The sequence below is a fragment of the Pseudomonas sp. Sample_22 genome (genome assembly GCF_004307635.1).
Taxonomy (GTDB): Bacteria; Pseudomonadota; Gammaproteobacteria; order Pseudomonadales; family Pseudomonadaceae; genus Aquipseudomonas.
The window spans coordinates 1-56,933 of sequence record NZ_RCNY01000084.1 but is presented as its reverse complement, the minus strand read 5'-3'; the positions used below and the strand labels follow the sequence as shown (position 1 = coordinate 56,933).

General features: G+C 60.4%; 53 protein-coding genes and 1 pseudogene (1 of these 54 running past the window's edge). 23 read left to right on the top strand and 31 right to left on the bottom strand.

Features of this window, described 5'->3' with window-relative positions:
* On the top strand, positions 1–248 hold the 3' end of the coding sequence (gene trmA, locus D8U73_RS22615) for a tRNA (uridine(54)-C5)-methyltransferase TrmA (RefSeq protein WP_130905848.1). 832 nt of this gene lie to the left of the window's left edge; only the last 248 of its 1,080 coding nucleotides appear in the window; its start codon lies off the left edge, out of view; it ends in the stop codon at positions 246–248.
* 52 nt (positions 249–300) lie between these two features.
* Here the strand turns inward: trmA and D8U73_RS22610 are convergent, their stop codons facing one another.
* The 3 genes and pseudogenes from D8U73_RS22610 to D8U73_RS22600 form a co-directional block, all read right to left on the bottom strand.
* Positions 301–747 carry a DUF2442 domain-containing protein gene (locus tag D8U73_RS22610; protein ID WP_130905847.1) on the bottom strand — a complete coding sequence of 149 codons (447 nt, stop codon included), beginning with the start codon at positions 745–747 and terminating at the stop codon, positions 301–303.
* Positions 744–1,171: pseudogene (locus D8U73_RS22605) on the bottom strand (DUF4160 domain-containing protein). Before D8U73_RS22605 ends, D8U73_RS22610 begins: the two are co-directional and overlap by 4 nt.
* 212 nt (positions 1,172–1,383) lie before the next feature.
* Complete coding sequence (locus D8U73_RS22600; RefSeq protein ID WP_056855703.1) at positions 1,384–1,587, bottom strand: 4-oxalocrotonate tautomerase family protein; 204 nt, start codon at positions 1,585–1,587, stop codon at positions 1,384–1,386.
* 108 nt (positions 1,588–1,695) lie between these two features.
* Here D8U73_RS22600 and D8U73_RS22595 point away from each other — a divergent pair, with 108 nt between their 5' ends.
* The 3 genes from D8U73_RS22595 to D8U73_RS22585 all read left to right on the top strand — a co-directional run bounded on the left by D8U73_RS22595 (position 1,696) and on the right by D8U73_RS22585 (position 4,047).
* Positions 1,696–2,607 (top strand): LysR family transcriptional regulator, encoded by a 912-nt coding sequence (locus tag D8U73_RS22595; protein WP_130905846.1) that lies wholly within the window; start codon positions 1,696–1,698, stop codon positions 2,605–2,607.
* A 139-nt stretch (positions 2,608–2,746) separates the two neighbouring features.
* Positions 2,747–3,196, top strand: coding sequence for a type II 3-dehydroquinate dehydratase (gene aroQ, locus D8U73_RS22590; RefSeq protein WP_130905845.1), 450 nt, complete (start codon positions 2,747–2,749; stop codon positions 3,194–3,196).
* Positions 3,193–4,047, top strand: a complete 855-nt coding sequence (locus D8U73_RS22585) for a shikimate dehydrogenase (protein ID WP_130905844.1) — start codon at positions 3,193–3,195, stop codon at positions 4,045–4,047. Before aroQ ends, D8U73_RS22585 begins: the two co-directional genes overlap by 4 nt.
* 36 nt (positions 4,048–4,083) lie before the next feature.
* Here D8U73_RS22585 and D8U73_RS22580 read toward each other — a convergent pair whose 3' ends face one another.
* Together D8U73_RS22580 and quiC are read right to left on the bottom strand one after the other, a co-directional pair.
* The gene (locus D8U73_RS22580) at positions 4,084–4,761 is read right to left on the bottom strand and encodes a TetR/AcrR family transcriptional regulator (RefSeq protein ID WP_130905843.1); all 678 of its coding nucleotides are present in this window, start codon (positions 4,759–4,761) and stop codon (positions 4,084–4,086) included.
* Between the two features lie 102 nt (positions 4,762–4,863).
* On the bottom strand, positions 4,864–6,765 hold the full coding sequence (gene quiC, locus D8U73_RS22575) for a 3-dehydroshikimate dehydratase QuiC (protein WP_056855707.1): 1,902 nt from the start codon (positions 6,763–6,765) through the stop codon (positions 4,864–4,866).
* Between the two features lie 288 nt (positions 6,766–7,053).
* Between quiC and D8U73_RS22570 the strand changes: the two genes are divergently transcribed.
* The gene (locus tag D8U73_RS22570; RefSeq protein WP_056855708.1) at positions 7,054–8,391 is read left to right on the top strand and encodes an MFS transporter; all 1,338 of its coding nucleotides are present in this window, start codon (positions 7,054–7,056) and stop codon (positions 8,389–8,391) included.
* A gap of 63 nt (positions 8,392–8,454) precedes the next feature.
* On the opposite strand, the gene D8U73_RS22565 is transcribed toward D8U73_RS22570, so the two are convergent.
* From D8U73_RS22565 to D8U73_RS22550, 4 genes are all read right to left on the bottom strand, one after another.
* Positions 8,455–9,333, bottom strand: coding sequence for a DMT family transporter (locus tag D8U73_RS22565; protein ID WP_056855709.1), 879 nt, complete (start codon positions 9,331–9,333; stop codon positions 8,455–8,457).
* Between the two features lie 130 nt (positions 9,334–9,463).
* Complete coding sequence (locus D8U73_RS22560) at positions 9,464–10,279, bottom strand: sugar phosphate isomerase/epimerase (RefSeq protein WP_130905842.1); 816 nt, start codon at positions 10,277–10,279, stop codon at positions 9,464–9,466.
* A 2-nt stretch (positions 10,280–10,281) separates the two neighbouring features.
* The gene (locus D8U73_RS22555; RefSeq protein ID WP_056855711.1) at positions 10,282–11,337 is read right to left on the bottom strand and encodes a Gfo/Idh/MocA family oxidoreductase; all 1,056 of its coding nucleotides are present in this window, start codon (positions 11,335–11,337) and stop codon (positions 10,282–10,284) included.
* Positions 11,338–11,462: 125 nt separating this feature from the next.
* Positions 11,463–12,239, bottom strand: coding sequence for an IclR family transcriptional regulator (locus D8U73_RS22550; RefSeq protein ID WP_056855712.1), 777 nt, complete (start codon positions 12,237–12,239; stop codon positions 11,463–11,465).
* Between the two features lie 173 nt (positions 12,240–12,412).
* Here D8U73_RS22550 and D8U73_RS22545 point away from each other — a divergent pair, with 173 nt between their 5' ends.
* The 4 genes from D8U73_RS22545 to D8U73_RS22530 all read left to right on the top strand — a co-directional run bounded on the left by D8U73_RS22545 (position 12,413) and on the right by D8U73_RS22530 (position 17,038).
* Positions 12,413–14,161: an FAD-dependent oxidoreductase gene (locus D8U73_RS22545; RefSeq protein ID WP_130905841.1), complete on the top strand. Its 1,749-nt coding sequence runs from the start codon at positions 12,413–12,415 to the stop codon at positions 14,159–14,161.
* Positions 14,145–14,978: an aldo/keto reductase gene (locus tag D8U73_RS22540; protein ID WP_130905840.1), complete on the top strand. Its 834-nt coding sequence runs from the start codon at positions 14,145–14,147 to the stop codon at positions 14,976–14,978. The genes D8U73_RS22545 and D8U73_RS22540 overlap by 17 nt, the downstream gene beginning before the upstream one ends.
* Positions 14,979–15,190: 212 nt before the next feature.
* Positions 15,191–16,078, top strand: a complete 888-nt coding sequence (locus tag D8U73_RS22535; protein WP_130905839.1) for a neutral zinc metallopeptidase — start codon at positions 15,191–15,193, stop codon at positions 16,076–16,078.
* The gene (locus tag D8U73_RS22530) at positions 16,079–17,038 is read left to right on the top strand and encodes an alpha/beta hydrolase (RefSeq protein WP_130905838.1); all 960 of its coding nucleotides are present in this window, start codon (positions 16,079–16,081) and stop codon (positions 17,036–17,038) included.
* A 93-nt stretch (positions 17,039–17,131) separates the two neighbouring features.
* Here the strand turns inward: D8U73_RS22530 and D8U73_RS22525 are convergent, their stop codons facing one another.
* From D8U73_RS22525 to D8U73_RS22515, 3 genes are all read right to left on the bottom strand, one after another.
* Positions 17,132–17,725 (bottom strand): HAD family hydrolase, encoded by a 594-nt coding sequence (locus tag D8U73_RS22525; RefSeq protein ID WP_056855717.1) that lies wholly within the window; start codon positions 17,723–17,725, stop codon positions 17,132–17,134.
* Positions 17,722–18,591: an acyl-CoA thioesterase II gene (gene tesB / locus D8U73_RS22520; protein WP_056855718.1), complete on the bottom strand. Its 870-nt coding sequence runs from the start codon at positions 18,589–18,591 to the stop codon at positions 17,722–17,724. The genes D8U73_RS22525 and tesB overlap by 4 nt, the downstream gene beginning before the upstream one ends.
* A gap of 106 nt (positions 18,592–18,697) precedes the next feature.
* Positions 18,698–19,267 (bottom strand): GNAT family N-acetyltransferase, encoded by a 570-nt coding sequence (locus D8U73_RS22515; protein ID WP_130905837.1) that lies wholly within the window; start codon positions 19,265–19,267, stop codon positions 18,698–18,700.
* A 78-nt stretch (positions 19,268–19,345) separates the two neighbouring features.
* On the opposite strand from D8U73_RS22515, the gene D8U73_RS22510 reads away from it, so the two are divergent.
* Positions 19,346–20,266, top strand: a complete 921-nt coding sequence (locus tag D8U73_RS22510; RefSeq protein ID WP_056855720.1) for a histone deacetylase — start codon at positions 19,346–19,348, stop codon at positions 20,264–20,266.
* A 284-nt stretch (positions 20,267–20,550) separates the two neighbouring features.
* Entirely contained in the window at positions 20,551–21,792 is a 1,242-nt protein-coding gene (locus D8U73_RS22500) for a TIGR03862 family flavoprotein (protein WP_130905836.1), read from the top strand.
* Positions 21,793–21,922: 130 nt separating this feature from the next.
* On the opposite strand, the gene D8U73_RS22495 is transcribed toward D8U73_RS22500, so the two are convergent.
* Positions 21,923–23,260: a DEAD/DEAH box helicase gene (locus D8U73_RS22495; protein ID WP_056855722.1), complete on the bottom strand. Its 1,338-nt coding sequence runs from the start codon at positions 23,258–23,260 to the stop codon at positions 21,923–21,925.
* A gap of 78 nt (positions 23,261–23,338) precedes the next feature.
* Positions 23,339–24,271, bottom strand: coding sequence for a drug/metabolite exporter YedA (yedA, locus tag D8U73_RS22490; RefSeq protein ID WP_056855723.1), 933 nt, complete (start codon positions 24,269–24,271; stop codon positions 23,339–23,341).
* 164 nt (positions 24,272–24,435) lie between these two features.
* Between yedA and D8U73_RS22485 the strand changes: the two genes are divergently transcribed.
* Positions 24,436–24,885, top strand: a complete 450-nt coding sequence (locus tag D8U73_RS22485) for an Lrp/AsnC family transcriptional regulator (protein WP_056855724.1) — start codon at positions 24,436–24,438, stop codon at positions 24,883–24,885.
* 47 nt (positions 24,886–24,932) lie between these two features.
* On the opposite strand, the gene D8U73_RS22480 is transcribed toward D8U73_RS22485, so the two are convergent.
* From D8U73_RS22480 to D8U73_RS22470, 3 genes are all read right to left on the bottom strand, one after another.
* Positions 24,933–25,544, bottom strand: coding sequence for a 3'-5' exonuclease (locus tag D8U73_RS22480; RefSeq protein WP_130905835.1), 612 nt, complete (start codon positions 25,542–25,544; stop codon positions 24,933–24,935).
* Between the two features lie 23 nt (positions 25,545–25,567).
* A complete protein-coding gene (locus D8U73_RS22475) occupies positions 25,568–26,047 on the bottom strand; it encodes an NYN domain-containing protein (protein ID WP_008022614.1) in 480 nt (159 codons plus the stop codon).
* A gap of 131 nt (positions 26,048–26,178) precedes the next feature.
* Positions 26,179–26,943: a DUF2076 domain-containing protein gene (locus D8U73_RS22470; RefSeq protein WP_130905834.1), complete on the bottom strand. Its 765-nt coding sequence runs from the start codon at positions 26,941–26,943 to the stop codon at positions 26,179–26,181.
* 178 nt (positions 26,944–27,121) lie between these two features.
* Here D8U73_RS22470 and D8U73_RS22465 point away from each other — a divergent pair, with 178 nt between their 5' ends.
* Entirely contained in the window at positions 27,122–27,796 is a 675-nt protein-coding gene (locus D8U73_RS22465) for a YciC family protein (protein ID WP_130905833.1), read from the top strand.
* A 66-nt stretch (positions 27,797–27,862) separates the two neighbouring features.
* Positions 27,863–28,942: an endonuclease/exonuclease/phosphatase family protein gene (locus D8U73_RS22460; RefSeq protein WP_130905832.1), complete on the top strand. Its 1,080-nt coding sequence runs from the start codon at positions 27,863–27,865 to the stop codon at positions 28,940–28,942.
* Between the two features lie 87 nt (positions 28,943–29,029).
* Here the strand turns inward: D8U73_RS22460 and D8U73_RS22455 are convergent, their stop codons facing one another.
* The 6 genes from D8U73_RS22455 to D8U73_RS22430 all read right to left on the bottom strand — a co-directional run bounded on the left by D8U73_RS22455 (position 29,030) and on the right by D8U73_RS22430 (position 36,708).
* Complete coding sequence (locus tag D8U73_RS22455) at positions 29,030–29,464, bottom strand: RidA family protein (RefSeq protein WP_056855728.1); 435 nt, start codon at positions 29,462–29,464, stop codon at positions 29,030–29,032.
* Between the two features lie 72 nt (positions 29,465–29,536).
* Complete coding sequence (locus tag D8U73_RS22450) at positions 29,537–30,802, bottom strand: NAD(P)/FAD-dependent oxidoreductase (protein ID WP_130905831.1); 1,266 nt, start codon at positions 30,800–30,802, stop codon at positions 29,537–29,539.
* A 252-nt stretch (positions 30,803–31,054) separates the two neighbouring features.
* Positions 31,055–32,437, bottom strand: a complete 1,383-nt coding sequence (locus D8U73_RS22445) for an aspartate aminotransferase family protein (RefSeq protein ID WP_130905830.1) — start codon at positions 32,435–32,437, stop codon at positions 31,055–31,057.
* Between the two features lie 28 nt (positions 32,438–32,465).
* Positions 32,466–33,911, bottom strand: a complete 1,446-nt coding sequence (locus D8U73_RS22440; RefSeq protein ID WP_130905829.1) for an APC family permease — start codon at positions 33,909–33,911, stop codon at positions 32,466–32,468.
* Positions 33,912–34,013: 102 nt separating this feature from the next.
* Positions 34,014–35,003 carry an ABC transporter substrate-binding protein gene (locus D8U73_RS22435; RefSeq protein WP_347237902.1) on the bottom strand — a complete coding sequence of 330 codons (990 nt, stop codon included), beginning with the start codon at positions 35,001–35,003 and terminating at the stop codon, positions 34,014–34,016.
* Positions 35,004–35,217: 214 nt separating this feature from the next.
* A complete protein-coding gene (locus tag D8U73_RS22430; RefSeq protein ID WP_056855732.1) occupies positions 35,218–36,708 on the bottom strand; it encodes an aldehyde dehydrogenase in 1,491 nt (496 codons plus the stop codon).
* Positions 36,709–36,937: 229 nt separating this feature from the next.
* Between D8U73_RS22430 and D8U73_RS22425 the strand changes: the two genes are divergently transcribed.
* Positions 36,938–37,858, top strand: coding sequence for a LysR family transcriptional regulator (locus tag D8U73_RS22425; protein WP_056855733.1), 921 nt, complete (start codon positions 36,938–36,940; stop codon positions 37,856–37,858).
* 14 nt (positions 37,859–37,872) lie between these two features.
* On the opposite strand, the gene argE is transcribed toward D8U73_RS22425, so the two are convergent.
* From argE to hrpB, 3 genes are all read right to left on the bottom strand, one after another.
* The gene (gene argE, locus D8U73_RS22420; protein ID WP_130905827.1) at positions 37,873–39,042 is read right to left on the bottom strand and encodes an acetylornithine deacetylase; all 1,170 of its coding nucleotides are present in this window, start codon (positions 39,040–39,042) and stop codon (positions 37,873–37,875) included.
* Positions 39,035–39,712 carry a DUF1028 domain-containing protein gene (locus D8U73_RS22415; RefSeq protein ID WP_056855735.1) on the bottom strand — a complete coding sequence of 226 codons (678 nt, stop codon included), beginning with the start codon at positions 39,710–39,712 and terminating at the stop codon, positions 39,035–39,037. The genes argE and D8U73_RS22415 overlap by 8 nt, the downstream gene beginning before the upstream one ends.
* Positions 39,713–39,832: 120 nt before the next feature.
* Positions 39,833–42,352 (bottom strand): ATP-dependent helicase HrpB, encoded by a 2,520-nt coding sequence (hrpB, locus tag D8U73_RS22410; protein WP_130905826.1) that lies wholly within the window; start codon positions 42,350–42,352, stop codon positions 39,833–39,835.
* A gap of 109 nt (positions 42,353–42,461) precedes the next feature.
* Here hrpB and D8U73_RS22405 point away from each other — a divergent pair, with 109 nt between their 5' ends.
* Both D8U73_RS22405 and D8U73_RS22400 read left to right on the top strand, forming a co-directional pair.
* A complete protein-coding gene (locus tag D8U73_RS22405) occupies positions 42,462–42,881 on the top strand; it encodes a hypothetical protein (RefSeq protein WP_056855778.1) in 420 nt (139 codons plus the stop codon).
* Positions 42,882–42,910: 29 nt separating this feature from the next.
* Positions 42,911–43,819 carry a cation diffusion facilitator family transporter gene (locus D8U73_RS22400; protein WP_130905825.1) on the top strand — a complete coding sequence of 303 codons (909 nt, stop codon included), beginning with the start codon at positions 42,911–42,913 and terminating at the stop codon, positions 43,817–43,819.
* Here D8U73_RS22400 and D8U73_RS22395 read toward each other — a convergent pair.
* Positions 43,801–44,826, bottom strand: a complete 1,026-nt coding sequence (locus tag D8U73_RS22395; protein WP_056855780.1) for a DUF6515 family protein — start codon at positions 44,824–44,826, stop codon at positions 43,801–43,803. The two genes, D8U73_RS22400 and D8U73_RS22395, sit on opposite strands and share 19 nt — an antisense overlap.
* A 476-nt stretch (positions 44,827–45,302) precedes the next feature.
* Between D8U73_RS22395 and D8U73_RS22390 the strand changes: the two genes are divergently transcribed.
* Positions 45,303–45,782, top strand: a complete 480-nt coding sequence (locus tag D8U73_RS22390; protein WP_056855781.1) for an Lrp/AsnC family transcriptional regulator — start codon at positions 45,303–45,305, stop codon at positions 45,780–45,782.
* Between the two features lie 213 nt (positions 45,783–45,995).
* Entirely contained in the window at positions 45,996–46,205 is a 210-nt protein-coding gene (locus D8U73_RS22385) for a DUF2788 domain-containing protein (protein ID WP_056855782.1), read from the top strand.
* Here D8U73_RS22385 and D8U73_RS22380 read toward each other — a convergent pair.
* The 4 genes from D8U73_RS22380 to D8U73_RS22360 form a co-directional block, all read right to left on the bottom strand.
* Positions 46,200–46,835 carry a pseudouridine synthase gene (locus D8U73_RS22380; RefSeq protein WP_130905824.1) on the bottom strand — a complete coding sequence of 212 codons (636 nt, stop codon included), beginning with the start codon at positions 46,833–46,835 and terminating at the stop codon, positions 46,200–46,202. The two genes, D8U73_RS22385 and D8U73_RS22380, sit on opposite strands and share 6 nt — an antisense overlap.
* A 72-nt stretch (positions 46,836–46,907) precedes the next feature.
* Positions 46,908–48,407, bottom strand: coding sequence for an AMP nucleosidase (gene amn, locus D8U73_RS22375; RefSeq protein ID WP_177336594.1), 1,500 nt, complete (start codon positions 48,405–48,407; stop codon positions 46,908–46,910).
* Positions 48,408–48,584: 177 nt separating this feature from the next.
* Positions 48,585–50,234 carry an acyl-CoA dehydrogenase family protein gene (locus tag D8U73_RS22365; protein WP_056855784.1) on the bottom strand — a complete coding sequence of 550 codons (1,650 nt, stop codon included), beginning with the start codon at positions 50,232–50,234 and terminating at the stop codon, positions 48,585–48,587.
* A gap of 74 nt (positions 50,235–50,308) precedes the next feature.
* On the bottom strand, positions 50,309–52,693 hold the full coding sequence (locus D8U73_RS22360; protein WP_130905822.1) for a hybrid sensor histidine kinase/response regulator: 2,385 nt from the start codon (positions 52,691–52,693) through the stop codon (positions 50,309–50,311).
* Positions 52,694–53,082: 389 nt separating this feature from the next.
* Between D8U73_RS22360 and D8U73_RS22355 the strand changes: the two genes are divergently transcribed.
* The 4 genes from D8U73_RS22355 to D8U73_RS22340 all read left to right on the top strand — a co-directional run bounded on the left by D8U73_RS22355 (position 53,083) and on the right by D8U73_RS22340 (position 56,614).
* Positions 53,083–53,880: a hydroxymethylpyrimidine/phosphomethylpyrimidine kinase gene (locus D8U73_RS22355; RefSeq protein ID WP_056855786.1), complete on the top strand. Its 798-nt coding sequence runs from the start codon at positions 53,083–53,085 to the stop codon at positions 53,878–53,880.
* Between the two features lie 32 nt (positions 53,881–53,912).
* The gene (gene thiE / locus D8U73_RS22350) at positions 53,913–54,536 is read left to right on the top strand and encodes a thiamine phosphate synthase (protein WP_056855787.1); all 624 of its coding nucleotides are present in this window, start codon (positions 53,913–53,915) and stop codon (positions 54,534–54,536) included.
* A gap of 15 nt (positions 54,537–54,551) precedes the next feature.
* Complete coding sequence (gene hemL / locus D8U73_RS22345) at positions 54,552–55,835, top strand: glutamate-1-semialdehyde 2,1-aminomutase (protein WP_056855788.1); 1,284 nt, start codon at positions 54,552–54,554, stop codon at positions 55,833–55,835.
* 224 nt (positions 55,836–56,059) lie between these two features.
* Entirely contained in the window at positions 56,060–56,614 is a 555-nt protein-coding gene (locus D8U73_RS22340; RefSeq protein WP_056855789.1) for a tetratricopeptide repeat protein, read from the top strand.
* Positions 56,615–56,933: the final 319 nt, after the last annotated feature.

Genomic DNA, 56,933 nt, shown 5'->3' with positions numbered 1-56,933 from the left:
GCATCGACCTCAAGAGCTACGAATTCGGCAGTGTGTTCGTCGACCCGCCCCGCGCCGGCATGGACCCGGACACCTGCGAGCTGACCCGGCGCTTCGACAACATCCTCTACATCTCCTGCAACCCGCAAACCCTCGCGGCCAACATCGCCCAACTGCACGACACGCATCGCATCACTCAATGCGCGATGTTCGACCAGTTCCCGTGGACCCATCACATGGAATCCGGAGTGTTGTTGACCCGGCGGTGAGTGCTGCAGTGATACAAAACAGCCGTCAGTACGACGGCTTTTTTGTGCGTGCTCAATCGGTGGCATCTGCCTTGCGCGGACGCCCGCCCTTACGGCCATTCGCCCGCGCAGCCTCGGCTTTGGCGGCGCTGCTCTGGCGGCCATTCCGCGAGGCAATGACCGAGGCGGCCATGTCCATCAACGGCTTGCTTGCGCTAATCATTCCGGCGATGGAAACGTGTAGATCCTTGCCTTCATGGCAGAGAGCAGTCCCGGAAAAGCCGACTTTCAGATCCGCGAAATCCTCGACAACAAACTCATCGAATTCCGGATAGTGCTGTACGGGTAACAGCACGCCACTTCCATCTATGAAACTGATCGCCAGACAAGGTTCTACATAAGTCACCGAAGTCGCCCGCAAACCGTTTTTGTGGCGCACTTGCCCACGCTGGATGGCTTCATCCCGCACCGCATCGGTTACGGACCGATCAGCCAGCGTTCCTGCCCGTATCGTTTTCATAGCTGAATCTCCACGCCCTCTGGAACGCCAATCAGCGCCAGCAGGGTCTTATTCGTCTCAGGCTCGTAGCAAGCCGAGCCAATCATCCCTGTCGTACTCGCGATCCTTTTTACCAACACGACTTCGCTGGTTTGCCAGTCCCAGATCTGATGATCGAGGCACACCGTGTGCAACTTTTCCCACCAGATACACCGAGCGCGGCGCATATGAGCGGGTTGTTCGAGCGCATGACGCAAGCCTTCCAGTACCGACACCGGTGGCCTGCGTGAATGAGGATTCACGTCCCACAGCTCGACACTGTTGTGCCAGAAGCTGAATTTGAAGCGCGCACTCCAGGTTCCTGCATCCACATGTGCATGCGGTGGGCATGTTCATCGCGCAACATGATCACCATTGACAACCCTTTGTAGCTGAACAATCTCATGCTAACCCATCCGTTAGGTTAATGAATCCGAAGACTCGACTTTCCCTGAAAATCCGACCGCTGGCGCTGAGCATCGAATTGGCAATGCATCTCAGAGACTAGTGCGCAGATCCACTTCAGACTTGATGGGTAGAGTTGGAAATCGTAAGCATTCCTTTCCATGCACCCACAAAAGCCGCCTTGATGACGGCTTGTTTTGTAAGCGAGATCAATCAGCCTGGCTGTTTACGTTGTTCGGTCACCGTGAGTCCGGCATGCCCCCAATTATCGGTGTCGACTTCCTCGATGACGATGTGAGTCCATTCTGGAGGCTTGCCGAGAACCCGCTGCAGGGTTTCGGTGATTTCCGCGATAACCTGGGCTTTTTGCTCCGAGGTAACGCCCTCACGGGTGATACGCACGCTGACGAAAGGCATGGCGCTGCTCCTGATCGTTGATTAACGAAGGCTTATCACTTTATTTGTACAATCGAGCCTGCTAAACAGTTTGCAAAATACTTTATCTGATCCCCGGTGTAACCAATCATGCAGCGACAATTCGACGATCTACAGTTGGGCAGCATCGAGCTGTTTTGTCTGGCCGCCGAGGCCGGCAGCTTCACGGCTGCGGCGCTGGTGGCGGGCGTCACGCCGGCTGCGGTGAGCCGCTCGGTGTCGCGCATGGAAGAGCGTCTGGCCGTGCGACTGTTTGCGCGCACCACCCGCAGCGTCAAACTGACCGACAGCGGCCGACGCTACTACGAGGAATGCCGACAGGCACTGGCCCAGTTGGTAGAAGCCCAGCGCGAAGTCATGGGCCAACAGCAAGTGCCGTCCGGCACGCTGCGTATCAGCATCCCGACCACTTACGCCCACCATCGGATCCTGCCGCTGATGCCGGCCTTTCGTGCGCGTTTTCCGGCGGTGAAGGTCGAGTCGCACATCAGCAATCGCAATATCGACTTCGTCGGCGAGGGCTACGACCTGGCCATTCGAGTGCGGGCGATTCCGGATTCCGGTTTGATCGCCCGGCCGTTAGAGGACGCCGAGCTGGTGATGATTGCCAGCCCCGAGTACCTCAAGCACGCCGGCACGCCCCAAACCCTCGACGATTTGCAGCAGCACGAATGCATCCAATACGAACTGCCCAGCAGTGGTCGGCGCATTGCCTGGCTGTTCAATGACAACGGTGATCAACGCGAGATTCTGGCGGAGGGCAATTTCGTTTGCTCCGATGATGTACTGGGCGGCGTGACCCTGGCAAAACATGGCGCCGGTCTGTTCCAGACCTATCGCTTCATCGTCGAAAAAGAATTGGCCGAAGGCTCCTTGGTAGAAGTGCTCAAGCCATACGGAGGACGCTCGCGACCGTTTACGTTGCTGTATCCGCAAAGCCGACATATGCCACTGCGGTTACGGGCGTTTATCGACTTTCTGGTAGAGCATTTGCCCCGCTGATCGCGAAAGCGTCCGATCACCGCACACATTAAGCCAGGGAGCTGTCGCTTCAATTGACCGAATTAACCATCTAGTACAATTTATCTCCACAGGTCGAAACCTACGGCCAAAGCCAAAAATAATAAGTGGAGATATTTTGATGGCCCCCATCATTCTGGTGCTCAACGGCCCGAATCTGAACCTGCTCGGCACTCGCGAACCGGCCACCTACGGCCACGAAACCCTGGCTGATATTTCTGCTCTGTGCGGTCGTGCCGGCGAAGAATTCGGCCTGAAGGTGGAGTTTCGCCAGACCAATCATGAAGGCGAATTGCTCGACTGGATTCACGCCGCCCGCGGCCGCTGCGCCGGGATCGTGATCAACCCGGCTGCCTGGACTCACACGTCGGTAGCGATTCGCGACGCGTTGGTCGCCAGCGAGTTGCCGGTGATTGAAGTCCACCTGTCCAACGTCCACGCCCGTGAAGCCTTCCGCCACCACTCCTTTGTGTCAGCCATTGCCACGGCGGTGATGGCGGGTTTTGGCAGCCATGGCTATCGCCTGGCGCTTGAACACTTCAGCCAACGTTTGAAAGGGTCAGCATCGTGAGCCAGAACAAAGCGGTATTGGCCGGACTGATCGGCGCCGGCATCCAGGCTTCGCGCACCCCGACATTGCACGAGCATGAAGGCGACGCCCAAGGCTTGCGTTATCTCTATCGCCTGATCGACCTCGATCAGTTGCAACTCGACTGCAATGCCCTGTCCGACCTGTTGCTGGCCGCTGAACGGATGAATTTCACCGGGCTGAATATTACGTTCCCGTGCAAGCAGGCAATCATCCCGCTGCTCGACGAATTGTCGCCGGAAGCCCGCGGCATCGGCGCGGTAAACACTGTGGTGCTCAAGGATGGCAAACGCATCGGCCACAACACCGATTGCCTGGGTTTTGCCGAGGGATTTCGCCGAGGCTTGCAAGGTGTAGCCGTCGAGCGCGTGGTGCAGATGGGCGCCGGTGGTGCGGGTGCGGCGGTGGCCCACGCGCTATTGAGTGAAGGCGTACAACAGCTGAGTATTTTCGATGTGGAAATCAGCCGCGCCCAGAGCCTGGCTGACAATCTCAATCAACATTTTGGCAGCGGTCGCGCAGTGGCCGGTCATGACCTGGCGCTGGCTCTGGGCGAGGCCAACGGCCTGGTGAATACCACGCCGATGGGCATGAAAAAGCTGCCGGGGATGCCGGTGCCGGTGGAGTTGCTACGTGCTGAATTGTGGGTGGCGGAAATTGTGTATTTCCCATTGGAAACCGAACTGCTGCGCAACGCCCGCGCGCTGGGTTGCCGGACACTCGATGGCGGCAACATGGCAGTGTTCCAGGCGGTGAAGGCATTTGAGTTGTTCAGCGGCGTGGTGCCGGATGCGCAGCGAATGCTGGCGCATTTTCAGAGCATGAATGGTTGATCGGATCTGGCGAGGGGGTTAGCCCCCTCGCCCGCATCAGGCCTGCAGATACCGCAGGACCGACTCGCAGATCATCTCGCGATGGCGCTGCTTGATGCGTTCATCCGGCAGGTCTATCTGAAAGATCTCGCCAAAGGTATGACGGTTCGACACGCGATAGAAGCAGAACGAACTGATCAGCAAATGCACATCCAACGGATCAAGCCCCGTGCGGAACAGCCCTTGCTCGGCGCCGCGACGCAGAATCTCGCCCAGTGAATCGAGGATGGTGTTGTTCATCGCCTTGATGGCATCGGAGCGCTTCACATACTCGGCGTTGTGAATGTTCTCGATACTGACAATGCGCACGAAATCGACGTTGTGATCATGGTGATCGAAGGTGAATTCCACCAGGCGTCGAATCGCCTCTACCGGCGCCAGCTCAGTCAGGTGCAGGCGGTTTTCGGTGTTGCGGATATCGCCGTAGAGCTTTTCCAGCACTTCGACGTAGAGCTGTTCCTTACTGCCGAAGTAGTAATAGATCATGCGCTTGGAGGTGTGGATGCGCTCGGCGATCGCATCGACGCGAGCCCCGGACAGGCCTTGTTGAACGAACTCGACAATCGCTTCCTGAAGGATGTTCTCGCGGGTTTTTTCCGGGTTGTTCTTGCGACTCTTGCGCGGCTCGGCCAGGGGTTGCTCGGGCGCTGCGGAGAGTTCTGAGGTCATTGTCATTGCGGGCTCACGGCCATCACTGCACAGGCTGGCGATTATGAGCCGCGCCGCACAGCGAAGGAAGCCGTGCGGCAGCGGTTTGTCGGCGTGTTTACGATTTTCCTACAACTTTGCCTGGCGTACGGCGCCGCTTCGGGATTTGGCCATGGCGGCCAAACGCACTGCTACGTTGGCCGCGCCGTAACCGGCATAACCGTTCTTGCGCTGGATGATCTCGAAGAAGAAGCGTCCTTCGAACGGCTCGGTGTAGACGTGAAACAGCTCGCCACCCTGGGCATCACGGTCGTACAGCACGTTGTAATAGGCCAACTCGCTGAGAAACTCGTCGTCGAAATCGAAACGGGCTGCCAGGTCATCGTAGTAGTTGAGCGGGATATCCAGCAGCGGCACGCCTGCCTCTTTGGCGCGGCTGACCTGGGCGAAGATATCGTCGCAATCAAACGCAATGTGATGCACGCCGGAGCCGCGATAACTCGACAGTGCATGTGAGATGGCGGTGTTGCGGTTTTCGGAAATGTTCAGCGGCAAGCGAATCGAACTGTCGCGGCTGCGCAGTGCACGGCTTTTCACCAGGCCGTAGGGATCGGGCAGCACCACTTCGTCATCGGCTTCGAAGTCCAGCAGGCTCTTGTAGAACAACACCCAACTGTCGAGGCTGTCGGCCGGCAGCGCCATGGCCATGTGGTCGATGCGCTTGAGGCCGCCAGCGGTCTGCGCATCCGGGAACAGATTGAAGTCAGTGCCGTAGACGTCGGCCTGCTGGTCGACCAGGTAAATCAGGCTGCCGTCCGGCGCCCGCACGGCGGCCAGCTCCAGTTCGTTCGGCCCGACCAGCCCGCGATAGGGCTGGCCTTTGTAAGCCACGGCCCGGGCCAGCGCACTGGCGCTGTCCTTGACCCGCACGGCGGTGGCGCACAGTGACGGCCCGTGCGCCTCGAAGAAACTGTGGCCGAACGAGTACGGCTCGGAGTTGAGGATCAGGTTGATGTCGCCCTGGCGCAGCAGGCTGACGCTCTTGGAGCGATGCTGGCCTGCCTTGACGAAACCCAAACGCTCCAGCCAATGGGATAGCTTGGCGCCGAGGCTTTCGTCCACGGCAAATTCGAGAAACTCGATGCCGTTGTATTCGCTGGCCTTCGGTGTTTCGAACAGAATGTCGAGGTTGCTCGATGGCTTGGCTTGCTGTTCCAGGCGCTGGCGGGTTTTCTCTTCAAGGTAAAGCAACGAGCGCAGCCCGTCGGCAGCATTGGCCCGCGGCGGCGCGGCACGGAAACCGTCGTTGAAGATCTCCAGCGACAGCGGGCCGGTGTAGCCACTCTTGATGATCGGCGCGAGGAAGCCCGGCAGATCGAATTCACCCTGGCCCGGGAAGCACCGGAAATGTCGGCTCCACTCCAGCACATCCATGGCCAGGATCGGCGCGTCGGCCATTTGCACGAAGAAAATCTTGTCGCCGGGAATCTCGGCGATGGCGCTCGGGTCGCCCTTGAGCGACAGCGTATGGAAGCTGTCGAGCAACACCCCGAGGCTTGGATGATCCGCTTGGCGGACAATGTTCCACACCTGCTGCCAGGTGTTCACATGCCGGCCCCAGGCCAGCGCTTCGTAACCGATGCGCAGGCCTCGTGCGCCGGCGCGCTCGGCCAGCAAGCGCAAGTCATCGACCAGAATCTGTTCGTCACCCACAGAGTCAACCGAGGCGTTGCTGCACACCAGCACCAGGTCGGTGCCCAGTTCCTGCATCAGGTCGAACTTGCGCTCGGCCCTTTCCAGATTGCGCGACAAGCGGTCACGGCGGCAGCCTTCGAAATCCCGGAACGGTTGGAACAGGGTGATGGCGATCCCGAGATCGGCGCACATCTGTTTAATTTCCCGAGGGCTGCCGTCGTAGTAGAGAAGGTCGTTCTCGAAAATCTCGACACCGTCAAAACCGGCGGCGGCAATGGCTTCGAGTTTTTCCGGCAGGGTACCGCTCAAGGACACGGTGGCAATGGAACGCTGCATGTTTTCGACTCCTGGTGGAGGCTTCGGCTACAGGGAATTTGCGCCGCTTTTAATAGAGTGAGCGAATTATTGAGCGGGCCGGTGCATTGATCAATTCAAAGTGTACTACCCGGTTAGTTTTGCGTGCGATTATCGAACACAATGGCCGTTGGCGAATTGACGATTTTTTGTTCACTGCGCAACATCAATCCCACATTGAGGCCGGGTAACCAACCACCGGTCGCCGTGTTCAAAAAACTGTTCGACGACCCAGAACACTCATAACAAATTCAAAAACGGGTGGTACACATGATTCCTACTCAAAGCTCCCGCATGGCTCCGGCCATGAGCGCTGCCACTGGTGGCATCGGCGATAAAATCCGTGGTGCCATGGCGGTCGGCAAAACCCGCTGGGGCATGCTGGCGCTGGTATTTTTCGCCACCACCCTGAACTACATCGACCGCGCCGCCCTCGGCGTCATGCAGCCGATCCTTGCCAAGGAAATGAGCTGGACGGCGATGGACTACGCCAACATCAACTTCTGGTTCCAGGTCGGCTACGCCATCGGCTTCGTGCTGCAAGGCCGATTGATCGACCGGGTCGGCGTCAAGCGCGTGTTCTTCTGCGCCGTGCTGCTCTGGAGCCTGGCGACCGGTGCCCACGGCCTGGCCACTTCGGCGGTCGGCTTCATGGTCTGCCGTTTCATTCTCGGCCTCACTGAAGCCGCCAACTACCCGGCCTGCGTGAAAACCACGCGCCTGTGGTTCCCGGCCGGTGAACGTGCGGTGGCCACCGGTATTTTCAACGCCGGTACCAACGTCGGTGCGATGTTCACGCCGATGCTGCTGCCGCTGATCCTGCACGTCTGGGGCTGGCAAGCCGCGTTCCTGTGCATGGCCGCACTGGGCGGTATCTGGTTGCTGTTCTGGGGCCTGAAGTACTTCAACCCGGAAGATCACCCGAGCGTCAAACAGTCCGAACTGGACTACATCCAGAATGAAGTCGAACCGGAACAGACCCGCGTACCGTTCTCGCGAATCCTGCGCATGCGCGGCACCTGGGCCTTTGCCCTCGCCTACTCGATCACCGCGCCGGTGTTCTGGTTCTACCTGTACTGGCTGCCACCGTTCCTCAATCAGCAATACAACCTGGGCATCAACGTGACCCAGATGGGCATCCCGCTGATCATCATCTACCTCACTGCCGACTTCGGCAGCGTGGGCGGCGGCATCCTCTCCTCGTTCCTGATCGGCCGCGGTGTCAACCCGATCAAGGCGCGACTGATGTCGATGTTCCTGTTCGCCTGCTGCATCATCGGCGTGGTCATGGCGGCGGGTTCCAGCAACCTGTGGGTCGCAGTGTTCGCCATCTCTCTGGCCATCGGCGCGCACCAGGCCTGGACCGCCAACATCTGGAGCCTGGTGATGGACTACACGCCCAAGCACATGATGAGTACGGTGTTCGGTTTCGGCGGCATGTGTGCGGCCATTGGCGGGATGTTCATGACCCAGTTGGTCGGCCACATCCTGACGGTCACCAACAACAACTACACCGTGCTGTTCACCCTGATCCCGGCGATGTACTTCATTGCACTGACCTGGATGTACTTCATGGCACCGCGCAAGATTCCGACAGTAGAAGACTGATGTTCCCTCGGCGCAGGCCCGCTATCGGGCCTGCGCTTTTTTTTGCCTGCTGTTCAGGGGCTATCAGCGACGACTTTGCTGCCAGGCCGCTGCCAGGCCACTGCAGCAAATAATGGCGATGCCGATCACGGTGGTCAGGGTCGGCGTGTGGGAAAACAGCCACCAGCCCAGCAGACCGGCGAAGATGATCTGGCAGTAACTGAACGGCGCCAGCAATGCCGGCGCAGCAAGCCGGAAAGCCTGGGTCAGGAACAGGTGCGCTGTCATCCCGCAGGCACCCAGCGCCAGCATCATCGCGCCGTGCGCCAGGCTCGGCGTCTGCCAGAAGAACGGCACCAGCGCGCTCATCACCAAAGTGTTGCACAGGCCGGCGAAGAAGTTGCTGGTGGTCGGGCTGTCGATCTCGCTGAGCTTGCGCGTCAGCAATTGGTAGAAGCAGAAAAACAATGCCGAACAGAATGGCAACAACACTGCCGGGGTAAACAAATCACCGCCGGGATGAACGATGATCAATACACCGATGAAGCCGAAGATCACCGCCAGCCATTGCCCGCGAGTGACCCGCTCGCCCAACAACGGCACCGACAATGCGGTGACCAGCACCGGTGCCAGGAAGTTGACCGACGTCGCCTCGGCCAGCGGGATGTACATCAACCCGGTGGTGAAAAACAGGCTGGTGCCCAACAGGCACAGTGCGCGAATCAATTGCAGCAGCGGTCGCTTGGTACGCAGAACCCGCAGCCCCGATTGCGGCAGGAAAATCCCGGCCATCAGCAACGTGTGAACCACGTAGCGCGCCCATACCACCATCACAATCGGATAGAAACCGGAGAGGTACTTCGAGAATGCGTCGTGACTGGAAAACAGGAAGGTTGCGACAACGATCAGCAGGATCCCCTTGAAGGGCTGATTGACGCCGGAGAGCGGGGTGCTGACGGTCATGAAGGCCTCTTAGTGAAATGGGTATGTGGCGAGGGAGCTGGCTCCCGCTGGACTGCGCAGCAGTCCCAAAACAGCATCGGCGACCGCTCCGCGCTCGAACGGGAGCAAGCTCCCTCATCACAAAAGCAAGTCAAATCCGCGCCAGCAATTCCCGGGTTTTATCCAAAGCCATCTGCGCCCGATCCAGCCCACTCACGCCCTGCTCCAGCAACTGCACAGTGGGAATCTCCAGGCTCAGTGGAATGTTAGCCGGCAAACAGCGCAACAATCCCGGCAGATCACAATCGCCATCCCCCGGAAAACGTCGCTCGTTACGCGCCTGACGCAAAATCTCGGCCATGTCGGTCGGTCGCGGCCCGGCAACATCGCACAACTGTGCATACCGTAACCGTGAAGGCGCAACGCTGGCCAGATCTTCCAGTTGCGATGCCGAACGATCGAAGTGAAATGCATCCACCAGCACCGCACCGTTTTCACGCCCGGCATTCTCGACGATACGCACGGCTTGTTGCAGATTGCGCGCATCGGTCCAGGGCATGAATTCCAGATGCGGATGCAGGCCGTAGGGCTTTGCAAGATCACACAGCCGCGCGAAGTTTTCTGTCAGCCGTTGCTCGTCAGAATCGTTACCGGCGACCAGCAACTCACTGGCGCCGAATTCGGCACCGACCGCCAGAACTTTCTCGAAGTCGGCGACGACGGTGTCCGGTTTCAAACGCAGGATTTCAACATCCAGCACACGAACGCCGGTATCGCGCAGACGGGCCAAGGTCTGACGGCGTAAATCGCCATCGGCCACCAAGGCAAAATGATGTTCCTCCGGCGTCGCCGGCACCAGGCGCAAACCGACGTGGCTGTAACCGGCCCGCGCCGCGACTTCGACCATCTGCGGCGGTGAAAGCTCCAGCACCGTCAGACTGGCCAGGGAAAAGATTCGTTCGCTCATGGTCAGCCCTCGATCAACGACGGTGCGCAGGCACGACCGGTTTCGGCGGCCTCGCGAATGGCTTCGATCAGTGCCAGCGTGCGTGCGGCATCCGCGGCGCTCACCAGCGGCTCGACCTCTCGGCGCACAACCCGCACGAAGTGCTGCAACTGTAGACGCAGTGCTTCATCGGCAACGACATCTTCCTGAGCTTCGAGCAACGGTTGGTGCCAACCGCCATCGACTTCGTTGTAATGCCAACGCTTGAGTTGCGCAATGCTCAACGCGCCGCCGGTCCCGGCCAATAAATAACACGGCTGGTCGGCCTGACGTGGATACACCGGGTTCTCCCCCGAACCCAACTCCCAACTCCAGGGCGCGGCCACCGCATCGGAACCGGTCAGGCTACCCAACGCGCCGTTGTCGAATTGCAGCAGCACCGCCGCGCAATCCTCGTTGGCAAACCCGCGTATTGCGTTGCTGGTAATGGCCTGCACCTGGCGCACCTCGCCACACAAATGCCGAAGCAGATCGAGGTCGTGGATCAGATTGGTCAACAGCATTCCTGCACCCGCCTCGCGGCGCCAAGGTGTTTCGAAGTAACTGTCGGGCTTGCGCAATTGCCAGAGCGCCGTGACCGTGGTCAATCGGCCCAGCGCGCCGCTGTGGATAAGTTCATGGGCACGGACGATCAACGGATTGTGACGCCGGTGATGGCCGACCAGCACCGGAACGCCGCTCGCTTTCGAAGCGGCCACCAACGTCCGGGCTTCATCGAGGTGCACACCCACCGGTTTTTCCAGCAGCACCGGCACGTTCGCCGCCAGACAGTCGAGCGCAGTACTGACATGCAACGTGTTGGGGTTGGCGATGATGACCGCGTCTGGCTTCGCCTGCTCCAGCATCTGACGGTGATCGGCGAAATAACCGACTCCCCATTGCGCCGCGAGAGCGGCCGCTTGCGGCCCGGGATCAGCGACGGCGCACAGGATCGCTTCACTCAGGGAGTTCAAATGCTGGTAGTGCTGCTGGCCCATGTTGCCGGCGCCGATCAACGCGATTCGAAGGGGCGAATTCAAGATGCGGTCCTCTTGTGGTTCTTGTTGGAAAAATGAATTCCATTAATTTAGAACCGAGTTCCACAATCTTACACAGACCGGTACAGAAAGTGTTCGAACAGCGCACAGCTTCTCAATTGGCGGTTTTAGCTGAACAGTTCCGACGCCAGACTCGCCGCCGACAACTCTTCGGTAAACGCCAACAACAACGGCGCCAATTCATGCAACCGTGCGCCCGGCATCCGTGCACTGGGCCCGGCGATGCTGAGCACGCCGATCACCCGCCCGTCCCCCGGATGGCGAACCACCGCGGCAATCGCTGAAGTGCCTACGGCCGAACTTTCCTCGACACAGGCGTAGCCCTGCTCCCGCGCCAGACGCAAACGCTCAAGCAATTCGATGTTGGAACGCGGCGCATTCGGCCCCGGTTCCAGCGGCCGATCCGCCGCCTGGCGCTCCACCAGCGACAAGGCCTCGGCATCGCTCATACACGCCAGCCACGCATGCCCCGAGGCGGTATAAAACAAGGGTGCATCGCGACCCATGTCAGGGTCATAACGCAAGCCCGAGCGAGCCCCCTGGGACTTGGCGATCCAGGTCTGGCGCTCGCCCTCGATCACCCCCAGTCGCACCAGTTCACCGGTTTCCTGTGCCAACCGGTCCAGCACCGGCTGCACAATGTCGGCGCCGCTGCTCGACAGGTATCGGAACCCCATGGCCACCAGTTTGGTCGACAAGTGATAACGCAAGTTTTCCGGATTCTGCCGCACGTAACCCAGCCGAATCAGCTCGGCGAGCAAGCGGTGAGTCGCGCTTTTGGGAATGTCCAATTGCTCCGCCAAGGTCTGCATTGGCAGACCGCGAGGGTCGCTGGTGAGGCTTTCGAGCACACTGAAAACACGTTCGATCTGACTGCCGGCCATGGGAGTTTCCACGCAAAATTTGCTCGATTCTAGAAGACAACCCGCGGAACGGGAAATCTGGAACTGTATGTCCGATAACCGCCCCCTTTACGCAGCCTTCACTTGCTCGCCTTAGGAAGACTCTTATATTTTCTGGAATCAAATTCCAAAATATCAACACCGGAGTGCTTACCATGCCTGCCGATTCGCACATTTTTCCCGACATCGACTGCGATGTGCTGATCGTCGGCTCAGGTGCGGCGGGCCTGTCCGCAGCCGTCACTGCGGCCTGGCACGGGCTGAAGGTGATCGTGGTAGAGAAGGACCCGGTATTCGGCGGCGCCACGGCCTGGTCAGGAGGCTGGGCCTGGGTGCCATGCAATCCATTGGCGCGGCGTGCCGGCATCGTCGAAGACATTGAGCAACCGCGCACCTATCTGCAACATGAGTTGGGCGACCAGTACGATCCGGCAATGATTGACGCGTTCCTTCAAGCCGCTCCGCAAATGGTCGCGTTCTTTGAACAGCACACCTCGTTGCAGTTTGCCGACGGCAATGCCATTGCCGACATCCACGGCGACACACCTGGTGCCGGGACCGGGGGGCGCTCGGTTATCGCAGCGCCGTTTGATGCCAGAAATGTCGGCAAACTGCTCAAGCGTTTACGTAAAACAATGCGCGAAACGTCTTTCATGGGCATGCCGATCATGGCCGGCGCGGACCTCACGGCGTTCCTCAACCTGACCCGCTCGCTGTCAGCGGCGTGGCACGTCACCCGACGCTTCACCCGGCATTTGTTCGATCTCGCCGTGCATGGTCGTGCCATGCAACTGGTCAACGGCGTGGCCTTGGTGGCGCGTCTGGCAAAGTCTGCCGAAGACCTCGGTGTACTGCTCTGGGAATCGGCGCCGGTCACCCAATTGTTGTGTGAGAACAATCAGGTGCACGGGGCGATCGTCAGCACAGGCAAAGGCTTGATGCGCATCCGGGCGCGCAAGGGCGTGGTGCTGGCGGCCGGCGGCTTCGCCAATGACATCGAACGGCGCAAAGCGCTGTTTCCGCGCACGCCGACCGGCCATGAACATTTGGCCTTGCCACCGCTCGGTGTGTCCGGTGACGGCCTGCGACTGGGCGAAAGTGTCGGCGCACAAATCAATGCCGACATGGCCTCTCCCGTGGCCTGGGCACCGGTATCGCAAGTGCCGCACGGCGACGGCAGCCTTGGTCATTTCCCGCACATCATCGAGCGCGGCAAGCCCGGAATCATCGGCGTACTGAGCAACGGCCAGCGTTTCGTCAATGAAGCCAACGGTTACTACGACTATGTGAAGGCCATGGTCGCCGCCGCGCCGCAAGGCGAAGAAGTCGCCTCCTGGCTGATTTGCAATCATCGTTTTCAGCGGCGTTATGGCTTGGGGATTTCACGGCCATTTCCTGTGCCGCTGACATCCTTCATCCGCAGTGGCTATCTGAAAACCGGTAACACCCTGGAGGAATTGGCGTCGGCCTGCGGCATTGATCCGAGCGGCTTGTGCGCCACGGTGTCGGACTACAACCGTCACGCACGCAATGGCGAAGATCCGCAATTCGGCCGTGGCTCGACGCCTTACAACCGCAAACAAGGTGATGCGTCGCAACACCCCAACCCCTGTGTCGCGCCTATCGAACAGGGGCCGTTTTATGCCGTGAAGGTCCAGCCCGGAAGCTTTGGCACTTTCGCAGGACTCAAGGTCAACCCGCATGCGCAGGTTCTGGACCACGCCGGTCAGGCCATTGAAGGGCTCTACGCGGCGGGCGGCGACATGGCGAGCATCATGGGTGGCCATTACCCCGCCGGCGGCATCAACATCGGCCCGGCGCTGACCTTCGGTTACATCGCCGCACGCCACATCGCAGGCGTCACTGCTTTTGAAAAGGAGATCGATCATGCAGCACATCGTTAACAGACAAGGTCTGAACATGCCGAAACTGGGCCTCGGCACCTGGCCAATGCTTGCAGATGAGTGCACCCGCGCCGTGGAGCAGGCCCTGGCGCTCGGATACCGGCATATCGACACGGCAGCCGGCTACAACAACGAGGACGCTGTCGGGCAGGCAGTGGCGAACAGTCCGACACCTCGCCACCAGATCCACATCACCACCAAGGTCTGGTGGGACCAACTGCAACCCGATGCGATGCGTCATTCCATGGACCGCAGCCTCAAGGCCCTGCGTTCCGATTACGTCGACTTGTTCATGATCCACTGGCCCAGTACCGATTGGGATTTGCCACGCACCATTGAAACCCTGGTGGCGCTCAAGGAACAGGGGCTGGCACGCAACATCGGCGTGGCGAATTTTCCTCTACCGCTGTTGCGCAAAGTCATCGAAGAACTGGGCGCGCCGCTGTCAGCCATTCAGGTCGAATACCACGTGTTGCTCGGACAAAACGCACTGCTCGACTACGCTCGCCAACACGACATGGCGTTGACGGCCTACACACCGCTGGCACGGAACAAGGTGTCGGATATCCCTGCCATCCAGCAGATCGCCGCCAAACACGGAGCACTGCCAACCCAGGTCGCGCTCAAATGGTTGCTGGACCAATCGAACGTCGCGGCCATTCCCAAGGCCAGCAGCGAGGCCAATCAGCTGGCGAACCTGGCGGCATTCACGATCAATCTGGATGATCAGGACCGTGCCTTGATCGCCAGCCTGTCCAAACGCCAGCGACAGGTCAGCCCGGACTTTGCGCCCGTGTGGGACGCGTTCGACGAATAACTTGCGGGACCGGCGATCACCCTCTGGATAAAAACCCATCGCAGAACGGAATTCGATGGGTTATCCGCGTTCAATACAAGCCTGAACAGTTCTCGGCAGCCGTTACGGATTGCCGGGAACACCGACGTGCGCAGGAAAAGCCGGACGACCGGACTGGCGCGGCTCTCACTTGGCAGCAACACTCATCGCACGGATTACCAGAGGATTCCCACATGCTATGGAAAAAAGGCCGACGCAGCGACAACGTGGTCGATGCCCGTAGTGAGGGTGCCGGCGGTGGCGGGATGCGCTTTGGTGGCGGCAAGGGCCTAAGCCTGACCGCGATCGTATTGATTGTCGGAATCGGCTGGATCACCGGCCAGGACCCGATGCAGATTCTCGGACAACTGGCCGGCCAGATGGGCGACACATCGGCGCCCGCCACCACCCAGACCCGCAAAGCCCCACCGACCACGGATGAAGGCGCCGAATTCGTGCGCTCGATCCTTGGCGACACCGAAGACACCTGGCAGCAGATTTTCCAGCAGGGCGGGCGGCAATATAAGGACCCGACCCTGGTGCTGTTCAGCAACCGGGTGAACTCGGCCTGCGGGATGGCGACATCGGCGACCGGTCCGTTCTATTGCCCTGCAGACCAGAAGGTCTATCTGGACATGGCGTTCTTCCAGGAGATGTCACAGCGCTTTTCCGCAGCTGGCGATTTCGCCCAAGCCTACGTGATCGCTCACGAAGTCGGACACCACGTGCAGACCTTGCTCGGCGTTTCCGCGAAAATTCAGACAGCCCGCCAGCAGGGTCGGCAAATGGAAGGCGACGGCGGTTTGCTGGTACGCCAGGAACTCCAGGCTGACTGCCTGGCCGGTGTCTGGGCCAACCATGCGCAGCAACGGTTGAACTGGCTGGAACCGGGCGATATCGAAGAAGCATTGAACGCTGCCAATGCCATTGGCGACGATCGTTTGCAGCAACAGGGTCAGGGCCGTGTCGTGCCGGACTCATTTACCCATGGTACGTCAGCGCAACGGGTGCGCTGGTTCAAAACCGGATTCGCTCAGGGCCAGGTGGGCCAGTGCGATACCTTTGCGGCGAAAAATCTGTAAATGAAGAAGTGGTTGTTGGTATTACTGTTCACATGTGCAACGTCCCAGGCTCAAGAGCAAGGGGTCAAAGAGCTCAGTCCCGGGCGCCTGCTGTTGAAGTCAGGTGAAATGGCGGTGGGCATCAGCCGGGCACCGGCAAAAATAGAGCGCGTATTGATCATCGTCCATGGCCGGTTGCGCAATGCGCAAACCTACCTGCAGAGCGGCCTGCGCGCTGCCGAACTGGCCGGACAAAGCGAAACCACCCTGGTGATCGCCCCGCAGTTCCTTGACGAAACCGATGTCGCAAAGCACCCAGTGGCTGACACCGTCCTGCGCTGGCAAGGCAATGAATGGATGGCCGGCGGTGAATCCACGGCACCGTTTCGAATGAGTTCCTTTGAGGCGCTGGACGAAATCATCGCCCGGCTGAGTGATCGTCGGCAGTTCGCGGATGTGAAGGAAATCGTGATCGCCGGTCACTCCGGCGGCGCACAGGTGGTGCAGCACTATGCTTTGCTGGGCCGCGATCAGTCGGCACTGGAAGGCGCCGGGGTAAAGCTGCGTTACGTGGTCGCCAACCCATCTTCCTATGCCTATTTCGATGAACGCCGGCCGGTAGCGTTCAACCATGCCAAGTGCCCGGACTTCAATCGCTGGAAGTATGGCCTGTCAGATCTACCTGCCTACGCCGACGGACAAACCGCTGCGCAATTGCAGGACAAGTACCTCAAGCGTGAAGTCGTTTATTTACTGGGGCAGCAGGACATCGACCCGAACCATCCGGCGCTGGATAAAAGCTGCGAAGCCAAGGCCCAGGGCCCGAATCGCCTGGCCCGAGGGCGTTTTTACTTTAATTATCTGAAGCGGTTGAAGCCGCGAGGGCTGGATCAACAGCTGATTGAAGTCCCCGTGGTCGGGCATAACGGGGACGGGATGTTTACGTCGCCTGAGGGGCAGAAGGCGTTATTCGGGCGATGAGTCTTGTTGTCTGATTTGACGCCATCGCGAGCAGGCTCACTCCTACAATGAAATGCGATCAACTGTAGGGCGAGCCTGCTCACGATGAGGCGTTCAAGCCGAAAGCATCTGCCGCAACTCGACACAATCCACCGCATGCCAGTCGGTCAATTCCGGCCACGGATTATCCGGCAGATTCACCAATACCGTACGCGCCCCCGCTGCCCGTCCGCAGTCCAGATCAAAACGGTAGTCACCGACCATCACCATCTGGCTGGTCGACACACTCCAGGCCTCGGCCAGCTTGAGCAAACCACCGGGATGCGGCTTTGGTGGGGCCTCATCGCGACCGAGCACATCCTCGACTGCAAAGCAGTCGGCCAGGCCGATCGCCTCGAGCGTAACGTGCGCCAACTCACGGGCATTGCGCGTCAGAATCCCCAGGCGATAACCACGTCCGGCCAACTCACGCACCAGTTCTACCGCGCCCGGCGCCGGTTTCGAACCCAGCGCCAGATCCCGTTCATGTTCCAGCAACCAGGCGTGTTTGGCCGCTGCTTCCTCGGCGGGCAGCGCGGCCAGGTGGGTCAGGATGTCGTCTTGCGCGGGGATCGCCAATGCCACGCGAATCGCCGCGAAATCATGCACGGCCACCGTCAGGGTGCCGTCCATGTCGAACACCCAATGACGTACGTCGGTCAGGCTCATGCCCAATCCTTGCGATGGCGGATCAAACCTTCCTGCGTGACCGAGGCCACCAGTTGTCCGGCGCGGTTGAATACGCTGCCACGGGAAAACCCGCGGGAATTGCCGGCCCACGGACTGTCCATCGCGTAAAGCAACCAGTCATCGGCGCGCAGGTTGGCGTGGAACCACAACGCATGGTCGAGGCTGGCGACCTGCATGTCCTTGTGCCAGACCGATTTGCCGTGAGGCTGCATCGACGTCACGAGCAGGCCGAAATCCGAAGCGTAGGCCAGCAAGTATTTATGCAGTGCCGGGGAATCGATCAAGGCACCGTCGGCGCGAAACCAGACGTATTTGATCGGGTCGGATGGCAATGGGTTGTAGGGATCTTTCTCGGTCACCGGGCGGAATTCGATCGGCTTCGGGCACAGCAGCTTTTCGCGCATTTTCTCGGGGATCAGGTGCGCGCGTTGCTGGGTCAACTCCAGCTCCGACGGCAGATTCTCCGGGCCGACCACTTGTGGCATTTCACTCTGGTGCTGAAAGCCTTCTTCGTCGTACTGGAACGAAGCGCTGCACGTGAAGATCGGGTGGCCCTTCTGGATGGCCGTCACACGCCGCGTGCTGAAACTGCCGCCGTCACGCACCCGGTCAACCTGGTAAACCACTGGCAAACCCGCGTCGCCCGGACGCAGGAAATAACCGTGCATCGAATGCACATGACGCGCCTCTTCCACAGTCTGACTGGCCGCCGACAGCGACTGCCCGAGCACCTGGCCACCGAACAACTGACGAAACCCGAGGTCCTGGCTGCGGCCACGGAACAGGTTTTCCTCGATCGGTTCCAGCGTCAGCAGGTCGACCAGATCTTCCAACACTTGGCTCATTCAGACTCTCCTCACACAACGCAATACCGCGCAGTCTTGGCTGCAGCGGTCGATTCAGTTTCTGGCCCGGGCCAACATGGGGTCCATTGTAAACGTCCGTGTCAGGTTATCCATGCAAGGTTTGCAGCCATTGTTCACGGCTGATGCGGTACAACACGTGATGACGCAGGGGATGATCGACGGCAAGCTTGGGGTGATCGAAGTCATCGGCCGGATCGTGATGCATACCAATCGCCTGCATGACTTTCTGCGACGGCAGATTACTGTCAGCGGTAAAGGACACGACTTCGCTCAGCAGCAAGCGGTCAAACCCGCAGCGCAGAGCGGTCCACGCCGCTTCGCTGGCGTAGCCAAGGCCCCAGTGCTCGCGAGCCAGGCGCCAACCGATTTCGATGGCCGGGGTAAACGGTGCCTCGAAGCCGACCACGCCCAGCCCGGTGAAACCGATGAATTGCCCGGTATCCTTGCGCTCCAGTGCCCACAGGCCAAAACCGTGCTCGGCGAAATGGCCACGGACTCGCCCGATCAATTCAGCACTTTCCAGTCGGCTCAAGGGCGCTGGAAAATAACGCATGACCTGAGGATCAGCGCACATCGCGGCAAATTCCGGCAAATCGTCATCACGCCATTGGCGCATCAGCAATCGCGCGCTTGCCAGTTCAAGTATCGGCTCCATCGTGCCCTCCCCCCCATTTCCATGCCGCCAGTCTACAACGCTGGTAGGATCCGTCTCTCATTCCCGATTGAAATCATCATGCCGTTGCCGTTGATCTACCACGAAGACTACAGCCCCGAGTTTCCGGCGGATCACCGCTTCCCGATGGACAAGTTTCGCCTGTTGCGCGATCACCTGGTGGACAGCGGCCTGACCCGCGACGCCGATCTGCTGCGCCCACAACTGTGCCCGCCAGAGATTCTCGCCCTCGCCCATGACCCTTCGTATATCGAACGCTACATGAGTGGCGAGTTGTCCCGTGAAGATCAACGGCGTCTTGGCCTGCCCTGGAGCGAAGCGCTGGCGCGACGCACGGTGCGGGCGGTCGGCGGTTCGCTGCTGGCGGCCGAGCAAGCGCTGGAACATGGGCTGGCCTGCCACCTCGCCGGCGGCACTCACCACGCGCATTACGATTACCCGGCGGGTTTCTGCATCTTCAACGACCTGGCGGTGATCAGCCACTACCTGCTGGAGAGCGGGCGTGTGAATCGGGTGCTGATTTTCGATTGCGACGTGCATCAGGGCGATGGGACTGCTCGGATTCTGCACAACACTCCAGAGGCGATCACCGTTTCCCTGCACTGCGAGAAGAATTTTCCTGCACGCAAGGCTGAAAGCGATTGGGACATTCCGCTGCCCAATGGCATGGGCGATGCCGATTACCTGAAGGTGGTGGACGATGCACTCAACTACCTGTTGCCGCTGTATCAACCCGACCTGGTGCTGTACGACGCCGGGGTCGATGTGCACAAGGATGACGCCCTCGGTTATCTGAAACTGACGGATGAAGGCGTCGCCGCCCGCGATGAAAGTGTGATGCGCCATTGCCTGGGCCGGGATATTCCGGTGGTCGGCGTGATCGGCGGCGGCTACAGCAAGGACCGGCACGCCCTGGCCCGACGTCACGGTATCCTCCATCACAGTGCGCAACGCGTCTGGCAGTCATCAGGTTGTCACTGACCTGTGGATGCTTTACCCACAATGCCTGTGGAACCGCCTGTGGATAACCTGAGTGAAAGGGACTACAGGCCATGCTGGGCATGGGCTACAGACCACTGATCACTTTTTGACCACCTCTTTTGAGGAACGCCACAATCCCTGTAGGAGCGAGCCTGCTCGCGATAAGGCCGGCACTTTCAACATCTTCGTCAACTGACAGATCGCCATCGCGAGCAGGCTCGCTCCTACAGGGGGCGGGGCTGCTAGAATGCCCGCCTTCATTCCGTCAGACCGCAGCGCTCTCCATGACTCGATCCTCGACCTCTTCCTCTTACCAAGTCGCCATCATCGGCGGCGGCCCTGCCGGGCTGATGGCAGCCGAAGTGTTGAGCCAGGCCGGGGTCAAGGTCGACCTGTACGACGGCATGCCCTCGGTAGGCAGGAAATTTCTGCTGGCCGGTATCGGTGGCATGAACATCACTCACTCCGAAGCCTACCCGGCGTTCCTCTCGCGCTATGCCGAACGCGCACCGCACATGGCGCCGTTGCTGCGTGGCTTTGGCGCCGATCAGCTATGCCAGTGGATTCATGAACTGGGCATCGACACCTTCGTCGGCAGCTCCGGCCGGGTATTTCCCACCGACATGAAAGCCGCGCCGCTGTTGCGCGCCTGGCTCAAACGCCTGCGCGACAGTGGTGTAGTTATCCACACCCGTCACCGCTGGCTCGGCTGGAATGCCGACGGCAGCCTGAACGTTTCCAGCCCCGATGGCGATAAAAGCCTGACACCCGATGCGACCCTGCTCGCCCTCGGCGGCGGCAGTTGGTCGCGCCTCGGTTCGGATGGCGCGTGGATGCTGGCGCTGGAGCAGCACGGTGTCGGACTGGCGCCCTTACAACCGAGCAATTGCGGCTTCGAGGTGCAGGCCTGGAGCGCGTTGATGGTCAGCAAATTCGCCGGCACCCCGCTGAAAAACATCGCTATCGGCCTCAACGACGACGTGCCACGGCTCGGCGAATGTGTGATTACCGCCACCGGCATCGAGGGCAGCTTGATCTACGCCCTGTCGGCGCCGATTCGCGAGGCGATCAACCTGCACGGTTCGGCAACCATCCACATCGATCTGTTGCCCGGCCGGCCTGTGGATAAAGTTCAGGCAGCGCTGAGCAAATCCCGTGGCTCGCGGTCGATGGCCAAGCATCTGCACAGTCAGTTGGGCATCGACGGGGTGAAAGCAGCGCTATTGCGAGAACTGACCACCGCCGAAACCTTCGCCAATCCAGCCCTGCTGGCCAAAGCCATCAAGGCATTGCCGCTGACACTGGTGAAAACGCGGCCATTGGACGAAGCCATCAGCAGTGCCGGTGGTGTGTTGTTCGAAGCGATGGATGAGCGCTTGATGCTCAAGCAAATGCCTGGGGTGTTTTGCGCCGGAGAGATGCTGGACTGGGAAGCGCCGACGGGCGGCTATCTGCTCACTGCGTGTTTCGCCAGTGGGCGGGCGGCGGGGATCGGGATGGTGGAGTGGTTGCGGCGCAAGGGTTAAGCATCTTCTTGATCGTTCCCACGCTCTGCGTGGGAATGCAGCCTGGGACGCTCTGCGTCCCTTTTCAAGCCGAACGCGGAGCGTCCGTAGAGGCATTCCCACGCAGAGCGTGGGAACGATCATTACAGGGTCAAGGCTTACGCTTGCGCGGCCCGGTATTGAACACCGGGACTTTTCGCACAGGCTTGATCGAAGGTTCCGCTGGAGCAACTTCCCCGCTGTCCACCCACTTGCCAAGATTGCGCTTGCCGCCACCACCCGAAGCCTTTGGCTTCTTCGGTTTCTTCGGCTTTTTGATCACCTGGCCACTGGCATCGGTGTCCGGCACGCGGTGCTCGGGTTCGAAGTCAGGTTCGTTCTGACGCTTCAAGGTCTGACGGGTCAACATCTCGATGGCCGACAGCAGATTGACCTCATCGGCACACACCAGGGAAATCGCCTCGCCGGTCGAGCCCGCGCGGCCGGTACGGCCGATGCGGTGGATGTAGTCCTCAGCGACAATCGGCAAGTCGAAGTTGACCACCAACGGCAAGTCTTCGATGTCCAGGCCACGGGCTGCGACGTCTGTCGCGACCAGGATCTGCACTTCACTCGCCTTGAAACGATCCAGTGCACGCTGACGGGTCGCCTGGGGTTTGTCACCGTGGATGCCGTCGGCGTTGATGCCCAGACCCTGAAGTTTTTCCACCAGCGCGTCCACGCCGTTGCGGGTCTTGGCGAACACCAGCACTTGCTTCCACTTGCCCTTGCGCATCAGGTGCACGAACAGTTCCGGCTTGCGCTTTTTGTCCACCGTCACGATCCACTGCTTAACAGTGTTGGCTGCGACGTTGCGCGGGCTGACTTCGATGCTCAGCGGGTCGTTGAGCATCTGCCCGGCCAGCAGGCGGATGTCATCGGAGAAGGTCGCGGAGAACAACAGCGTCTGACGTTTCTTCGGCAGCGCGCGGTAAATGTTCGCCAGCTCTTCGGAAAAGCCTAGATCGAGCATGCGGTCGGCTTCGTCCAGTACCAGGGTTTGCAGCTGGTTGAACTTCAGCGCGTTCTGGCGAAACAGGTCGAGCAAGCGGCCCGGGGTCGCCACCAGCAGGTCGACGCCGCTGCGCAGCTTCATCATTTGTGGGTTGATGCTGACGCCGCCGTATACCGCGTAGGTGCGCAACGGCAGGTTTTCGGCGTACTGGCGCACGGCTTCGTGCACCTGCTCGGCCAGCTCGCGGGTCGGCACCAGGATCAGCGCGCGGACCGAATTGGCAGTGACTTTCGGCCCTTCCATCGCCAGCAGTTGCAACAGCGGCAGCGCGAAACCGGCGGTCTTGCCGGTGCCGGTCTGGGCAGCGGCCATCAGGTCGCGACCGGCCAGCACCGCCGGAATGGCTTGCGCCTGAACCGGCGTCGGAGTCTGGTAGCCGAGCGTCTCAAGGGAGCGCAGCAAGGGTTCGATCAGGCCAAGGGTGGCGAAAGTCATGGGAATACCGTAGGAAAATTCAGCGCGGGTTGTTCAAAGCAAGTGTGCAAAACATGATTCAATGCCGCGCAGTTTACCCTAATTCACACGGGATTCTGTCGGTACTGCCGTCACCACCACCGGCCGCTCTGGCGTACGGCGCCACTGCGGCAGGCCAATCAGCACCACGGCGCTGATGATCACCGCCATTGCCAGCGCTTCCTCGATACCGATGGTCTCGCCGACGAAGACAATCCCCAGCAACACTGCCACTGCCGGGTTGACGTAGGCATAACTGGTGGCCGCCGCCGGACGCACATGCTTCAACAGGTACATGTAGGCGTTGAAGGCGATGATCGAACCGAACACGGTCAAGTAGGCCAACGCAGCCCAACCTTCAATCGGCGGCAGCTTTTCCAGGTGTTCCCCGCTGACGGCGCTGGCGATCAGCAACACGACACCGCCCACCAGCATTTCCACGGCGCTGGCCATTGCGCCTTGAGGCAGCGGCAAGTGTTTGCTCCACACCGAACCGAAGGCCCAGGTGGCCGCTGCAAAAATCAGCAGCGCCGCACCCAAGGGGCTCGACTGCAGGTTGGACCCCAGGTTGAGCATGGCGATGCCAATTATCCCGAGCACAATCCCGGCCCATTCGAGACGGGTATTACGTGCGCCCCAGAAATACCCGCAGAGCAAGGTAAATAGCGGCACCGTCGCCACCGCCAGCGCCGCGACGCCGGAAGCAACGCCGGTGTGTTCCGCCACAGTGACCGCACCGTTGCCACAGGCCAGCAGCAAAATCCCGATGATCCCGGCAGCTTTCCATTGCGCCCAGGTCGGTGCCGGTGCGCCGCGCCAGCGTAAATAGGCGTACATCAAGGTCCCGGCAATAACGAAGCGAATCCCGGCCAGCAGCAACGGCGGCCAGTACTCCACGCCAATGCGGATCACCAGATAGGTCGACCCCCAAATCACGTACAACGCGAAAAAGGCTGCGATCAGCGGTAAAGGGAAACGACGTAGGCCAGGCATGGGACGACTCACAGGCAAGACAAGTGAACGGCTATTCTAGAAAGGCCGACGACGAAAAATAAGTTACAAAACTTGTTTAAAGCGCCGGTACACTTTTCAAAGCACGGAGTTGAGCGCTATAAACCGTGTTTTCGAAAGTCGACCTTTTTTCAGGAGTCGCCCCGATGGATAAGTACGACCGCATGCTGCTCAGCGCCCTGCTGGAAAACGGCCGTGCGTCCTACGCGGACCTGGCGCGCAAGGTCAACCTGTCCCCCCCGGCCGTGGCCGAGCGCGTGGCCAAACTCGAGGCCAGCGGCGTGATCACTGGTTATCAGGCGAAAGTCGACATGGCCAAGCTTGGCTTGCCGATCCAGTGCGTGATCGAACTGCGCCTGAACCAGCACGGCAATCAAAAGGCCTACGACGACCTGATCAAAATCCCGCAATTGACCGAGTGCCACCGCGTAACCGGTGACCCGTGCGTGATCATGCAAGCGGCGGTGGGCTCGATGCCGGAGCTGGAAGAGCTGATCAACCGGATCGCCACGTTCGGGTTCAGCAAGACCTCGATTGTGCTGTCGAGCGCCATCGAAAAGCGCGTGCCGTTGGGGCAGTTGGAAGGGAAACCCTGATCAGATCGTTCCCACGCTCTGCGTGGGAACGATCAGTGGCGTTGAATTTAGAACCCGCGATGGCGTTTGAGATGCTCGTTGACCTTCGCCGCCGGGACTTTCTGCAACTTGCACAGCAAATCATGGGACAACTCCCGCAGCCCGTGCTTGTGCCGCAACTCTTCAGCCAGATGCGCAGTCAGGTTGGCGGCCATCTCGGCATCAGCCATCGCCCGGTGAGCCTTGCCGGTGTGCGGCAGGTTCGCGAACGTGGTGAGGGTGCCGAGTTTGTGGTTCGGCGCGGCGGGCATCAGTCGGCGGGCCAGCAGCAGCGAACAGGCGAAGTTCTGCAACCGCGTACGTTTGATTCGCCCCAGTTCGAAGTCCCAGAACTTCTGGTCGAACGCGGCGTTGTGCGCCAGCAACGGTGTGATGCCGACGAATTCATTGACCTCGTTCATCACCTGCTCCGCCGATGGCGCAGCGCGCAGCATGGTGTTGCTGATGCCGGTGAGCTGTTCGATGAAGGCCGGGACACGCACGCCGGCATTCATCAGGCTTTGGTAACGCTCGACGATGCGCCCCTGTTCAAGGATCACCACGGCAATTTCCGTGGCCCGGCAACTGCTGCTCGGGGAGATCCCGGTGGTTTCAAAGTCGATGACTGCAATACGTTCCAAACCTGTTTCAACTCCGTAAAAAATCAATTCTTGAGCAGCAGGGCGCCTTCGATCGGCACGTAGCGGCTGGCAGCGCGGATCAGCGAGTTGGCGGTCAAGCCCGGCACGCCATAAGCCACCGCTTGCACCCCGTGCTTGCTGATGATGCGTTCGAGCAACATATCGAAATCGCCGTCACCGGAGGCCAGCACGATTTCGTCGACGTGGTCGGCGGCGTCCATGATGTCGAGGGTGATGCCCACGTCCCAGTCACCTTTGGCCGAGCCGTCGCTGCGCTGGATGTAAGGCTTGAGCTTCACGGTGAAACCGAGGTTGCGCAGGATCTGCTGGAACTGCTGCTGTTTGCTGTCGCCACGGTCGATGGCGTAGGCATAGGCTTCGACAATCTCGCCCTGTTTGCTGACATCAGCCCACAGCGCGGCGTAGTTGAAGTGACAACCATAGGCCTGACGCACGGTGTAGTAGAGGTTCTGGACATCGGCGAACACAGCGATCTTTTTCACCGCACATCCCCTTGGGCGCAGACAGGATCAGGCACCAGGCCCGAAAAGTTGCCCAGTATGCCAGCCAAAAGGAAGGTTCCGCGAATAATCGGCTATGTGGCGAGGGAGCTTGCTCCCTCGCCACAGATTTATCAGACGAAGGAGTCGTCGTCGCCGCCGAACAAAGATGAACTGTCATCGCTGTAGTCAGCGTCGCTGAAACCGCCCTGGTCGTTGTCGTAGGAATCGTTGCCGGCCATGCGCTGGTCGTCGCCCCAGCCGTTGTTGCCCTGGTCGTTGACCTGGGCCGGTTCTTCCTTGATCACTTCGACGATTTCCTGCGGTTGCTGGTTATGCTGGAAAAGGCTGCTGATGCCTTGCGCCAGCATTACACCACCGGCGACACCGGCCGCGGTTTTCAGCGCGCCACCGAGAAAACTGCCGCCGGCCGATGCGGGCGCTTGTTGCTGCGGTGCATAGCCCTGTTGTGGAAAGCCTTGCTGTGGCGGTTGCGAGTTGAACGAAGGACGCGCCGGCTCGCGCCAGCCGCCCCCACTCGACACCGGCGGATGTTGCGCGGGCACAGGCTGAGGATCACGGTGTCCGCCACCAAAGATGCTCGACAGAAATCCAACGCTGCTCGGCGCCGGTGCAGTCGTCTGCGCCTTGGCCTGTTGCAGCTCGGCCTGCAATGTCTGGACTTGCGCACTCAGCTGTTTGTTCTGCTCGTCGAGGCTTTTGATGGCCGCCTCTTGCACCAAAATCGCCTGGGTCATGAAATAACCTGCCGCCGGTTGGCGCGTCAGGTGTTCCTTGATCCGCGCCTCGGCCTGGGCGTCGCGCGGGGCTGAGTCCGTTTCGGCCTGTTGCAGCCGGGAAAACAGTCCATCGATCAGGGTTTGTTCTTCGCTGTTCATGGCGACCTCGTAGATTGCCGGGGAAATCGTTGCCCTTCTCCACTGAAGATAAGGCACTCGACCTTAATGGAGGCTGAAACAAGATGTTTCAATGCCCTTTACCGAACGTTTACGTTTGCGTCCCCAAGGGCTTGATCGGTTAAAGTGGGCCACTGCTTTCAACCTGCGATACCGACTGATGAATCCGTTAGATGTACTGCGAGACTCCCTGTATTTCTTCAAGCGCAATCTGGGCCAGATTGTGCAGCTGTGCCTGCCGCTGGTGATTATCGAGGCGCTGTTGCAACAAGTCGTCGACCGCTCCACCGAGCCGGACAGCTTCCCCGGCATCAGCGTGATCGTCGGCCTGCTGGTTTACCCGCTGTACACCGCCGCGCTCATTCTGTTCCTCGATGCCCGCAGCCGTGGCGAATCGCCAAGCAACCGCGAACTGCTGTCGAGATCTGCTTATCTGTGGCCGCGTTTCGCCCTGCTGACGGCACTCAACACGCTGCTGATTCTGCTGGGTCTGTCACTGTATTTCCTGCCGGGCATCTGGTTGATGGTCACCCTGGCGTTCGGCGAGTACCTGCTGGTGCTGCGCGGCCTGGCACCACTGCAAGCGATGAAGGAAAGCCTGCGCCTGACCCGTGGTCATTTCCTGCGCATCCTGGTGTGCATCTTGTGCGTGATGGGGCCATTGTGGATGCTCAAGGGCGCGACGCTGGCGGCGTATCCAGAGCCGCAAAACCCGGTGATCTCGCTGCTGATCGACAGTGCCCACAGCTTCCTGCAACTGTTCACCAGCGTGGTGCTGTTCCGTCTGTTCATGCTGATCGGCGAAGAGCCGAAAAAAATCGACGGGCCACTCTGACCTTGGGCGACCGCCCGTCACTCGGGTATGCTCGGGGTCAACTTCCGTAACGCTATAAGCCGAGCCATGACCCGACTGCTGCGCTACACCTTGCTGGGATTGTTGATCGTCATCGGCCTGACCGGTGTGATGGTCTATAGCCTGACCTGGCGCCCCGAAGCCCGCGAAGTGCTGCCAGTCAGCTGCAGCACCGGGGCACCGACTCTGGTTCCCGGCCAGGCGCTGAAGGTGATGACCTGGAACGTTCAGTACCTGGCGGGCAAGCGGTACGTGTTCTGGAATGACCTGGCCGACGGCACCGATGAGAATCCCACGCCGCAAGACATGGCCTTCAGCCTCGATGAAGTGGCGCGGGTGATTCGTGACGAGCAACCGGACGTGGTGCTGTTGCAGGAACTCGATGACGGGGCCAAGGCCAGCGACTACCAGCACCAGCTCAAACTGCTGCAGGAACGGCTCGCCGACCTGTACCCGTGCAGTACCAGCGCATTCGACTGGAAGGCTGAGTTTGTTCCTGATCCACACATCTTCGGCAGCGTTGGCCGGCAACTGGCAACCTTGAGCCGCTACCAGATCGACCATGCCCAGCGCCTGCAATTGCCGGTCGCGTCGGCCAACCTGATCAGTCGCCAGTTCCAGCCAAAAAACGCCTTGCTGGTGGCTTATCTGCCTTTGAGCGACGGCAGTCAATTGGCGCTGCTCAATACTCATCTGGAACGCGCCACGCAACCCGACGAAACGCTGCTGGCGCAGGTATCGGCCGTGGCCAAAGCCCTCGATAAACTCGAAAGCCGCGGGACGCCATGGCTGATCGGCGGCGACTTCAATCTGTTGCCGTTGGGGCAATACCAGCGCCTGCCCGCCGAACAACGCTCGCCCTACTCCGCCGACAGCGCCCTGCACGTGTTGTGGGACAAATACCCGATGATCCCCAACAACAACGAAGCCAGCGGCATCGATCGTGCGCGCTGGCTGACCCATTACCCGAACGATCCGAGCCTGAGCGGCCCGGATCGCACCGTCGACTACCTGTTCTACAGCCCGCGCATCAAACGCGTCGAGGCAACGGTGAGGCAAGACGATACGTTGCGCATTTCCGATCATTTGCCGGTGATTGCGCGGTTCCTGCTGCCGGCGACACCATGATCCTGTGAGCAAAGCTTGCTCGCGATGACGCCGGCACATTCAAGAGAGAGGTGACCGACACACCGCCTTCGCGAGCAAGCTCGGCGCCTACAGGGTTTGCGTTGCCTGCCAGTCGTCCGGGATGACCGCGATCACATCGATTTCCATCAGCCACTGCGGTTGACCAAGCCCGGAAATCACCAACCCGGTCGAGATCGGGAACACGCCTTTCAACCACTTGCCCACCACTTGATAAACCGGTTCGCGGTAACGCGGGTCGATGATGTACGTGGTGGTCTTGACGATGTGCGACAGATCACTCCCCGCCTCTTCCAGCAGCTGCTTGACGTTTTTCATCGCCTGTTCGGCCTGGGCTGCCGGGTCGCCAAGGCCTACCAGGTTGCCCTCGAAATCAGTGCCGATCTGGCCGCGGACATACACCGTGTTGCCCGCGCGCACAGCCTGGCAAAGATCATTGTCCAGTGACTGGTTGGGATAGGTGTCTTTGGTATTGAACATGCGAATTCGCGTGTGAGTAGGCATCAACTGACTCCCCTGAAACTTGATTAATGAGCTGGTAAATCGGCAATGCCGAAGTTCATTCCCGCGATCGAATCAACGCTGCGACGGGTCTCGGTATTCGAGGTATTGGCGCTGCGTGGCAATGTGCCCGGCGACATGTTTGGCATCGTGCCAGACACCCCAGATAAAGCTCGAACCGCGACGCGACAGCCATGGCAGGCCTACAAAATAGACACCCGGCTCGTTCGAGACACCGCGCTGATGCCGTGGCTTGCCCTTCTCGTCGAACGTGTCGACCTGCAGCCAGCTGTAATCGACGGCGTAGCCGGTTGCCCAGATGATCGAGGTAATGCCCGCCTCGGCCAGATCGAGTTCGAGAATCGGGCGAGTGACGCACTCCGGGTCGGGCAGCATGAAGCGGGCTTCGGGTTCTTCCGGAAGGTCGAGTCCGTTGCGGGCAATGTAGGCATCCGCCGCGTCCAGCAGCGACAGGTAATTCTCGTCGCCCGCAGCGATATTGCGCGCCAGATCCGGCTGGAACGTCACCACGCCGTCGTTGAACGATCGGGTCAGCCCCACCAGCGTGACGCCTTGTTTGGCGAGACCGCGGAAATCGACGGTGTGGCCACCCCGCGCACCGCTCACCGCGATGGTCACGTGCTCGCGACCCGGCTCCATGGTTTCAAGATCCCACAGCCCCAGAACCCCCAACCACCAACAAAAATCACGGTTGCGATAGCTGCGGGGCGGACGATCATGCTGGCCGACCGACAGATAGACCTGTTTACCGGCGCGTTGCAGCTCATCGGCAATCTGCACACCGGAAGAGCCTGCACCGACCACCAGCACACCGCCCTCGGGTAGCTGCTGTGGGTTGAAATACTCGGCCGAGTGAATCTGCGTGACCGTGCTGTCTTTCGGCGCAATCGGCGGGATGACCGGACGCTGGAAAGGACCGGTCGCCGCCACCACGCGATTGGCCTGGATCACGCCTTCGGAGGTTTCGATGGTGAAGCCTGGACGGTCACTGTTGCGCACCACTTTTTTCACTTCGACGCCAGTACGAATCGGCGCTTCGAATTTCTCGGCATAGGCTTCGAAGTACGCGGCAACGCGATCCTTTGAAGCGAAGGCGTCGGGCTCCAGATCTTCAAAAGCCAGGCCGGGGAAGCGGTCATGCCAAACCGGGCCGTTAGCCACCAGCGAATCCCAACGCCCGGTGCGCCACGCTTCAGCGATGCGGTTACGCTCCAGGACGAGGTGCGGCACACCGAGTTTGCTCAGGTGCTCGCTCATGGCGACGCCAGCCTGGCCGGCACCGACAACAAGCGTATCTATTTCTATCTTTTTATCATTCATGCTTGCGTCCTTCAGAGAGGCAACTAAGGCGCGACAAGTCGCGACCGTTCAGCTGTTTTAATAATTAATTCCGCGTCGATAACTTTGCTGGCGGGGTAGTTTTATTGTGCTTAGCGAATGCCAATAACGAAAATATGTTTTTTGTCGTTGTTGCCCATGAAAAAACTAACTAATAACTACATGGATAAATGCATTAACTGTGGGAGCGAGCCTGCTCGCTCCCACAGTTAATGGAGTCGAGCCGGTATTTATTTAGAGCACACCAATTTCTTTGGCAGTTCTATCAACCGCTATCTTGGTCTTGGCAACCAGTTCGTCGATTTCAGCGCGCGTTGCGATCAATGCCGGGGCCATGATCATGCGGCCCAGCGTCGAGCGAATAATCAGGCCTTCCTCAAAACCGATCGTGCGGCAACGCCAGGCGATATCGCCTTCGTTGGCGAAGCGTTTGCGAGTCGCCTTGTCCTCGGCAAACTGCAACGCGGCGACCAGACCGACACCCTGGATTTCACCCACCAGCGGATGATTGCCGAACACCTCACGCAGACACTGCTGAAGGTACGGGCCGGTGTCGGTTTTCACTTGGCTGACGACACCCTCATCGCGCAACGCGGTGAGGTTGGCAATGGCCACGGCGGCCGCTACCGGGTGACCGGAATAAGTCAGGCCGTGGGCAAATACGCCGCCCTGCTCGACCAGCACTTCGGCCATGCGCCGACTCAGAATCAAGCCACCCATGGGGATGTAGCCCGAGGTCAGGCCCTTGGCGATCGACAGGGTGTCCGGCTCGAAATCAAAGTGTTGGTGGGCGAACCATTCACCGGTACGGCCGAAACCACCGATCACTTCGTCAGCACACAGCAGCACATCGTACTTGCGACAGATTCGCTGGATTTCCGGCCAGTAGCTCTCTGGCGGGAAGATCATGCCGCCCGCGCCCTGGAACGGTTCGGCGATAAACGCAGCGACGTTTTCCGCGCCCAGTTCGAGAATCTTGGTTTCCAGTTGCCGGGCCGCGCGCAGGCCGAATTCGGCAGGCGTCAGGTCGCCTTCGTGCGCAAACCAGTAAGGTTCGTCGATGTGCGCGACATCCGGAATCACCCCGCCCATTTCGTGCATGAACTTCATGCCGCCCATCGCGCTAGCGGCCAGGGTAGAGCCGTGGTAACCGTTCCAGCGGCCAATCATGATCTTCTTCTGCGGCTTGCCGAGTACCTGCCAGTAACGGCGCACGGTACGGATCAACACCTCATTGGCTTCAGAGCCGGAGTTGGTGTAGATCGCGTGGCTGTAGTGCTTGGGCAACAGGCTGAACAGCAGCTCGGACAGCTCGACCACCGCCGGGTGAGTGGTGTGGAAGAACATGTTGTAGTACGGCAACTGCTCCAATTGCCGAGTCGCTGCCGCGGCCAGATCCTTGCGACCGTAGCCGAGGTTGGTGCACCACAAACCGGACATGCCATCAAGGTAACGATTGCCGTCGTTGTCCCACAGGTGCAAACGCTCACCACCGACGATCACGCGCGGGCCTTCTTCGTTCAACGCCTTCTGATCGAGGAATGCGTGAATGTGGTGGGCGGCATCGGCCGCTTGATAGTCCTTGGTTTCACGCTGAGGTTTGTAATCGGTTGTCATTTTTTATTCTCCTGAATTGAATAAAGGTTCAGTTCCCGGACACGGTAGTCAGCGGTGCCACGGCAGGCACACCGTTGTCCTGCGATTCGTTTTGGATCAGGGGTTCGGGCGTAAACAGCGGTTTGCGCATCACGAACTTGACCCACACCACGGCGATCACCGATATCACGCCCAGTACCACGCCAGCGCAAGCAAAAATGCTGACGGTCATTTCCGGTGTTGGCGACACGTGGTAGATCGCAAACAACATGCCGAGGATGCCAACCACTTGCGGCCATGGATAAAACGGTGAGCGAAATGGACGCGCCAGATGGGGATAGCGCCGGCGCAAGGCGATCACATCGATGTGCACGATGATGTACGCCAGCAGCCAGGCGAGCGCGGCAGCCAACAGCAACAAGCTGATCGCAGCCGCGTCGTGCCCCAGAATGAGGATCGGCAGGCCGGTGATCGCGGCAACGAACAACACCGCCACCCAAGGCGTTCGGCCACGTGCCGTGAGCATCTTGAACTGCGGGAAAGCCTGGCCGTTTTGCGCCATGCCGTAGAGCATGCGCGGCAACGCTGCCAGCGAAGAATTCACGGTGCTGCAAGTCGCAGTGATGGCGGCGATGACCAGAAACAGCTTGCCGGCTTCACCGAACACAGTGGTCGCCACCAGATAATGCGGCAGTGCGTCACTGGCCAGTTGCTCGCGTGGAATGCACAGCAAAGCGCCAAAGCAATACAACGCGATCACGCCGAAGATCACCGTCAAACCAATGGTCATCGAACGTGGAATATTGCGCTCGGGATTGCGGGTTTCTTCCACCAGCGGGCAGACGAATTCGGCCCCGACAAAACCCCATACCGCCATCGCCGCCAGGGTAATTGCACCGAACTCCAACGGGTTCCAACCCTGATCGAGCGGCAGCTGCAAACTGGCCTGGCCGTTACTCAGCGAAGCCAGGCCCATGGCGACGAGGATCACCACCATCACCAGCGCCAGCACGTTCTGCAGCTTGGCGAAGACATCGATGCCGAACAGATTCAAAACGGTGAACAGCCCCAGCACGCCGTAGGCCACTACCATGTGTGGAATGACATCCGGATAGACCTTGCTGATCACCAGGTCCAGCAACAGCAGTTCGGCCGACAGCGCAAACATCGCCACCACCATGTACCCCGAGAAGGTCGCGAGAATGGCCGGGAAATGCCCGATCGCCACTTCGGTGTAACTGCTGAGGCTGCCCGCCCGCGGGATCATCAAGGCCAGTTCGGAGAACGACCAGGCATAGGTGATCGCCAACACATAAGCGATGGCCAGCGGAATGATGAAACCGAAACCGGCGATGCCCGCACCTTGCAGCATCAGCACCATGACGCCCTGCGACACCACGACACCCACCGCAACGGCAAGTAATGAACCCAGCCCCAAAACCCGGCGCAAACCGCCAGACTGCGCCTGGACGGACGCGGTTGAACTTGAACTCATGACAAAACTCCCCGTGTTTTCTTGTTGTTGATCGCCTCCGCGCGGAAGGCAGGGATAAACATCGCCACTCATCCTTGAATGGCGACAAGCGACAGCAATGGCTTAGCGGGCCGCCCAGGCGTTGAAGCGTTCCTCGAGTTCTTCGCCGTGATCGACCCAGAACGTGGCATCGACCAGTTGGCCTTCAGACAGGTTGGCTTGAGCGGTGGGCAATTGGGCAAGTGTGTCGGCCGGCAGCTGCGCCAGCACATCCTTGCGGATCGGGCCGTAGGGGATCTGGCTGGAGAAAGATTTCTGGCCGCTCGCCTGGCTGGCAAACACGATGAAGCGTTCGGCCAGCGACTTGTTCGGGCTGCCGCGAACAATCGCCCAGTGATCAGGATCGTAGAGGTGGCCGTTCCAGGAGATCGCCAGCTTCGAACCTTCCTTCTGCGCCACGGCAATCCGCCCGTTATAGGCCGCCGACATCACCACGTCACCCGCTGCCAGCCATTGCGGCGGCTGCGCTCCGGCTTCCCACCACTGGATCGACGGCTTGATCTGGTCGAGCTTGTGAAACGCCCGGTCCACGCCTTCCTTGGTCCCCAGCACTTTGTACAGGTCATCCTGTTGGACCCCATCGGCGAGCAGCGCCACTTCCAGCGTGTACTTGGCGCCCTTGCGCAGCCCACGCTTGCCGGGGAATTGCTGCAGGTTCCACATGTCCGCCCAGGACGTCGGTGCCGCCGCCACCTTGTTCGAGTTGTAGGCAAGCACCATCGACCACACGTAACTCGCCACGCCGCATTCGCTGACCGCGCCCGGCAAATAGTTTTTTGCATCGCCGATCAGCGCCGGGTCCAGCCGCTCGAACAATCCCTCCTCACATCCACGCAAGAGTTCAGGGCTTTCGACTTCGACCACGTCCCAACTGACCTGGCCGACATCGACCATGGCTTTGACTTTGGAAAGTTCGCCGCTGTACTCGCCGACCACTACTTTCCCGGCACCCGTTTGTTCAAAGGGTTTGAAGTAAGCACCCTCCTGCGCCGCCTTGGTGGCACCGCCGAATGAAATAACCGTGAGACTTTCGGCGTGCGCAACAAGCGGCACCGTAAATCCCAGAAGCGCGGTTAAAGCAGCCGCTGATTTAACGCTCGAAGACGAATATCTGAACATGAAAGCTCCCTCACTTTTTAATTGTGGTTAGTTACTGAGGCAGTCACGGCCACGCAGCCGCAAGTACACGGAAGACTCTCCGTGCGGTGACATTTTTTTATTCTTCAAGCCGCACACAATCAGCGTGCGGTAATTGTTCAGTAGATGTTTAACGCAATTGAAACCAGGTGGTTTTCAACTGGGTGTACTTATCGAACGAATGCAACGACAGATCCCGGCCAAACCCCGATTGCTTGCCGCCACCGAACGGCACGCTGACATCGAGGGCATCCACGGTGTTCACCGAAACAGTGCCGGCCTTCAACGCCCGTGCAACGCGGTGCGCGCGGTTCAGGTCATCGCTCCATACCGAGGCAGCCAGCCCGTAGATGCTGTCATTGGCCAATCGCACCGCTTGCTCTTCCGTGTCGAACGTAGAGATCGCCAGTACCGGCCCGAACACCTCTTCGCGCGACAGGTGCGATTGATGATCGACATCGGCAAAAATGGTCGGCTCGATAAAGTTGTCGGAACCGTTGAAATTCAAGCGACGCCCGCCGGTGAGCAATCGGGCGCCGTCTTCGTGAGCGCGCTCGATAACACTCATTACCCGCGACGCCTGGGCCGAATCGACAATGGCGCCAGCAGCACTGGCAGGATTCAATGGATCGCCAGGCATCCAGGCTTTGGCTTTTTCCAGAAGACGCTCGATAAACTCATCCTTGACCGTGTCCTGCACATACAGCCGCGAATTGGCTGAACACACCTCGCCCTGATTGAAGAAGATGCCGAATGCCGCCTTCTCCGCCGCCAGATCGAGATCACGGCAATCGTCGAACACCAGGCTCGGGCTCTTGCCGCCGCATTCGAGCCAGACCTGCTTGAGGTTCGATTGCGCCGCGTACTGCATGAAGTATTTGCCCACCTGAGTCGAGCCGGTGAACACCAGGCAATCGACATCCGGATGCAGGCCCAAGGCCTTGCCGGCGGACTCGCCGAGCCCCGGCAGCACATTCAGCACGCCCGGCGGCAAACCGGCTTCCAGCGCCAGTTCGGCCAGACGCAACGCCGAGAACGGCGATTGCTCCGCGGGTTTGAGCACCACGCTATTGCCGGCCGCCAGGGCCGGTGCCAGTTTCCACGCGGCCATGTCGAGCGGGAAGTTCCAAGGCACCACGGCGGCGACCACACCCAGCGCTTCGCGGGTGATGGTCGCCAGCGCCGATGACGCGGTCGGCGCGACCTGATCGTAGAGTTTGTCCAGCGACTCGCCGTACCAGGCAAACACATGCGCCGCGCCCGGGACGTCGATGTTGTAGGCATCCATCACCGGTTTGCCCATGTTCAGCGAGTCGAGCAAAGCAAGCTCTTCGCGATGGGCCAGCACCAGCTCGGACAGACGCAACATCACGCGCTTGCGCTCGACCGGTGCCATCCGCGCCCACGGGCCTTCGTTGAACGCGCGACGCGCACTGCGCACGGCAAGTTCCACTTCCACTTCGCCACACGCGGCGACACGGGCAAGCAACTGACGGGTCGCCGGGTTGATCGAATCGAAAGTTGCGCCTGAAGACGCAGCGACCTGCCGGCCATCGATCAAGGCTTTGTCAGAGAAGGTTTGCCGGGCAGCTCGTTGCTGCCAATAGTCGAGGTCGAACACGCTACGCTCCCTTTACGACCGCCAGGGTGGTCGGGGTTGTTATCAGAGGTTGTAGAGATAGTGCGGCAACCGTGCGAAGAGGAAAATTATTAAAAATGTGCTCGGGGTATAAGAAAAAACTTGGCAAGCGCTTGCCCAGCCTGGAACGCTCATAGGGTAAGGTTCAGTCCACAATCCGTGCGACGGTCATCCGGGCCTTCACCGCAAAACAAAGCAAAACGAGGTGCGTGTGGCTTCCTATACATTGCGGCAACTCAAGTATTTCGTCACAACGGTAGAAGCCGGCAGCGTCGCTGAAGCCTCGCGGCAGCTGTACATCGCGCAGCCCTCGGTGTCCACGGCGATCAAAAGCCTGGAAGAGTCGTTCAACGTCCAGTTATTCATCCGCCACCACGCCCAGGGTGTGTCCCTGACCCCCACCGGCACGCGCTTCTATCACAAGGCGCAAGAGCTTTTGCGGATGGCCAGGGAGTTTGAACAGAATGCGCTGGCCGATAACGATACGGTGTCGGGACAAATCGACATCGGCTGCTTCGAGACGGTAGCCCCGCTGTACCTGCCGCAATTGATCGCCGGCTTTCGCAAGCTTTACCCGGGCGTGGACATCCGCATTCGCGACGGCGAGCAACAAGAGCTGGTGCAAGGTTTGACCGCCGGCACGTTCGACGTGGCCTTCCTCTACGATCACGATCTGGACGGCACCATCCAGACCACGCCACTGATGCCGCCACAAAAGCCCTATGTGCTGTTGCCTGAAGGCCACCGTTTTGCCGACCAGAAAGAAGTGTCGCTGCGCGACCTGTGCAGCGAGCCGATGATTCTTCTCGATGTGCAGCCGAGCCGGACCTACTTTGTCAGCCTGTTCCACGAACTGGAACTGACGCCCAACATCGTCTTCAGCTCACCCTCTATCGAGATGGTGCGGGGCATGGTCGGCCAGGGATTCGGCTTCTCGATCCTGGTCACCCGCCCGCACTCGGAGTGCACCTACGATGGCAAGAAGGTGATATCGGTCAACATCAAGGAACCGGTCACCCTGTCCGGCCTGGCGTCGGCCCATTTGAAACGCAGCCAACTGACCAAGCCTGCACAGTTGTTCGTGGATTTTTGCCGCGAACAACTGAGCCAGAAAGTCGCAGCCCCCCTGTAGGAGCGAGCCGGTTCCTACAGTGAGATGTCGCCACACAGGTAATCAGCCAACCGAACCAACATCGCATCGCAACCGTTCAACTGCTCCAGTGCGATGAATTCGTCAGGCTTGTGCCCCTGATCCATGCTGCCAGGTCCGCAAACCACCGTGGGAATGCCAGCCTGATCAAACAACCCGCCCTCGGTGCCAAACGCGACCGTGCCAAACGCTGAAGAATTGCTCAACAGCGCCAGCAGCCGCGCCGCTTCACTCTCGGGCGGTGTCGCCAACCCGGGATAGGCGCTCAGCGGGCGCAAGCGGATGTCGGTTTCCGCTTGCACCGCACGCATCTTCGGCAACAGTTGTTCCTGGGCGAACGCGTGCAACTGGTCCGCCACACCCTGTGCATCGAAGTCCGGCAGCGCCCTGACCTCGAAATCGAACTCACATTCGGCGGGAACGATGTTGAGCGCGCGGCCACCTTTGATCACTCCCGTCTGCACCGTCGAAAACGGCGGATCAAAACGCTGATCGTGGTTGTCGGGATGCGCGAGCTGTTCACCGATCACGCCCAGCCGACCAATAAGCTGCGCGGCGTACTCGATCGCGTTGACCCCATAAGGCGCATACGCCGAATGGCACGCTGCACCGCGCACTTCGCAACGCATCGCCAGTTTGCCCTTGTGACCGAGCACAGGCTTGAGTTCTGTCGGTTCGCCGATCAGGCAGAGGCAGGGCTTGAATGGCCGCTTCTCCAGCTCGGCGAGCATCGGCCTGACACCCAGGCAGCCGATTTCTTCATCATAGGAAAACGCCAGGTGCACCGGCTTCAGAAGCGTACGCTGGACGAAGGTCGGCACCGCCGCGAGCACCGAGGCGATGAACCCTTTCATGTCCGCCGTGCCACGGCCGTACAGGCGCCCATCCTTTTCCGTCAGATGGAACGGATCGACCGTCCACGCCTGCCCGTCTACCGGTACCACATCGGTGTGACCGGAAAGCACTACGCCACCGGACGTGAGCGGGCCGATGGTCGCGAACAGATTCGCCTTGGTCCGTTCTTCATTGAAGAAGAGTTCGCTCTGAACGCCGTGCCCGGACAGGTACGCCTCGATGAAACGAATCAATTCGAGGTTGGAATCGCGGCTGACAGTGGCGAAGCCAATCAGACGTTCCAACACGTCGCGACTGGACGCCTCACTCATCCCCGGGCACTCCGTAGCTCGGTGCCGTCGTCGGGTTGAGTGCGCGCGTCAGGTAATCCTGCATTTGCGGTCGATAAGCCTGCCAGAGACCGTCAAGCTGACCGATGGGATCTTCCTCGGCCCAGTCGACCCGCAAGTCGATGATCGGCCACGTATGGTCACCCACCACTTTCAGCGCGGCGGAATGCACCGGCCCGGCCTCGCCACCGGCCGCCATGGCCGCGTGCATGGCCGCCAGCAAACGGTCCGCCAACTGGCCCGGTTCGGCCTCGAATGCCCCGACCATGGCTTCGATGACTCGCACGTCGCTGAGCAGATTGCCCGCCGCGACGCACTGCTCGCCCTTCACCGCGTTATGCACACCCAGCGATTCCTTGCCGCTGAACAGCGCAATCCTGCCCGACGCATCGATCACCGTGACTTGACGGTACTGGCTCCAGCCGTTGGACGTCAGCGCCTTGTCCAGCGCCGCGTCAGGTTGCAGATGCTGATGCTCCAGCAGGTCGAGGATCTGCGGCCCAAGAGCCGGCAACGTAATGTTCTGCGTCGAGACCGCACCGACCCCCGCCCGCGCCCAGGGGCAACGTGCACCGACCGCAATGCTTGAAGAGCTGATGGCAATACCGAGCTGCCCGGTTTCCGGGCAGCGTCCGATAATCGAAAACGTCATGACTCACTCCTTAAAATTCCAATGCACGCGCCATTGCATTCTGTTCATGCACTGGAAAGGGAGAAAGCAGGTTTTTTGTGGCTTTGGGCTAGGAAAAAACTGGTCTGGCCCACGATTAGCTCAGCTCTTGCGCGGTTTGATCCGTGCCGTGGCCTCGGCCACCAAGGGATCGTCCGGCCAATAGTGTTTCGGGTAGCGGCCCTTCAAATCCTTCTTCACTTCGGCATAGGTACTGCGCCAGAAGTTCGCCAGATCCTGGGTCACCTGCACCGGCCGCCGCGCCGGCGACAGCAAGTGCAGCTTGACCACTTGCCGACCACCGGCAACGCGCGGGGTTTCGGCCAGGCCGAACAGCTCCTGCAAACGCACCGCGAGAATCGGCGGCTGTTCGCTGTAATCCAGACGAATCGATGAGCCCGACGGCACGCTCAAGTGATGCGGTGCCAATTCGTCAAGTCGTTGCGGCAGCGGCCATGGCAACAGGTTGTGGACAATGCTCGACAGGTCGAGATTGGCGAAGTGACTGAGCCGCGAGACCTTGCCCAGATACGGCATCAACCAGTGTTCGAGGCTTTTGAGTAACGCCGCGTCGCTGACATCCGACCATTCGCTGTCGCCCTTGCCGGCCAGATCCAGTTGGCGCAATAACGCCACCCGCGCTTGCCACTGACGCAGCTCCGGCGTCCACGGCAACAGCTCCAGGCCTTTGCGTCGCACCAGATTGACCAGTGCCTGACTGCGAGCCGTTTCATCGAGACCGGTCAACGGTTCGCGGCTGAGGATCAGCTCACCGACTTTGCGCTGGCGCTCGGCGCGCAGCACGCCTTCGCGCTCATCCCAATCCAGTTGATCGACGCAACGTACCTGCTCCGCCAGCACCGAATCGAACAGCGCCGGATCAAAATCCGCCGCCAGATAAATCCGCTCCTCGCGCTGGCCCTGACGACTGCCCAGATCGGCGATCACCAGCCACGGTTGTTTCATCAGGCTGTCCGCTTCGGCGAACAACGCAGCGCGACCGTTGGCCAAACGATATTCGGCGCCGCCCGCACGACGCTGCTGGGCGACGCGGTCGGGATAGGCCAGCGCCAGCAACGCGCCGAGCCAGCGCGGATGATCGGGGTCGGCGACCGGTTCCGACGCCTTGCCACGCAGATAACCGCGATACTGCCGCGCCAGTTGCCGGGCTCGCTGCACGCCACCCTGAGCGCCGCGGGCAGCTCGTTCTTCACCCGACAACAACACCAGTCGACTGTGCAGATCCGCCCCGGCACCGCGCAAGATATCGCGTTCGCCAAGCAACGCCGCGACATCGCAAGCCATGTCCGCCAATCCCAGCGCCTGAGCGCGCAACAGTAGATGGGCGATGCGCGGGTGCGCCGGCAATTCGGCCATGGCCTGGCCGTGACGGGTCAGCGTTTCGCCTTCCAGTGCCCCCAGACGTTCGAGCAAATCCTGCGCCTGTGCATACGCGGCGGCAGGCGGTACATCGAGCCACACCAATTGCCCAGGCGTCACGCCCCAGCGGCCGAGTTGCAAGGCCAGCCCCGCCAGATCCGCCGAGAGAATTTCCGCACTGCCATAGGCCGCCAGTTGTTCGTGCTGATCCTGCGACCACAAGCGATAACACACACCCGGTTCCAGTCGCCCGGCCCGACCGGCGCGCTGCGTGGCACTGGCCCTGGAGATGCGCTGGGTGTCGAGACGGGTCATGCCGCTGCCGGGATCGAAACGCGGCACCCGCGCCAGCCCGGCGTCGATCACCACGCGCACGCCGTCGATGGTCAGGCTGGTTTCAGCGATGTTGGTGGCCAGCACCACCTTGCGTTTGCCCGGTGGCGCCGGATCGATCGCCGCACGTTGCGCGGCCAGATCCAATTCACCATGCAACGGGCAAAGCAAAACCTGTGGGTTGTCACCCAGCGCGTCGGCCAGTTGCTGATGCACACGCCGAATCTCCGCCTGCCCCGGCAGGAACACCAGGACGCTGCCGGTTTCGTCGTTCAAGGCTTCGAGAATGGTCTGCACCAGTCGCGGCTCGATGAATTCACCGGCCTGGAACGGTCGGCCCCAGCGCATTGCCACCGGGTACATGCGCCCTTCACTGCGCAGGATCGGTGCATCGTCGAGCAACCCGGCAAGGCGTTCGCCCTCGAGGGTTGCCGACATCAAGAGGATTTTCAGCGGCTGATCGTCACGGAACAATTCCCGGCCATTGAGGCTCAGGGCCAGCGCCAGGTCGGCATCGAGACTGCGTTCGTGAAATTCATCGAAGATCAGCAAGCCCACGCCTTCCAACGCCGGATCATCCTGCAAGCGCCGGGTGAGGATGCCTTCGGTGACCACTTCGATGCGGGTCTTCGGGCCCACCTTGCTGTCGAGCCGAATGCGATAACCCACGGTTTCGCCGACCTTCTCGCCCAGCTCACTGGCCAACCGCTCCGCCGCCGCCCGCGCCGCCAGGCGACGTGGCTCAAGCATCAGGATGGTCTGCCCCGCCAGCCACGGTTCATGGAGCAAGGCCAAAGGCACGCGGGTGGTTTTACCGGCGCCGGGCGGTGCTTCGAGCACGGCTTCGTGGCGCTTGGCCAAGGCTTCACGCAGGGCGGGTAAAACTTCATCAATCGGCAAAGAAATCATGCTGGCTCCAAAACAGAGGCACGAGTATAACGGCGAACTGCCGGGCGTTTGTCAGGGTCCTAATTCATATCGACGACGTTTCGTTTTGAGATAACTCAGGAGATTTCATATGCGTGTTCCCTTTCGCCTGATCGGCGGTGTTCTGGTCGCGACGCTACTGACTCAAGTCACCGCTTGCGGTTCGATTTTCTACCCGGACCGCCGTGGCCAGATCGACGGCAAGATCGACCCGGCCATTGCCGTGCTTGATGCCGTGGGCCTGCTGTTCTACATCGTGCCTGGCCTGATCGCGTTTGCCGTGGACTTCGCCACCGGCGCGATTTACTACGCACCGGGAGAAACCGCGCAAGTCGCCCCGGAAAAACTCAAGGAAGCCATCGGCGCCGACGGCAAGGTCGATAACCTCAAGTTGCAGACTATTCTGGAACGTGAAACCGGCCGCCATTTCCCGCTGGACGATCCACGCCTGATCCAGCACAAGGGCAGCACTCAGCAATTGGCCCTGCTCGGTCTGCAACCCGCCGCGTAACCGGTGCCCATGAAGGAATAGCCGCACTCATGATCTCCAGCTCCGAACACGCCCGCCTGTTGCGGCTAGCGACCCGTGCCTCGGTGGCGGTGGCCTGCTCGCTGATCATCGCCAAAGCCATCGCCTGGTGGTTGAGCGGCTCGGTGAGCATGCTCGCCGGGCTCACCGACTCGGCACTCGACGGCGTGACTTCGCTGCTCAACCTGCTGGCCGTGCACTACGCCTTGCGCCCGGCCGACGACGATCATCGCTACGGGCATGGCAAGGCCGAGTCGCTGGCGGGTATGGCGCAGGCGTTGTTCATTGGCGGTAGCGCGGTGCTGATTGCGTTGCAGGCGTTCGAGCGGCTCAAGCATCCGGAACCGGTGGGCGCACCGTGGATCAGCATTGGTGTGATTGTCTTTTCGCTGGTGATGACCCTGGCGCTGCTGATGTTGCAGCATCGGGTGGTCAAGGCCACCGGCTCCAACGCGGTGCGCGCCGATTCTTTGCACTACCGTTCGGATTTGCTGCTCAACGGCAGCATTCTGGTCGCACTGGTGCTGGCCGGGTTTGGCTGGCATCAGGTCGACCCCTGGTTCGGTCTGGGAATTGCCGCGTACATCTTCTGGAGCGCGGTGCAGATCGCCCGGGAAAGTTTTGCGGTATTGATGGATGAAGAACTGCCGCCGGATGTCAGCCAGCACATGCTCGAACTGGCCTGCAGCGTGCCCGGGGTGTTGGGCGCCCATGACCTGCGCACACGGATTTCCGGCAACCAATGGTTTGTGCAACTGCATCTGGAATTGCCGGGAGAACTGACCCTGTCAGTTGCCCATGGCATCAGCGATCAGGCCGCTGATGCGATTCACGCCGCTTATCCTCGAGCCGAAGTGCTGGTGCACGCCGACCCGCAGGAAGTGGTCAATGCCGCCCGGGCTCAGAACGTCACTCGATAACCGCGACTGCTCAGACACCCGCCCTGGGCCTGCCGGTAGGTTTGCACCACGGTCGGGTCCGGTTGATAGGTGTCGACGCGCGGGTCGAAACCACTTTGTTCCACCGCCCAGCGGTAGCAGTCGTAGCCGTCCTGATTGACCTGCTCCGGCGACTGACCGTTGGCCGGGTAAGCCTCCACGTCATAGCCATTGCCGGTCGCCAGCGGTTGTCCGGGCGGCTCGACCACCACGTAATCCCGCGTGCTTTCCTGATAGGCGTAGTAAGAGCCAGCCGCCAGGAACAACAGCGAACCGCCGATCCAGACTTCACGGGCATAGTCGGGTAAATACTGGATGCGTATCCCGCGTGGCGGCTGGACCACCACATAGCGCGGGCCTTGCGGGCGATACCAGTAGCCGCCGGAATAGAAATAATCACGACCGCCATAGGGCACCCGGTAGTCACGATCCGGGAAGCGGTCGATCACATGCCCCGGCCGATACTGCGGGCCAGGTCCCCAGCCATTGCCGTGACCGCTCGGACGACCTTGCCACTGGCTGCTGCCATTGGACGGTGCGCCGATGTAGCCATTCCAATGCGGGTTCGGGTCATTGCGCCGCGGTTCATCCTTGTAGTATCCACGGCGCGGTTCCTGGGTTTGCTGCACGGTGTCGGGCCGAGGCTGAATCGGCAAGTCGTTGGCCGGCAGTTGCGGCGGTGGCGGCGGCGAGCGCACACGGCTGTTGTAGTCAGGTGGTGGGCGGTTCTGCCATTGGCCGTTGTTCTGAGGTTGATTCTGGCCGTTAGGCTCGAACTGGCGACTGTTGTCGCCACGAATGATCTCGTTATTCTGCGGGCGCGGCTGATTGCTAGCGCCATGTCCCGGATTATTGTTGCCCTGACGACCGCCGTCGCCGCGTTGCCCGCCGTCGGGGCCACGGTTCTGCGGCTCATCGGCCAGCGATTGCGCAGTGACACTGACACACAGCAAACCAACACCGGCCAAACGCCAGATGCGCGACTTCATGCTATTCCTCACTGCAGATAATGGCTGTCGGGGACGGATTCTGCAGGAGCGAGTCTGCTCGCTCCTGCACGTAAGACTGGAAATGCACAGGCCGGTTCTGCAACAGGTTATCAGTCGCGAAACTTATTTATTGAGGCCCGGGCGGCAAATTTCAGGCAAGAAAAAGGGGAGACCCGTCGGCCTCCCCTTGAGAACTTCGTCCGTGCTCGACGCTTTTGACGCCGGCTCACCTCACGCCGTCTTCTGGACAGTGTGTAGCTCGGGGGCCTGCGCATCCCCGGTGGGGGGTGGCGGCCGCGACTGGCCTGATTGGGCGAGTCGCACTGGACTGTTTGTCCGAGCAGTGATTCTGGTGATAAGAATAGGCTCGTGGCGCCGGCAGAGGATTGCGAAGATTGCTGAAATAAACATCACTTGCGCAATTTTTAACCCTGGATAGATAATCTGCCGCAATAGATACGACAAGGGATCGTTTGATGAGCAAACTCGACCGTTACGACCTGAGCATTTTGGCTGAATTGCAGCGCGATGCGCGCATCTCCAATCAGGAGCTGGCCGAACGCATCGGCCTGTCACCTTCACCCTGCTCGCGTCGGGTCAAGCAACTGGAAGACGACGGCTACATCTCCCGCCAGGTCGCCCTGCTCGACCGCAAGATGCTCGGCCTGAGCCTGACGGCCTACGTGCTGATCGGCATGGACCGCCATACGCCGGAGCGTTTCGAAAATTTCGAACAGGCCATTCGCACCTTGCCCCAGGTGCTGGAATGCAGCCTGGTGACCGGTATGGATGCCGACTATCAGCTCAAGGTGGTGGTGCCGGACATGGATCACTATCAGAAACTGCTGCTCGGTCACTTGACCCGGATTGAAGGCGTGACCAGTGTGCGCTCGAGTTTCGTGCTGAATCAGGTGTTGAACAGCACTGAACTGCCTTTGACTCATCTGCGTAGCTAATTACGCAATCGCTGGCAAGCCAGCTCCCACAGGTTTTGTGTTGGACAAAATATTGTGATCAACACAAAGCACTGTGGGAGCTGGCTCGCCAGCGATGGGGCCGGGCCGGGCGATGAATAGCTGCGACACACCGCCGCAGGCCCATACTGCACGCCGCCTGCCGGGCGTATACTCCCCGCGCCCTTTTAGCCTCGCCCGCGCTGGAGAAGTTCGATGGATCCTGCAGTATTCGAAGAGTGGATGATGACCGGACTGGTCAGCATCCTGATCATTTTCATGGGTTTCATCGTCTGGGATCTGGCGAAGAAATCCAAGGCCGGGCGTTTCGGCTCGTTCATCCTGTTCTTCGTGCTGGGCCTGGGCGTGGCCGCGTTCGTGATCAAGAGTGTAGTGATCGGCATGATCGAATCCGGCACCTTATAAACGCGCCGGCACTTCCTTCCACTGGCCCTGATCGAGCCCCTGGATCGTCCAGTCACCGATCCTGACCCGAACCAGCCGCAACGTCGGCAAGCCGACCGCTGCCGTCATGCGCCTCACCTGACGGTTGCGACCTTCGCGAATCACCAACTCCAGCCAATGGGTCGGCACGCTTTTGCGAAAGCGTACCGGCGGGTTGCGCGGCCACAGCTCAGGCTCATCCAGTTGCCGCGCCTCGGCGGGCAAGGTCATGCCGTCGTTCAATTCAACGCCGTCACGCAAGCGCTGCAACTGCTCGGCGCTCGGCTCGCCCTCGACCTGCACCCAGTAAGTCTTGGCCAGTTTGTGTTTCGGGTCGGCGATCCGTGCCTGAAGCTGGCCGTCATTGGTCAACAGCAACAACCCTTCGCTGTCGCGATCCAGTCGCCCTGCCGGGTAAATCCCGGGGATATCGATGTAATCCTTGAGTGTCGCGCGCCCTTCGCCGTCGCTGAATTGCGTCAGCACATCGAACGGTTTGTTGAACAGGATCAGCTTCGGTTCGGCGGGTGGCGCCTTGGCGACACGGCGCGGGGCTGAAGGCGAAGGCTTCGCGCCAGGGCGGCGGGAAACGGGGCGTGGAGGACGAGACATGGCGAAGAGAACATCTAACGGTCAGGGCCCACTATGCTAGTGGCCTGACCGCCAAATGACCATGACCAACCGTTAGCGGAACGGCGGCTCGTCGAAGCTGCGCAGTTTGCGCGAGTGCAGCGAGTTGAGTTCGGTGCGCAATAGATCGACTGCTTCAATGCCGATCTTCAAGTGCTGGCTGACTGCGCGTTCATAGAAGGCGTTGGCCGAGCCTGGCAACTTGATCTCGCTATGCAGGGGTTTGTCCGAGACGCAGAGCAACGTGCCATAAGGCACCCGCAAGCGATAACCCTGAGCGGCGATGGTGCCGCTTTCCATGTCCACCGCCACGGCGCGGGACAAGTTGATCAGCGGCCGCTCCTGCGCCCAGCGCAACTCCCAGTTGCGGTCGTCGTAGGTCAACACGGTGCCGGTGCGCAGGCGTTTCTTCAGCTCGTCACCCTTCTCGCCGGTGATGTTCGCCGCCGCTTGTTGCAAGGCCATCTGTACTTCCGCCAGGGCCGGGATCGGAATGTTCGGCGGCACGACGCGATCGAGAATCCCGTCGCGGCGCATGTAAGCGTGCGCCAGCACGTAATCGCCAATCGTCTGCGACTGACGCAAGCCACCGCAGTGACCGATCATCAGCCAGCAATGCGGACGCAGCACGGCCAGGTGGTCGGTGATGTTCTTGGCGTTGGACGGGCCGACACCGATATTCACCAGCGTCACGCCGTGGCCGTCGCTGGCGATCAGGTGATAGGCCGGCATCTGGTAACGGTGCCAGACCACGCCGGCAGCAATCGCCGAGGCTTCACCGTGGTCCATGCTTTTTTCGATGATCACGTTGCCCGGCAATACCATGCGCACAAAACGCGGATCGTTGCGCAACTGCTCCAGGCCATGGACGATGAACTGGTCGACATAACGGTGGTAGTTGGTCAGCAGGATCCACGGCTGCACATGACGCCAGTCGCTGCCGGTGTAATGCACCAGGCGGCGCAAGGAAAAATCCACCCGCGCCGCGTCGAACAGGGCCAGCGGCAGCGGATGGGTGTTTTCCCAGTCGTACAGGCCGTCGGCAATGCCATCGGTGGCGGCCGACAGATCGGTGCTTGGGAACACTCGCGCCAGCACGGCAGCGGTCACGCCGGAACCGGCCAGCTCATCGCCCTGCTCGACCACGTACGGATAAGGAATGTTCTGCTCGCTGACCCCGACTTCGACGGTCACGGTGAAGTCGTGCATCAACGGGACCAGCTGTTCCAGCAGGTACTTTCGGAACGCCGACGGATGGGTGACGGTGACGCTGTAGGTGCCTGGCAATTGCACCTTGGCGTAGGCGCGGGTGGTCTGCGGGACTTCACCCTGGCAATGGTAGGTCAGGCGTAATTCGGGATAACGGAACAGGGCACGCTGCTCGGCATCGGGCTCGACGCGATCCTTGAGATAACGCTTGAGCGCCTGGTTCAGCGCGGTGGTTGCACGATTGTGCAAAAGCGCAAGCCGATCCACGGCTTGCTCGGCGGTTTGAACGACAATAAAAGCTTCGGTCACGATCAGCATCCTGTGTTCTGACTTGCAGACCTTCATCTTGCCTGCATCGTCGCTTCACGGGAACAGTGGCGTGTTGGCTGCACAACAATTCCAAAGACACAAAAAACCTGTGGGAGCGGGCTTGCCCGCGATTGCTATTTATCATTCAACAGGAATGTTGGCTGATAGACCGCTATCGCGGGCAAGCCCGCTCCCACAGGAGGGGTGTTGGGATTAGTAATTTTGTGGAGTCGAGCGGGCGACAATGGCCTCCACATCCAGCCCTCGCGGCAGCGCGCCGTACACCCGGCCACCGCCACTCAGGCGACTGGCGATGAACGCATCACTGACCGCCGAATTCCCCGCCTCCAGCAACAATTTGGCCTGTAATCCCAGCGCGATGTCCTCGGTCAACTGCCGGGCACGATACTGAATGTCGCTGGTGTCTTTGAACGCCGTCTGCAATTGATCAATGTGCGCAGCCAGGCGCTTGTCGCCATGCCCATCGCCCAATTCGCTGAACAACGCATCGAGCACACCCGGTTCTTTGGACAACGCCCGCAAAACGTCAAGGCACTGCACGTTACCGGAGCCTTCCCACGTTGAATTGACCGGCGCCTCGCGGTAGAGGCGCGGCAAGATGCTGTCTTCGACATAACCGGCACCGCCCATGCATTCGGCGGCTTCGTTGATCATGGCCGGCGCGCGCTTGCAGATCCAGTACTTGCCCACGGCCGTCACCAGCCGAGCGAATTTGGCTTCCCGGGAATCATTCAGATGATCCAGCGCCCGGCCCATGCGCAAACTCAACGCCAGCGCCGCTTCGCTCTCCAGCGCCAAATCGGCCAGCACGTTTTGCATCAACGGCTGCTCACTGAGCAGCTTGCCGCCCACCGAGCGGTGAGCGCAGTGATGACTGGCCTGGGTCAGTGCCTGGCGCATCAAGGCGCTGGAACCGACCATGCAATCGAACCGGGTCATGGCAACCATTTCGATGATCGTCGGCACGCCACGGCCCTCTTCGCCGACCATCCACGCCAGGGCGCCACGGAATTCCACCTCGCTGGACGCGTTGGAGCAGTTGCCGAGCTTGTTTTTCAAACGCTGGATGTAGAACTGATTGCGCGTGTCGTCCGGGCGATGGCGCGGCAGCAGGAAACAGGTCAGGCCCTTGTCCGTTTGTGCCAGGGTCAGGAAGGCATCGCACATTGGCGCCGAGCAAAACCACTTGTGCCCCACCAGTTCGTAAGCCTGCCCCGGGCCACTGGCGCCCACCGGATAGGCTTTGGTGGTGTTGGCGCGCACATCGGTGCCACCCTGTTTCTCGGTCATGGCCATGCCGATGGTGACACCGGCCTTGTGGGCCATGCCGACGTTGCGCGGATCGTATTCGGTGGCCAGAACCTTGGGCAGCCATTTTTCCGCCAAATCCGGCTGTAGGCGCAGCGCCGGAACACTGGCGAATGTCATGGTCAGCGGGCAGCCGCTGCCGGCTTCGGCCTGACTGTGCAGATACGTCATGGAGGCACGGGCCACGTGGGCGCCGGACTGTGGATGCGCCCAAGGCAATGAGGTCAAGCCATGCTCGACAGCCGTGCGCATCAGTTGGTGGTAAGCCGGGTGGAACTCCACCAGATCGATGCGGTGCCCGTATCGATCATGACTGTTGAACAGTGGCTTGTTCTGATTCGCCAGGAACCCCGCTTCCATCAACGGTCCACCGGCCAGTGCACCGTACGCATCGATACGCGACTCGGCCCAACCGGCACCGAAACGCCGCGACCACTCCTGTAACGGCAAGTCGATGCGATACAGATTGGCACCGTCCAATGACGGTGGCTGGTTGGTGACTTCGTGGGTTTCGGCGAACTGATGCAGGTTCATGACAGGGCTCTTTTGGTCAGCCAAGGGATTTCAGTTAAGCACCGCCCCCCGGCTGAAAAAAGTGTCATATCTGCCTAACTGTCGGCGCTTTCGCCCTGTTGCGAACAGAGCACCCGGCGGTAGAGCGCCACCTGCAAGTCTTCGAATTTCACCGGTTTGCTCAGGTAATCAATCAACGCACCGGTCGGGCAACGCTCGCGATCCACTCCTTGGGCAATCAGGAAAACCGGCAACTGCGAGCAACCCGGCAAAGCGCGGATCTGGCAGCAGACAGATACGCCGTCCATCGGCTGCAACTCATGATCGAGCAACACGGCATCAACGGTTTCTCGTTGCAGAAAATCCAGCGCGGAGCTGCCGCTGTCTGCGGTGCGCACCCGAAATCCGAGCTTGAGCAACATGCCACGCATCACCAGTTGATTGACGTTGTTGTGATCGACCAACAGCACCGTGCAGTCCTGCGGCAGCCGCAGACGCGCAAGATCCGGGGCCTTGGCAGGTGTTGAAGGACGCTCTGTCGCCGGCACTTCGAACTCGACATCGAGCTGGAAGCGACTGCCACGCCCCGGCTCCGAACGGTGAGTCAGTCGACCGCCAAGCAATTCGACCAGTTGCCGACAGATCGCCAGGCCGACCCCGAGACCACCGTATTCACGGGTCATCGATCCGTCGAGCTGGAAAAAACGCTGGTACATCGTCGCCTCACCCAGATCGGTGAAACCGATACCGGTGTCGATCACCGCAAACGACAACGCCAACCGTTCGGGCTTGACCGTCTTCCCGGATACCCGCAATGCCAGCCCGCCCACCCGGGTGAACTTGATGGCGTTATCCAGCAGGCATTCCAGGCATTGCGCCAGCTTGGCGCTGTCACCGTGCAAACGATCAGGCACACCGGGCGCCACATCGACCTTGAAGTCCAGCGACTTGCTCGACGCATTGCCCTCGAACTGCACACGCAACGCCTCGACCACGCCGCGCAAACTGAAGGTCGACGGCGTCGCCTTGAGCTTGCCGGCCTGCAACTCGGTCAGGGTCAGGATGCCGTTGACCATGCGCATCATTTCGCGCGCCGACCCGGAAGCGGTTTGCTGATACTGCTCCAGCTCCGGGTCCATCTCGACGGTTTGCATCAACTCCAGCGAACCGATCACGCCATTCATCGGCGTGCGCAACTCGTGGGTCAAGGTCGCGAGGAATTCGTCCTTGAGCTTGTTGCTGTGAGCCAATTGCTGGTTGAGCACTTCAAGCTTTTGCCCCGCGTCTAACAGGGTTTGCGCCTGCTGTTCGCGCATGGCGTTGATACGGTCTGCCAGGGCCAGGGACAAAAGCGCCACCTCGATGGCAGAGCCGATCTGGCTGGAATACATGGTCAGGAACACGTTCGGCAGATACCCCAGCACCATCATCGTATTGACGATACCGCCGAGCAAAAATGCCGACCAGGCAATGATGAAGTACCGCGCCACCCGCAACCCGCGCAGCCAGGCAAATATTCCTGCGGCGAAGATGACGACGGTGAAGGTCAATGCCAGCGCTGTGGCCAGACGCAGGGCCAGGGCGTAACTGGTCATCAGCGACAACCCGACCACCAGCGCACTGAACGCCACCAACGCCAGCAGCATGCGGTCAAGCCAGCGGCTGTGGGTGGCTGTCTGCAGGAAACTGCGCGCGAATTGACTGCCGAACAACCCCGCGCAGCCAATGAAAAACGGCGTCGCGGCATTCGCCCACCAGGGATTGTCTGGCCAGAAATACTGCACAGCCGCGCCATTCACCGACAACTGATAGAGGCCGAACGAAGCGATATAGAAGATGTAGTAGAGGTAACTGGTGTCACGCACGCTGAGGTAAATGAACAGGTTGTAGACCAGCATGCCCAGCAACACGCCGTAAATCAGCCCCAGCACATAAAGTCGCACAGGCTGCTCTTCGAGGTAGGCGGTGCTCGACCACAACGTGACCGGCGCCTGGATCGAACCCTGGCTTTGCAGGCGCAGGTAAACGGTTTGCGTCTGGCCGGGAGTGAAGTCCAGGTTGAACAGGTAGTTGTTCTGGCGAACCTCACGAGTGGAGAACGGCAAGGCATCGCCCGTCTGCCTGACCAACTGATAGTCGCCGGCAGCATCGGGCAAATACAGATCGAGGTGATCGAGGGGGGGATAGGCCAGTTCCAGCAGCCAGGTACGTTGCGCCGACGGGTTGCTCGGACGGTATTGCAGGTCGATCTTCAGCCAGAACACCGAGCGCGAATAACCGGCATTGAGCGTAGTTTTGTCATGAGGCTGGAAGTGGCCGGCCGCCGCTTGCGCGCGCACCTGGGCAATGCTCGCCTGACCGTCCGCGTCTTCAAACACTTGCAGGGATTGGCCCAGGGGAAGGCTTTGAGTGAACTCATCGAATTCGACGGCGTTCGCCAAAATGGGCAAACACAACAGCAACATCAGCAAATAGCGCATTTATGCCCCAGCGTGGCCTGTCCGGTTCTGTCAGGAAGCCCCCCATTCCTTTTGAGTAGACGTAAAACCGGTGTTGCCTGTTATTTGTTTGGATCCACTCTAGCATAGCCGCTGATGGCCTTTGAGCACTACAGAAATATTTCCTGCAAAGGCTCTAGAACGGGCGTTCCAGCGAAGATTGTTGAGATAGAGCTGTTGACTTGGTCAGATACCTATTTGTGGCGAGGGAGCTTGCTCCCGCTGGGCTGCGAAGCAGCCCTGAAATATTCTGCCAGCGACACCCTATCGCACAACACTACGACGGCTGCACAGCCGAGCGAGAGCAAGCGCTCTCGGCAGATTATGTCGCCACACCCGAAAAAAGATGTTTGGTGGTAAGCTCGCGCACCATGAATATCTACAGCTCTCGCCCCGTTGTCCTCTGTCTCTCCGGCCACGACCCAAGTGGTGGCGCCGGCTTGCAGGCAGATATCGAAGCCCTGCTCGCTCAGGGTTGCCATGCGGCTCCGGCCGTCACCGCCCTGACCGTGCAAGACACCGTCAATGTCACTGATTTCCGCGTCCTCGACCGGGAGTGGGTATTGGCCCAGGCCAATGCCGTGCTCAACGACTCCGAAGTGGCGGCCGTCAAACTGGGCATGCTCGGTTCCCTGGAAATGGTCGACACCGTGGTCGAACTGCTTTCAGCGCACCCGCACCTGCCAGTGGTCTGCGACCCGGTGTTGCGCGCCGGCGGCGGCGGACGACTGGGCAAGGATGAAGTCGGCTACGCCATGCGCGAACGCCTGCTGCCTCTGTCGATCATCGCCACCCCTAACCTTCCCGAAGCCCGCATCCTCGCCGAACTGCCTGAAGGCACCGCGGACCAGTGCGCTGAGAAATTGCTGCCGTTCGTCAAACACCTGCTGATCACCGGCGGTCATGGCGACGAAACTGAAATCCACAATCGCCTGTACACCCGCGACGGTCTGCGCGAAACCTACACCTGCCAGCGTCTGCCGGGCAGTTATCACGGTTCCGGCTGCACCCTGGCCAGCGCCCTTGCCGGTCGTCTGGCGCAGGGCGAAAACCTCGCGAGTGCCGTACAGACCGCGCTTAACTACACATGGCGCACCCTGCGTGATGCCGAGCAGTTGGGCAAAGGACAGTTTGTGCCGCGTCGCTTGCCACTGGATTTTTGTTCGTAACTTTCAATGAGTACTGCGCTGAGGCTTGCCTGATGAAACTACGTGGCCTGTACGCCATTACCGACAGCGATCTTCTGCGCGGTAAATTGCTTGAGTACGTGGAGGCGGCGCTGGAAGGCGGCGTCACCTTGCTGCAGTACCGCGACAAGAGCAACGACGAGGCCCGCCGCCTGCGCGAGGCTGAAGCCTTGCGCAGCCTGTGCGAACGCTACAAGACCCGGCTGATCATCAATGACGATGCCGAACTGGCCGCTCGCCTGAACGTCGGTGTGCATCTGGGCCAGACCGATGGCCCGTTGTCGCCGACCCGCGCATTGCTCGGCTCCAAAGCGATCATCGGCTCGACCTGTCACGCGCAAATCGAATTGGCCGAGCAAGCCACAAAAGAGGGCGCCAGTTACGTCGCCTTCGGCCGCTTCTTCAACTCCAACACCAAACCCGGCGCACCGACCTGCAGCCTCGACCTGCTCGACCAGGCCCGCAAGCAACTGCATCTGCCGATCTGCGCGATCGGCGGGATCACCCTGGAAAACGCTGCTCCGCTGGTGGCCCACGGGGCTGATCTGCTGGCCGTAGTGCATGGCCTGTTCGGCGCGGCAAGCACGGCTGAAGTGACCCGCCGCGCCCGCGCATTCAATGAATTACTGAAAATCTGATTTGAGAGTCCACACATGTCTCGTTCCGAAACCCTGTTTGCCAATGCCCAGAAACACATTCCCGGTGGCGTGAACTCGCCGGTTCGCGCGTTCAAGAGCGTCGGCGGCACGCCGCTGTTCTTCAAACACGCCGAAGGTGCCTACGTCACGGATGAAGACGACAAGCGTTATGTCGATTACGTTGGTTCCTGGGGGCCGATGATTCTCGGCCACAGCCACCCGGACGTGCTCGACGCAGTGCGCAAGCAACTGGAGCACGGCTTGTCCTATGGCGCGCCGACCGAGATGGAAACCCAGATGGCTGATCTGGTCTGCTCCCTTGTGCCGTCGATGGAAATGGTGCGCATGGTCAGCTCCGGCACCGAAGCGACCATGAGTGCGATTCGTCTGGCCCGTGGTTTTACCGGTCGTGACAGCATCATCAAATTCGAAGGCTGCTACCACGGCCACTCCGACAGCCTGCTGGTCAAGGCCGGTTCCGGCGCATTGACTCAAGGCGTGCCGAGCTCGGCCGGTGTGCCGGCAGCGTTCGCCAAACACACCCTGACCCTGCCGTTCAACGACATCGATGCCGTTGAGGCCATGCTCGCCGAAGTCGGCCAGGACGTGGCGTGCATCATCGTCGAGCCTGTGGCCGGCAACATGAATTGCGTGCCTCCGGCTCCGGGCTTCCTCGAAGGCCTGCGCAGCCTGTGCGACAAGCACGGCGTAGTGCTGATCTTCGACGAAGTGATGACCGGTTTCCGCGTCGCCCTCGGGGGTGCCCAGGCTTACTACGGCGTGACGCCGGACCTGACCACCTTCGGCAAGATCATCGGTGGCGGCATGCCCGTGGGGTGCTTTGGCGGCAAGCGCGAAATCATGTCGCGCATTGCTCCGCTCGGCCCGGTTTACCAGGCAGGCACGCTGTCGGGTAACCCGCTGGCGATGGCGGCAGGTCTGACGACCCTGCGCCTGATCAGCCGCCCGGGCTTCCACGCCGAGCTGACCGATTACACCACGCGCCTGCTCGATGGCCTGCAAGTGCGCGCCGATGCCGCGGGGATTCCGTTCGTGACCACCCAGGCCGGTGGCATGTTCGGTCTGTACTTCAGCGGCGCCGACGACATCGTGACCTTCGATGACGTGATGGCCAGCGACGCCGCCCTGTTCGGCCGCTTCTTCCATCTGATGCTCGAAGGTGGCGTGTACCTGGCGCCGAGCGCCTTCGAAGCAGGCTTCACCTCGATCGCCCACGGCGAAACCGAATTGAAGCTGACACTGGATGCCGCCGAGCGCGCATTTGCTGCGTTGAAGTAACACTGTCGTACTGGCGCCGGCCAATGCCGGCGTCAGCTTTCACCTGCACTCCTGCCCTTTTGCCTGCTCATCTGCTAATAATCCCCCGCAAGTGGGCGATATATTCCCCGCGCAGCAGAAAAACGAGTAAAGACTTTGTAAGGTTGGCCCTGCTTATTTCATAATGCGCGCTTATTGGATCCCCTCGATGGGTCCGCGCGCCCTTCAGAGGTAAGTCGATTCCCATGAACCGCACCGGCCGCGCCCTTTCACTGGGCTGCCTGTTGCTCCTTCAGCCCCTGCTCGCGCTCGCACAAGCAGGCGGTAACTCGTTGTTAATCCCAGCGATGGGTCGCTGCACCCTCAATACCCAGCCGCAAGACCTGGCACAGGCACTCGCTGCCTGCCAAAAGGCGTCGGATGAAGGGGATGCGCAAGCGCAATACGAGTTGGGTGAATTCTATTACGAAGGCAAAACCGCGCCGCGCGACCTCAACCAAGCCCTGAGCTATTTCGAAAAGGCCTCATTGCAAGGCCACGCTCAGGCGCAATTCAAACTTGGCAGCATGTTCTTCCATGGCGAAGGCGTGCCGGCCAATAACGTCCAGGCCTACATCCTGCTGAAAATGGCGGCGGTCAACGGCGCTGAAGAGGCACTGGACACCGCTGACGAAGTCACCGAAAAAATGCCCCGCGAAGAATTGGAAGTCGCGACCCAGGTGCTTGGGCAAATATTCCGTAAATACTTGATGGAATTGCAGAGCGCCGACGGGCGTACACCGTTCGCGCCACTGCCCTGAGCACTGCTGACTGCAAGGTAGCTTGTTGTGGCCAGGGAGCTTGCTGTGGCCAGGGAACCTGTTGTGGCCAGGGAGCTTGTTGTGGCGAGGGAGCTTGTTGTGGCGAGGGAGCTTGCTCCCGCTGGGGCGCGAAGCGGCCCTAATCCTGCAATCACACGCCGTCTGACACATCGCGCACACCGCGAGTTTCGGCCTTGCGACTGCTGCGCAGCCGAGCGGGAGCAAGCTCCCTCGCCACAACAAGCCTCGCTAGCTGCTGCTGCCTACTTCTCAGGCATCGGCATCGGAAACGGCATGACATTGCCGACCGCGCCGCGGG

Bases quoted from the DNA above. Each gene is read 5' to 3' on its own strand.
- D8U73_RS22360 (WP_130905822.1), bottom strand. From the start codon at position 52,693: ATGCGCTATTTGCTGATGTTGCTGTTGTGTTTGCCCATTTTGGCGAAC.
- hemL (WP_056855788.1), top strand. From the start codon at position 54,552: ATGTCTCGTTCCGAAACCCTGTTTGCCAATGCCCAGAAACACATTCCC.
- D8U73_RS22580 (WP_130905843.1), bottom strand. From the start codon at position 4,761: ATGACAATGACCTCAGAACTCTCCGCAGCGCCCGAGCAACCCCTGGCC.
- D8U73_RS22525 (WP_056855717.1), bottom strand. From the start codon at position 17,725: ATGAGCCTGACCGACGTACGTCATTGGGTGTTCGACATGGACGGCACC.
- D8U73_RS22355 (WP_056855786.1), top strand. From the start codon at position 53,083: ATGAATATCTACAGCTCTCGCCCCGTTGTCCTCTGTCTCTCCGGCCAC.
- D8U73_RS22405 (WP_056855778.1), top strand. From the start codon at position 42,462: ATGCGTGTTCCCTTTCGCCTGATCGGCGGTGTTCTGGTCGCGACGCTA.
- D8U73_RS22595 (WP_130905846.1), top strand. From the start codon at position 1,696: ATGCAGCGACAATTCGACGATCTACAGTTGGGCAGCATCGAGCTGTTT.
- D8U73_RS22440 (WP_130905829.1), bottom strand. From the start codon at position 33,911: ATGAGTTCAAGTTCAACCGCGTCCGTCCAGGCGCAGTCTGGCGGTTTG.
- aroQ (WP_130905845.1), top strand. From the start codon at position 2,747: ATGGCCCCCATCATTCTGGTGCTCAACGGCCCGAATCTGAACCTGCTC.
- D8U73_RS22540 (WP_130905840.1), top strand. From the start codon at position 14,145: ATGCAGCACATCGTTAACAGACAAGGTCTGAACATGCCGAAACTGGGC.
- D8U73_RS22365 (WP_056855784.1), bottom strand. From the start codon at position 50,234: ATGAACCTGCATCAGTTCGCCGAAACCCACGAAGTCACCAACCAGCCA.
- D8U73_RS22460 (WP_130905832.1), top strand. From the start codon at position 27,863: ATGACCCGACTGCTGCGCTACACCTTGCTGGGATTGTTGATCGTCATC.
- D8U73_RS22445 (WP_130905830.1), bottom strand. From the start codon at position 32,437: ATGACAACCGATTACAAACCTCAGCGTGAAACCAAGGACTATCAAGCG.
- D8U73_RS22470 (WP_130905834.1), bottom strand. From the start codon at position 26,943: ATGAACAGCGAAGAACAAACCCTGATCGATGGACTGTTTTCCCGGCTG.
- D8U73_RS22485 (WP_056855724.1), top strand. From the start codon at position 24,436: ATGGATAAGTACGACCGCATGCTGCTCAGCGCCCTGCTGGAAAACGGC.
- D8U73_RS22380 (WP_130905824.1), bottom strand. From the start codon at position 46,835: ATGTCTCGTCCTCCACGCCCCGTTTCCCGCCGCCCTGGCGCGAAGCCT.
- tesB (WP_056855718.1), bottom strand. From the start codon at position 18,591: ATGAGCCAAGTGTTGGAAGATCTGGTCGACCTGCTGACGCTGGAACCG.
- D8U73_RS22495 (WP_056855722.1), bottom strand. From the start codon at position 23,260: ATGACTTTCGCCACCCTTGGCCTGATCGAACCCTTGCTGCGCTCCCTT.
- D8U73_RS22570 (WP_056855708.1), top strand. From the start codon at position 7,054: ATGATTCCTACTCAAAGCTCCCGCATGGCTCCGGCCATGAGCGCTGCC.
- D8U73_RS22390 (WP_056855781.1), top strand. From the start codon at position 45,303: ATGAGCAAACTCGACCGTTACGACCTGAGCATTTTGGCTGAATTGCAG.
- yedA (WP_056855723.1), bottom strand. From the start codon at position 24,271: ATGCCTGGCCTACGTCGTTTCCCTTTACCGCTGATCGCAGCCTTTTTC.
- D8U73_RS22385 (WP_056855782.1), top strand. From the start codon at position 45,996: ATGGATCCTGCAGTATTCGAAGAGTGGATGATGACCGGACTGGTCAGC.
- D8U73_RS22600 (WP_056855703.1), bottom strand. From the start codon at position 1,587: ATGCCTTTCGTCAGCGTGCGTATCACCCGTGAGGGCGTTACCTCGGAG.
- D8U73_RS22455 (WP_056855728.1), bottom strand. From the start codon at position 29,464: ATGCCTACTCACACGCGAATTCGCATGTTCAATACCAAAGACACCTAT.
- D8U73_RS22400 (WP_130905825.1), top strand. From the start codon at position 42,911: ATGATCTCCAGCTCCGAACACGCCCGCCTGTTGCGGCTAGCGACCCGT.
- D8U73_RS22450 (WP_130905831.1), bottom strand. From the start codon at position 30,802: ATGAATGATAAAAAGATAGAAATAGATACGCTTGTTGTCGGTGCCGGC.
- amn (WP_177336594.1), bottom strand. From the start codon at position 48,407: ATGAAGGTCTGCAAGTCAGAACACAGGATGCTGATCGTGACCGAAGCT.
- quiC (WP_056855707.1), bottom strand. From the start codon at position 6,765: ATGCAGCGTTCCATTGCCACCGTGTCCTTGAGCGGTACCCTGCCGGAA.
- D8U73_RS22565 (WP_056855709.1), bottom strand. From the start codon at position 9,333: ATGACCGTCAGCACCCCGCTCTCCGGCGTCAATCAGCCCTTCAAGGGG.
- D8U73_RS22545 (WP_130905841.1), top strand. From the start codon at position 12,413: ATGCCTGCCGATTCGCACATTTTTCCCGACATCGACTGCGATGTGCTG.
- D8U73_RS22515 (WP_130905837.1), bottom strand. From the start codon at position 19,267: ATGGAGCCGATACTTGAACTGGCAAGCGCGCGATTGCTGATGCGCCAA.
- thiE (WP_056855787.1), top strand. From the start codon at position 53,913: ATGAAACTACGTGGCCTGTACGCCATTACCGACAGCGATCTTCTGCGC.
- D8U73_RS22530 (WP_130905838.1), top strand. From the start codon at position 16,079: ATGAAGAAGTGGTTGTTGGTATTACTGTTCACATGTGCAACGTCCCAG.
- D8U73_RS22510 (WP_056855720.1), top strand. From the start codon at position 19,346: ATGCCGTTGCCGTTGATCTACCACGAAGACTACAGCCCCGAGTTTCCG.
- D8U73_RS22340 (WP_056855789.1), top strand. From the start codon at position 56,060: ATGAACCGCACCGGCCGCGCCCTTTCACTGGGCTGCCTGTTGCTCCTT.
- D8U73_RS22535 (WP_130905839.1), top strand. From the start codon at position 15,191: ATGCTATGGAAAAAAGGCCGACGCAGCGACAACGTGGTCGATGCCCGT.
- D8U73_RS22560 (WP_130905842.1), bottom strand. From the start codon at position 10,279: ATGAGCGAACGAATCTTTTCCCTGGCCAGTCTGACGGTGCTGGAGCTT.
- argE (WP_130905827.1), bottom strand. From the start codon at position 39,042: ATGAGTGAGGCGTCCAGTCGCGACGTGTTGGAACGTCTGATTGGCTTC.
- D8U73_RS22465 (WP_130905833.1), top strand. From the start codon at position 27,122: ATGAATCCGTTAGATGTACTGCGAGACTCCCTGTATTTCTTCAAGCGC.
- D8U73_RS22610 (WP_130905847.1), bottom strand. From the start codon at position 747: ATGAAAACGATACGGGCAGGAACGCTGGCTGATCGGTCCGTAACCGAT.
- hrpB (WP_130905826.1), bottom strand. From the start codon at position 42,352: ATGATTTCTTTGCCGATTGATGAAGTTTTACCCGCCCTGCGTGAAGCC.
- D8U73_RS22550 (WP_056855712.1), bottom strand. From the start codon at position 12,239: ATGGCCGGCAGTCAGATCGAACGTGTTTTCAGTGTGCTCGAAAGCCTC.
- D8U73_RS22395 (WP_056855780.1), bottom strand. From the start codon at position 44,826: ATGAAGTCGCGCATCTGGCGTTTGGCCGGTGTTGGTTTGCTGTGTGTC.
- D8U73_RS22500 (WP_130905836.1), top strand. From the start codon at position 20,551: ATGACTCGATCCTCGACCTCTTCCTCTTACCAAGTCGCCATCATCGGC.
- D8U73_RS22415 (WP_056855735.1), bottom strand. From the start codon at position 39,712: ATGACGTTTTCGATTATCGGACGCTGCCCGGAAACCGGGCAGCTCGGT.